Origin of the sequence: Streptomyces millisiae, from assembly GCF_031845425.1 — a bacterium.
GTDB lineage: Bacteria > Actinomycetota > Actinomycetes > Streptomycetales > Streptomycetaceae > Streptomyces > Streptomyces millisiae.
Genome location: NZ_JAVREM010000020.1, coordinates 56,335 through 101,351 on the forward strand (window position 1 = coordinate 56,335; position 45,017 = coordinate 101,351).

Sequence of the window (45,017 nt, forward strand, 5' to 3'; positions counted from 1 at the left end):
ACCTGCTCGGCGACGCCGACCCGGTCGAGCACCTCGAGGGCGCCGCTCCAGGTGACGATGGCCTTGGGCGCGGTGGCCGGCCCGCTCCGCCGGTCCACGACGGTCACGTCCACGCCCTGCCGCAGCAGGGTGCAGGCGGCGGTCAGGCCCGTGGGCCCGGCTCCCGCGACGAGTACGGTCCGGTCCTCGGTCATGCGCCGGCTCCTTCGGGGATGTGGTCGGGGTCGAGTCCGAGCAGCGTGGCGATCTCCTTGACCGCCTGGCTCGTGTCGTGGAAGAGCACGGTGTGCATGCCGAGTTCGCGCGCCGGCAGCAGGTTCTCCTCGGTGTCGTCCACGAACAGGCAGCTGCTCGGCTCCGCGTCGAGCCGGGCGAGCAGCCTGCGGTAGATCTCCGGGTCCGGCTTGCGCACCCGTTCCACGGAGGAGTCGACGACGACGTCGAAGAGCTCGTCGACGGGCAGCGTCGCCCGCCAACGCGGCTCCCACTCCCGCACGTTGTTGGTGAGCAGCGCCACGCGACGGCCGTCCTCCCGTACCGTCCGCAGAAACGTGACGAGCTCCTCGTTGGCGTGCCGGCCGAGGAACCACAGCTCCCCGAACGAACGCCCGTCCAACAGGTCGGCGGTCTCCGGCGGCATCTCGTCGGTGACGCGCCGCACCATCTGTTCCTCGGTGATGGCCGCGATCTCCAGGTCGGCCATGGGTGTCGCGCCGTGTCGCCTGGTCGCGGCGGCGAAGGCGGCCGCGATGGTCTCCAGGGGGATGCCGGTGCGGTCGGCGAACGCCTGGTACGTCTCCAGCAGCGGGTTGGTCAGGACGCCGCCGTAGTCGCACACCAGGGTGGTGATCCCGGATTCGCCGGTCAGGCCCACAGCGCCACCTCCAGGGCGACCTCGCTCACGGTGCTGCCGCTCTGCTCCAGGAGGATGTCGACGGGGACCGAGAGCAGCCCGACCGCCTTGGACTGCCGCACGCCGCCCACCCGGGCGTCCACCGTGGTCGCCAGGTCGAGCTCGGCGAACTCGGGGAAGTGCGCGCGCAGTTCGGTGACGAGCAGCTGCTCGGGGAAGAGGCCGTGCAGCCGGGCGACGGCGGCGACCGCCAGCTGGCGTGCCGCCTCCAGCTGGAGGTTGCCCGGCACGTGGTCGAGTTCGTGGTCGAACAGGTGCGGGTGGCGGGTGTCCACGACGAGCCGGGCGCGCGCGTTGCCGCTGGGGTCGACGGTGGGCTCGGTCACCACGACGTTGCGCGGGTCGTGGCGGCCGAGGGCGGCCGGGGCGGCGGGCGCGAGGCGGGAGACCAGGGTGGACGCCGGGGCGGCCGTGCGCACCCGGTCGCGGCCCTTGGCCCGCAGCATGCTGAAGGCACGCTTGCTGACGAAGACCAGGCCGCCGCTGGCCTCCAGGGCCGGCACGTCGTCGACGAACATCACGGCGTCGAAGTCGAAGCCGAGCACCCGGCCGGCGCGGTTGCGCTCGGCCCGCACGTCGAGCGAGATGACGAGGTGGGCCGGCCTGGTGCCGATGCGCAGCGCGTCGACGGAGCGGACCTGGTAGTTCATGGCCTTGAAGATGAAGGCCGAGTCCAGCGGGACGTCGAGGTGGCGGTGGGCCACGAAGACGCCGGACTGCCGCAGCACCTCGACGATGAGGAGGAAGTCGTAGGTCGCGGAGCGCTCGCCTATGAGGTGTCCGCGGGGAAGCTGGGCGGCCACCTCGAAGGTGGCCTCGGCTCTGCCGATCCCGTTGGTCGCGGCCGCGACCGAGTCGGTGATGAAGACCTCGGCGACGGACGCCCGGTGCACCAGCGCACGCGGGACGGTCGCGTCGTACCTGAGTCGGTCGCGGGACGAGGCCGAGGGGAGTTTCGTGGGCAGGGTCATGCCGTGCTCTCCTTACCGGGTCCTGAGGACGGGACATCGCGTTCGACGCCCCGCCTAGCGACCATGGCGGGGCCCGCTGACCGGCCGTTGGAAGAAACGCTGAAGCCCCCTGAAGGCGCCCCTGAAGGAAAGCTGACGACCGCCACCATGAACTCCGCGTAACCACTGCGTGATCACGCGTTCCGTCGCCTATGCTCCACACATCAGCGGAACGCACGGCCGAAGTGACCAATTCGGAAAAAGTCGTGATCGATTACGGGGGTTGTCGTGAGTCACGATGGTGTTCGGTTCGAGGTGCTGGGCCCTGTAAGAGCACTGCGCGGGGCCGACGAGATACCGCTGGGACCACCGCGCCAGCGAGCGGTGTTGACCGCACTGCTGCTGCGCGCGCCACGTCCGGTCTCGGCGGAGCGGATCATCACCACGGTCTGGGGCGACGGCGCCCCGGCCCACGCGGTGAACCTGGTACAGAAGTACGTGTCGGGGTTGCGGCGTTGCCTCCCCGACAGCGCGCCCATCACTCTGAGTTCCGGCGGCTACTCGCTCCACCCCGGGGACGGCTTCGACCTCTGGGAGTTCGAACAACTGCTGGCCACCGCGCGCGCCGCCCGGGCGGGTGGCCGCGCCGACACCGCGTCCGAGGCGCTGACCAAGGCCACGGCGCTGTGGCGGGGTCCGCTCGCGGAGGGCATCGGCGGCCCCGGTATCGAACTGGAGCGCGATCGACTGGCCGAGCAGCAACTCATCGCCTTCGAGGACCTGTACGCGCTGGGCCTGCTGCTCGGCCGCGGCCCCGACTCGGTGCCCGAGCTGGTCAGGCTCGCCGCCGAACACCCGCAGCGGGAACGGCTGCACGGGCTGCTCATGCGCGCACTCGCCCAGTCCGGGCGCCAGATAGAGGCCCTGGACGTCTACGCCCGCATCCGCCGCCGGCTCGCCGACGAGTACGGCACCGACCCGGGCCCCGAACTCCGCTCGGCCCACCAGCAGGTGCTCTCCGGCGCCACCCAACAGGTGGCCGCCGAGCCCACCCAGGACGTGCCCACCGCCGTGCCCGCCCAACTCCCCCACGAGGCCTTCGGGTTCACCGGGCGTCGCGGGCAGGTCGAGCAGATCACCAGCCTGCTGCGCTCGGACGGCATGCCCATCGTCTATGTGGAGGGCACCGCAGGCGTCGGCAAGACCGCGCTGGTCGTGCACTGCGCCCACCAGGTCGCCGACGACTTCCCCGACGGGCAGCTCTTCGCCGACCTGCGCGGCTTCGACCAGCTGGGGCCCGCCCATCCCACCGAGATCCTGGGCGGCTTCCTCCGCGCCTTAGGCATCCCCGCGCAGCGGGTACCACCCGACACACGGGAACGCTCCGACCTCTTCCGCACCCTGCTCGCCAAGCGCCGGGTGCTCGTCGTGCTGGACAACGCCGCCCACGCCGACCAGATCAGACCCCTGCTCCCCGGATCACGCGGCTGCGCCGTGCTGATCACCACCCGCCGCGGGCTCCCCGGACTCGTGGCCCGAGAAGGCGCCCGCCGAGTGGTACTGCCCGTGCTGTCCGCGCGGGAGGCCGAGCACCTGCTGCGCACCATGCTCGGCCCGGCCGCCGTCGGCCCCGCCGCCACCCAGATCGCCCGGCTCTGCGGCTACCTGCCGCTCGCCCTGCGCCTGGTGGCCGCCGGCGCCGCCGTCAGAGCCGAGGGCCTGGACGCCGTCGCCGGCCAGCTGGCCGCCGAGGGCCCGCTCGCCGGCGCCGCCATTCCGGGCGACGAGAGCCTGTCGCTCTCCGCCTCGCTCGACCTCTCCTACGGCACCCTGGACGAGACGGCCCGCCGGGTGCTGCGCCGGCTCGGCCTGGTGCCGGGCCCCAACCTCACCCGCAAGGGCGCGGCGGTGGTGGCGGGCGCGGAGACCGCGGAGACCGAACGGGTGCTCCACTCGCTGGTCGCCGCCAACCTGATCGAGGCCGAGGCGCCGGGGCTCTACCGCTTCCCGCACGACCTGCTGCGCGAGTACGCGCGGAAGCGGGCGCTCGCCGAGGAGCCGCACGCCGAGCGGGAGGCCGCCGTCCACCGGCTGACCGCCTGGTCGATGCGGGCCGCCTCGGTGTTCGACGGCGGCTCCGGGCGGCTGTTCGTCGTCGCGCCGGGCGGCGAGATCGCCTCGGCCGAGGACGAGTTGCAGGCCAGGGCCGACCGGAAGCGGCCGCCGGTCGCCGAGTTGGCGAACCTGGCCCCGCTCGCCGAGTACGCGGCCGAGCACGGCCCCTACCCCGCCGCCTGGATGCTCGCCCAACGGCTGTGGGGCATGTGCAAGCACCACAGCCTGATGCCCGAGTGGCTGGCCGGCGCGCAGGCCGGGCTGCGGGCGGCGCGCCGGGCCGGCGACCAGCAGGCCGAGGCGGAGCTGTCCATCAGCCTCGTCGACGCCATGCTGACGGCCGGCCGCATGGAGCAGGCCGAGCAGCACGCCCTGCGCGCGCTCGACCTGGGCCGGCGGCACGAGCTGCCGGGGCCGCTGGCCGCCGCCCACGAGCACCTGGGGCGCTCCCGCTGGCTCACCGGCGATCTCACCGAGGCGCACGAGCTGTTGGCGGAGGCCGTCCGCCGGTACGGCCGGCTCCAGCAGCCGCTGCGGCTGGCGCTGGCGCTCGCCGCGCTGGGCCGGGTCGACCTCGACCTGGGCCGGCCCGAGCTCGCCAAACGGGCCTACGGGACGGCGCTGCGGCTCGCCGTCGCGCACCGGGCGCTCCCCATGCTGGCGGTGCTGAGGGCGGAACTGGGCATCGTGCTGGGCGCGCTCGGCGACCAGGAGGCGGCGGTGGCGTCCCTGGAGGCCGCCGTCGCGGTGGCGGGCGAGCTGCCGCGGCCGATCGCGCTGGGGCACGCGTACCTCAGCACGCATCTCGCGGCGCTCGGGGAGCGCGACCGGGCCAGGGCCGCCTGCCAGAAGGGCCTGAGCACCGCCGAGAACAACGGCGACCGGTGGGCGCACGTCGAGGCCCGCAACGCGGTGGGCAGGACGTTGACCCTGCTCGGCGACACCGCGGGCGCCATCACCCAACACCAGGCGGCACTGGCCCAGTCCAGGGGGCTCAGCTACCGGCGCGGCGAACTCCACGCGCTGGCCGGCCTCGCCGAGGCCGCCGAACACTCCCCGGAGGGCGCCCAGTGGGCGCGCCAGGCCACGTCGCTGGCCAGACGCCACGGCTACGCCGGGATGGTCAGGCAGCTGGCCACACTCGACGCGCACGTCGACCACGACGACGAGGCGCGCGACCACGAGGCGCCGCGTCTGCGGATCGCCTGACGGCGGGTCGGGCCACGCTCCGCGCTTTCGCGCGGACGGGCCGGGGCGCCACCGCGCTGCGCGCGGTGAGCGACGGACGCGCTCCGCGCGGGACAACGGCGTCCCGCCGGCGCCCTGACGGGCGGTCGACACCTCCGACGAGGGACGACGGACGACGCGACGCACGGCTCCGCACGGCCTCCGCGTACCGGGACGACGGCGTCCCGGAGACCGCCGTCCTGACGGGCCGCGATCCTGAAGACCGCCATGGGGGCGGCGGCCGGCACGGCCATGCGCCTCGGGCTCCGCCCTGGGAACGACGGCGTTCCGCCGGTGTCCCGGGCGGAACGGCCGACAGACCCGCGACAACCGCACCACGCACGCCCACCCGGCCCGCGTTCCGGGACGACGCGGTCCCGCGAGCCACCGCCGCGCCGCGGGCCGCGCTCCGCGCGGGTCAACCGGGCGCGACCGCGCTGCGAGCGGTGGGCGGCGGGCACGCTTCGCGTGGGACAACGGAGTTCCGCGCGTGCCGGTGCCCTGACGCGGCGGCCGGCACGGCCGGGGACGGGCCACGTGGCCCTGACACCAGCTCGTCCCGGCCCGGGACGACGGCGTCCCGGAGGGCCGACACCCTGACGGGCCGCCGCCAGGCCGGCGGCAGCCGGCCCGCGGCCGTCGCGCCAGCGACAGCTGGCCGACCGGCCGACGACAACCTCACGCCCCGCGGCCGCCCGGGTCAACCGCGGCAGCGGCGTCGTCCCGGCTGCCGTCGGGCCAGGTCACCTCGCCGGTCGTGGTGTCGTAGCGCGGCGCGGGCGGCAGCGCGGTGGAATCCGTGGTGCCGAGGAAGATCGCGACAGCGAGCGGGCCTTCGGCGGGCGCCTCGTGCCACGGCGTCGCGCTGTGCGCGCCGAACGGGTTGGTGTGCTCGGCCCGGTGCGCCGGCGGTGGCTCGGCCGGTGGGTGGAGGACCAGCAGCGCGCTGGTCAGCCCGTCGGCGCGGCGGACCACGCCGGGGCTCGGCTCCGCCGGCGGGCGGTCGGCGGCCAGCGCGTGGCCGCCGATCACCAGGCGGCGGCCGGGCGCCGGCTCGTCGGGCCACACCACCCGCACCTCCCACGGGCCCCGCACCGCCGAGGCCACCGTCACCGCCTCGTGGTGCGAGACGGCCACCCGCCCGTCGAGCGCGAGGAGTTCGAGGCCGGCCCGCGCCGCGGGCGCGTCGGCCGGCGCCACCTGGTTGTCGGGCGCGGCCTCGCCGGCCCTCGCGTCGCCGTCCAGCCGGAAGTCGGCGGCCGGGTCGGGCGGTCCGAGCTCGGGCGCGGTGTGCGTGGTGTAGGCGAGGCGGGCGTAGAAGGGGTCACGGCCGCTCGGGGTGCGCGGCGTGCCGTGGTTGACGACGCGGACCACGCCGTCGGCCGCGGTGCCGCTGACCAGCCAGCCGGGCGCGGCGATCGCGCGGGTGAAGTCGCCGCGTTCCACCGGCAGCGGCTCCTCGGTGGCGGTCCACACCGGGTGGTCGGGCGGCAGCAGCAGGCCGAGGAAGCCCTTGCTGGCCCAGTAGGGCGAGGCGGGGCCCGAGTAGTTCTGCCTGATCAACTCGAAGCGGCGGTGCCAGCCGAGCGACAGCAGGCCGTTCTCCTCGGTGGCGCCCCGGTCGAGGAAGTACCGCAGCATGCCGCTGGCCGCGCGCCTGGTCAGTCCCGGCGGCAGCGGGGTGGCGTCGAAGAGCGCGCCGGTGAGGAAGGGCGCGGCCGCCGCGAACCGGTAGGTGAGGGAGCGGCCCTGGAAGAGGGGCGCGCCGTCGCCGCCGACGAGGTGGACGGCGTCCTCCAGGAAGGTCGCCAGCCGGTCCCGGTAGCGGTCCAGCGGCTCGTGGTCGCCGGAGATCCGGCAGTACCAGAGCGGGTAGAGGTGCATGGCCCAGCCGTTGTAGTGGTCGAAGCGGCTGGTGCCCCCGTCGGTGTACCAACCGCCGCCCCGGTACCAGGTGTCGGTGACCTCGACGGCGTGCGCGATGTCGGCGGCGGCGTGCGGGGCGTCGACGGAGCGGAGGAAGGCGGCGACCACCGCCCGGAACCAGACCCAGTTGTTGGCCGGCACCTCGACGCCGCCAAGCTCGGCGAGCCAGCGGACGGTGTTCTCGCGTACCGCGTCCGGGAGTCGGTCCCACAGCAGCGCCCGGGTCTCGTGCAGGGCGAGCGCGACGGAGGCGGCCTCGACCCTGGCCTGCCGCAGCTCGCCCGGCCTCGGCCAGCGTTCCGGGGAACGGGGATCGGTGCCGGCGGCGAGCCCCGTCGCGTAGGGCGCGAGGATCCGTTCCGCGTGCTCGGGCTCCGCGTGCGCGGCGCGGAACGCGGCGAGCAGGAACGTCCGCGCGTAGCCCTCCAGGTCGTCGCTCCACTCGCCGGAACCGCTGGCCGGTCCTGGCAGTCGGACGAGCGAGCCGCTCGGGGAGGCGAACGGCCGGACGGCGGCCAGCAGTTCGTCGGCGACCGCCTCCCAGTGCGCCCTGGTCCAGCCGGTGTGCGGGGAGAGTACGGGGTCTTCGGAGGGGAGGTTCAACGGACGCCGCCTTCCGCGAGGCCGGCGCGCCAGCGGCGCTGGAGCGGGATGAACAACAGGATCAGCGGGATGGTGGCGACGGCGGAGCCGACCACCACCATCCGGGTGTAGTCGGGATTCTGGCCGACCGCCGAGTTCCAGGTGAAGAGGCCCTGGCCGATGGTGAAGAGGTCGTTGTCGGTGATCATCACCAGCGGCAGGAAGAAGTTGTTCCAGATGGCGATGAACTGGAAGAGGAAGATGGTCAGCGCGCCGGGCGCCATCAGGCGCAGCCCGACGGAGAAGAAGGTGCGCAGCTCGCCGGCGCCGTCGAGCCGCGCGGCCTCCAGCAGTTCGTCGGGTATGGCGCCGGAGGAGTAGGCGCGGGCGAGGTAGACGCCGAACGGGTTGACCATCACGGGCAGCAGCACGGACCAGACGGTGTCGGTCATCCGGATCTCGGCCATCATCAGGTACAGCGGCACGATGATCGCGGTGTGCGGGATGAGCACGCCGCCGATGACCAGCGCGTACCACTTCTCGCGCCAGCGGAAGTCGAACTTGTCGAAGGCGTAGCCGGCGGCGACGGAGAGCAGGGTGGCGACGGCGGCGCCGCCGACCGCGTAGAGCGCGGTGTTGAGCATCCAGCGGCCGAACAGGCCGCCGTCCTGGGCGAACAGGTCACGCACGTTGTCCAGCACGTGGAAGCCGGCGGACGGCGCGAAGCCGTTGCTGCCGTAGAGCTCCGGCAGCGTCTTGGTGACGCCGAACAGCAGCCACACCAGCGGCAGCAGGGTGTAGACGGCGGCGATCGCGGTGATGGTGGTGGCGGTTCCGCGCCGCAGCCACCAGGCGGTGCCGGGCCTGGGCGCGGGCTTCGGCGCGGCGCGCCGCTCCTCGGCGGTGGGCGGCGCGGCCGGCAGCACGTCGGTCATCGGGTGCTCCTGCGGTTGGCGAACGTGGTGACGGCGAAGGAGAGGATCCCGGCGAGCACGGCGACCAACACCGAGACGGTGGCCGCGTAGTGGTAGTCGTTGGAGTTGAACGCGGCCGAGAACGCGAGCATGTTGGGCGTCCAGGTGGACGTGACCTCGGACTCGGCGGAGCTCTGCACGATCGTCGGCTCGGTGAAGAGCTGGAGCGAGCCGATGATGGTGAACAGCGTGGCCACCATCATCGCGGGGAACACCTGCGGCAGTTTGACGCTCAGCGCGGTGCGCAGTTCGCCGGCGCCGTCGATCCTGGCGGCCTCCACGGTGGAGCGGGGCACGGCCTGGAGCGCGACGTAGATCAGCACCACGTTGAAGCCGAGGGACTGCCAGACGGCGATGTTGACGAGCGAGAACAGCAGGTTGGTCCCGGTGAGGAAGTCGACGTTCGCGCCGAGCGATTCGAGGGCGTCGATGACCGGGCTGAGGCCGGGGGTGTAGAGGTACACCCAGACGATGGCGGCGATCAGGCCCGGCACGATGTGCGGCAGGAACAGCACGGTGTGGAAGAGGCGGCGGGCCGCCGTGAGGGTGGTGTCGAGCAGCAGCGCCAGCGCGGCGGCGAGCGCGATCAGCAGCGGCACGTAGATCAGGCCGTAGAGCAGCACCCGGCCGGTGCCGACCAGGAAGTCCTGGTCGGTGAGGGCGCGGGTGTAGTTGTGCAGCCCGGCGAAGACGCGCTCGGGTCCCTCCCAGCCGACGCCGTCGTAGCGTTCGCGGAACAGGCTGAGGCCGAGGCCGTAGAGGATGGGGACGAGGTAGGTGAAGGCGAAGAGCAGGAAGAAGGGGCCGAGCAGGAGCAGCGGGCCGCTGCCGCGCCGCCGCCTGGCGCCCGCGCCGGTGCCCGCCGCCCGCTGTTGACTGACGATTGTCATGGGGGTTCGGGGTCCTTTCTCGGCCGGTTCAGCCGCTGACGTCGAAGCCGCGTTGCCGCAGCTGCGCCCGGGTGGCGTCCTGCCAGCGGCGCAGCGCGTCGGCGAGGCCGCCGGGGCGGTCGAGTCCGGTGGTGGTCTCGTCGACGAGGCGGGCGAAGCCCACGGTCATGTCGGGGCCCCACTCCCAGTCGGGGTCCACGGTGGCGGCGGCCTCGGCGGCGGCGTCGGGCAGGTTCATGCCGGCCACGAAGGGGTTGGCGGCCTCGATGCCGGGGCCCCAGACCTCGGCCTGGCCGAGGTGGGCGGGGTAGGAGGTGTTGACGCCGGCGATGGCGTCGACGGCCTCGGGGGAGGTCGCCGCCCAGCGGATGAACTCGGCCGCCTCCTCGGCGTGTTCCGCGCCCTCGGGGATGGCGAGTGAGGAGCCGCCGTAGTTGGCGCTGGCCGCGCCGCCCTCCTCCCACGCCGGGAGCGGCACGGCCCCCCAGGCGCCGGCGAGTTCCGGCACGAAGCGGGAGATGTTGGCGGCCGTCCAGGGGCCGCCGATCAGGGTGAGCGAGGTGCCCTCCTGGAGCGCGGTCACGTGCTGCTCCTCGAAGGTGGGTCCCACCGTCACGAGGTCGTCGGCGATCAGCGACTCCCAGTACTCGGCGACGCGGGTGGTCGGCTCGTCGACGCCGCTGACCTGCCAGTGGCCGCTGGAGGTGTCGTACCACTCGGCGCCGGCCTGCCAGGCGAGCGCGGCGAACAGCGCGGCGTCGTTGGAGCCGAAGTTGGTCATGGTGGCGTCGGGGTGGTCAGCGCGCAGCCGCTCGGCGGTGGCGCGGTACTCGGCCCAGGTGGTGGGCGGCTGGTACCCGTACTCCTCGAACAGGTCGGCCCGGTAGAACAGCACGGTCGGGCCGATGTTGAGCGGCAGTGCGGACAACCGGCCGCCGAGTGCGGTCTGTTGCCAGGCCCAGTCGGGGAACTCCGGCTCCAGCTCGTCGAGTCCGAACGGTTCCAGGGGCTGTACGACCCGCTGCGTCACGAAGCCGGGCAGCTGCGGGTACTCGACGGTGACGACGTCGGGGGCGCGGCCGGCGCGCACGGCGTTGAACATGTTGGAGTAGCCGCCGGCGGTGCCGGCCGGCACCCGCTCGAAGGCGACCTGGACGTCGTCGTGGGTGGCGTTGAAGCGGTCGACCAGCTCCTGGGAGCCGGAGATCCAGGACCAGTAGGTGATGACGGTGGGCCCGTCGCCGTCGTTGCCCGACGCGCCGCCGCCGATCCCGCAGGAGGCGAGCAGCAGGGCCGCCGCCACTGCGGCGAGGATGCGCTGAAACACGAAGGCGGCTCCTTTGTGATGTGTGCCACCGCACCTTGAACCAGGACCGCCAACTAGTCAATAGAAATGCGCAAGATTGAGCAGCACTATCAATGAACGTGCAGGAACGTGCAGTAGACTCCGGCTCCATGACCGAGCTGCTCGCCGAACAACGACAGGAGCTGCTGCTGCGTGAGCTGCGCGCGACGGGCGCGGTGCGGGTGGCCCAACTCGCCGCCCGCTTCGGCGTCTCGGCCGGCACGATCAGGCGGGACCTGTCGGAGCTCGCGGAGTTGGGGCGGCTCACCAAGGTGCGCGGCGGCGCGATCCCCGCGCCCACACCCGCGCCGGCGGCGGACGGCCCCGCCCGCACCATCGGGCTGCTGGTGCCCTCGGCCACCTACTACTACCCCAGCGTGCTGGCCGGCGTCCGCGCCGTGGCCGCCCGGCGCGGCGCCCGCGTCGTCATCGCCCTCACCGACTACGGGGGTTCACGCGAGCCGGCCCAGATCGACGAACTCCGCTCCTCGGGCGCGGACGGCCTGCTGGTCGCCACCGCCGGCGGGCACCACCCGCCCACCGCCACCCTGACCGCGCTGCGTGCCACCGGCCGACCGTTCGTGCTGCTGGAGCGCCAGCCGGAAGACGCCTACGAGCCCTGCGAGTTCGTGCTCTCCGACCACCGCCAGGGCGCCCACCACGCGGTCACCCACCTGCGCGACCTCGGCCACCGGCGCGTCGCCCTCTACCTCGCGGACAGCCCCACCGCGCCCCTGGTGCGCGAGGGGCACGCCGCCGCCGTCCGCCGCCTCGCCCTCGACCCGACCGCCCCCGTACTGGACGCCGGCCGCCCCGCCCCCGGCTCCGCCGAGGCCGGCCGCCAGTACGACGCCTTCCTCGACCACTGCCTGGACACCGGCACCCGCGCGGCCCTGGTCCACTCCGACCACGACGCGATCGAACTCCTCCAACGCGCCCGCACCCGCGGCCTGCGCACCCCCGAGGACCTGGCCCTGATCGCCTACGACGACGAGATCGCCGCCCTGGCCGAAACCCCCCTCACGGCCGTCGCCCCACCCAAACGCCAACTGGGCGAACAGGCGGCCGAGCTGCTCCTCGACCGCCTCGACGCCGAGGAAGCACTCCCCCTGCGCCAAGTGGTGCTACACCCCGTGCTGACCATCCGCCGCTCCTGCGGTGCGTGACGGACTGGCTTTCGGCCGGAGCGGACCCGGATGTCGGTTTCGGTGGAAGCGAGTACAGACAGGCCGCCGGCGCCGCGCGACGCCGCGGGCCACGTCCCCGAAGTCCCTGAGGACGTGCGCCGGACGCGGCGGGGCTGTCGGCTCACCGCTCATCGACCGTGAGCACGATCTTGCCCTGGATATGGCCTCGGGCGGCACGTTCGTGCGCCGCTCGGGCCGCCGCGAGCGGGAACGTGCTGTCGATCGCGACGCGGACCGCGCCCGCGTCGAGCAACCGTCCCAGTTCGGCGAGTTGCGCGCCGCTCGAGCGGACCTGGGTGACCGAGACCGTGACGCCCGACTTCGCGATCTCGGCGTCGTCGAAGTCGCCTGGGAACACGGGGTACAGGGCGCCGCCGTGCCTGAGCGTGCGGAGGAAGCGGCTGCTGTCGCGGCCGCCGACGGTGTCGAGAACCAGGTCGACGTCGCGCACGAGGTCATCGGGACGCTCCTTGGTGTAGTCGATGAACCGGTCGGCGCCGAGCTCGCGCAGGAACGACTCATGCGCGCTCGAAGCCACCGCGATGACACGCGCCCCCTTCCATTTCGCCAACTGCACCGCGAAGTGCCCCACGCCGCCCGCGGCGCCGTTGACGAGCACCGTCGTGTCGGCGTCGAGCGCGATCGGGCGATGCGGTGCCTCCTGGAGGGGCGAGGGGTGATCGTGTCCGAGCTCGATCAGGAACTGCCACGCCGTCAGCCCGGCCATGGGCGCCCCGGCGGCGTGCGCGTGATCGATGCCGGCTGGCTTGCGCGCGAGGTCCGACGCGGGCGCGGCCACGTACTCGGCGTACGCGCGGCCATCGAAACCGGGGAAGCGCAGGAGACCGAAGACCTCGTCTCCCACGGCCAGACCGGCCACGTCCGGGGCGACGGCCTCGACGACCCCCGACACGTCCGTCCCCGGAATCACCGGCAGACTGACCGTCGACTTCGACCCGGCCACCCTGGTCAGCCCGCCGCGCAGATACCAGTCCGGAGGATTGACGCCGACCGCGCGCACGCGCACGAGCACCTCGCTCGGCCCCGGCTCCGGAATCGGCACCTCGTCGTACCGCAGGACCTCGGGGCCTCCGTGCTCGTGGAGCCGGACCGCCCTCATCGTGCGTGTCGACATCATTCTCTCCCTCTCGTTTCGCGGGATACACTTATCCGGATCACTGATCCGAATATACGGACCAGTGATCCGGATAATCAAGAGGAGGCAGATGCGAGCCGACGCCAGGAAGAACCGCGACCACCTGCTCGCGGTCGCGGGTGCCGTCATCACCGAGCAGGGCGTCGACGCGTCGCTGCGCGACATCGCGCGCCGGGCCGACGTGGGACTCGCCACGCTGCTCCGCCACTTCCCGACGCGCGAGGCGCTGCTCGAAGCCCTGCTCCGCACGAGCTTCGACGCACTGACGGCGAGGGCGGGTGAGCTCGAGACGTCGAGCTCACCCGAAGACGCTCTCGTATCGTGGGTGCGCGACTACACCGCGTGGGCGACCGAGTACCGTGGCGCAATCGTGCTGATGGCAGCGGCCATCGGCGCCCCCGAGTCCGCCCTCCACGCTGCGTGCGTCACCCTGCGCGCGGCCGGTGCTCGGCTCCTCACCCGCGCCCAGGCCGCGGGCGTGGCGCGGGCCGACGTCGATGGCACCGACCTGTTCGCACTGATTGCGGCGCTCGCGTGGCTCGGCGAACAGCCTTCGCTCGCCCCGCGCGCCGATCACCTCTTCGAGCTCGTCACGAGCGCGATCCTGACGAGCCCGGCGAGTGGCGACGCCGCGAGCGGCTGACACGGCCTCCGTGCTGAGGTGCCGTCTCGGCGATGCTGCTGGTCATGGAGGAGTTGAGCCCGCCGGAGCGGGGCGGTTCGGTGCCACCGCGCCGCTGAGCGACGTCACGGTTGCGGCGTCAGGACGGGAACGCCCTGGCGTCGCACCCCCGCACGGCGGCCACGAACCCGGCCCAGGCCGCACCGTCCACCACCAGTACGGGACCGTCCGGTCGCTTGCTGTCCCGGATCGGCAGGACTCCGGGAATGCCGTCGGCGACCTCGAGGCATTCGCCACCGTCCTGGTTGCTGTAGCTGGACCTGCGCCATACGGCCGCGCTCAGGTCGACTCCGGGGGATCGCATGACAGCTCCTCCACCAACTGCTCGATGAACGCCACGGTTTCCGGTGGCGGCAGGGCTACGTCTCGCAGTCGATCGTAGGCGATCCGTAGGCGATCCAACCCTGACGGGCTTTCGATCAGGTTTCCGGAATAACCGGTCTCGGTGTAGCCCACGCTCGTCCCGTTCGGCATCCACATCAGGATGGTGTGGGTGTTGCTCAGCCCATGGTGTCCGACCGAGAACGGCAGCAGTTGCAGAGTGACGTTCGGCCATCGCGCCATCTCGATCAGATGGGCGAGTTGGTCACGCCACGCCACGGGGTCGCGCAGCGGTCTTCGCAGCACAGCCTCGTCCAGGACCGCCCTGAAATCCAACCGGTCAGCACCGGTCAGCACTGACCGCCGCGCGAGCCGCGCCGAGACCTGGTCCTCCACGTCGTCCGTCAGCGGTTCGGCGGACTCGATCAGTTCCCTGGCGTACGCCTCCGTCTGCAGAAGACCAGGAAGGATGCACGTCGCGTACATGTGCAGAACGCTGGCCTCCGCCTCGGTCCGCATGTACGGCAGGTACTTGCTGCGGAACGCCTCGACCTTGGCCAGTCGCCACAGCAGCGTCAGATGCGGTGTCGTCCCGTACAGCGCGTCCAGGTCGGCCACGATCTCCGCGCTGCCGAGGCTGCCGTCGTGCTCCATCTTGTACAGGTGCGAGAAGTCGTAGCCGACCTTCGCGCCCAACTCCCGGTAGGACCAGTCCGCCTCGGCCCGGAGCCGGGCCAGCTCCTGGACGAACATCTGCCGCGCCGACCGCTCGTCCGCGCGCGCTTTCTTCTTCTCCGCCGGCATGCGCACACTCCTTCGCCACGATCCCCAGGGCACGCTAGGTCGATCACCGCCGAACCGAGGGGAGTTCGCCGGACATCCGCACGAAGGGGTGATCTCTGATGGTGTCTCGGACACGGAAGCCGAGTGCTGCCGAGCGCGAGGCTACGTATCGTCGACGTCCTCGCCGTAGGTGACGTCGAGTTCCGCGGCGAGCGCCTCGGCCAGCTGCGGCGTCTGCGCACGGTCGATGATGACCTGCTTGAGTACGGCGAGGCCGCGAAGCTGGGAGAGGTCGTTCCCACGGAGGTCCAGGCCGCGGTACCTGCCGCCGTTGAACTCGGCCAGCCGCAGATCGCAGTCGTCGAGCGCGGCCGCGCTCAGGTCCACCGCGTCGAACGTGGTCTCGCGCAGGGAGCACCGGACGAAGACCACGGGTCCGACGCACCGGACGCGGGTGAGGGTGCTGTAGTCGAGCCTGCAGTCCTCGAACAGGACGTGGTCGAGGGTGACGTCCTCCAGGATGGCGCCCAACAGCTTGCAGTCACGGAAGACCGCGCGGGTCACCTTGCTGCCGGACCAGTGCAGGGATGCCAGGTCGCAACCGATGAACTCCACCGAGTCGACGCGGAGCTTGTCCAGCCGAGCGCGCTGCACCCTGAGCCCGGTGACGCGTCCGTCGATCAGGTGCGTCTCGGCCAGCTCCAGGGCGCGCAGATCGGCGTCGCCGTAGTGGAACTCCGCGACCCGGCCGCGCCCGCCTTCAAGAGAGGCCACGCTGGACAGGTACCGGCCCGGCTCGTCCAGCGAGGGCAGGGTGACGCTCGTGCGGCGGATCGTGCGGTGTCCCATCGACATGCCTTCCAACGCGGTGGGCCATTGCGGCGCCGGTGGCCCCGTGCGAGCGCCACCGGCGGCGGGTCACCTCTTCTTGTTCCAGTTGTCCCATGTGGGCCGGTTGTCGAAGGGCGCGGGGCTCTTCGGCCAGTTGTCCCACGTTGGCCGGTTGTCCCACCCTGCTTCCGTGACCACGGCAGCCGGAGCAACATGGGCGGAGATCAAGTTCATCACGACGGGCGCGTCGGAGGTGGTCAATCCGTCGAGGAGTGTCATGTCGCTTTCTCCTTGGTCGCGAGGGTGGATAAAGCGTGGACCAGAGCCTGCCGGGTGACCCGGCAGTGGTTGGTCTCGGTGGACCGCAGGCTGCCGTTCTCGAAATAGCGGTTGGCGGCCTGTGCACCGCGGCAGAAGTCGTAGAACGCGCACTCGGCCCGGCAGCGGTCCAGGCCGGTAAGGAAGTCACGGACGTAGCGGACCCGGTGAGCACCGCCCAGGATCTCGGCGAGGGGCTGGGCGAGGATGTTGCCGACGCAGAAATCGTCGTAGGCAGGGTCGAGGGTGTCCGCCAATTCCGGGGAGAGCAGCACCACGTCACCCGCGACGGAGACGGTGGGGATCGGATCGAGGCGCCGCTCGTCCCATGCTGCACGCTGTCCGGTGCGGATGAGGTGCAGGTACTCGGCGAGGCGTTCAAGCTCCCTGACCTGCATACGGTCGCCGTGGGAGCTGGTCCAGGTGAGGGTGCGGCGCCAGAACTCCTCGGCCTGCTCGGGCGTGGGCGCCTGCCGGTCGGTGTTGGCGCCCTCGATCTCCTCGATGTTGAAGCCCACCGAGTGGCAGCCCAGCTCTGCCAGGAACTCCAGCAGCTCTTCGGGCCGGCCGACGGTGCTGGTGGCTACGACCGAGATCACGGAGAAAGCGATGCCGTGCTCCCGTAGGCGCCGGATGCCGCGGAGCGTCCGGTCGAAGGCGAGCTTGCCGTGCAGGTCGATCCGGTCGGTGTTCATCGAGGCGGGGCCGTCGATGCTCACGCCCACACGGATGTCGTGCCCGGCCAGCAGCTCACACCAGGGGTCACTGATCAGGGTGGCGTTGGTCTGCACGTAATGGTGGACACGGCCGCCGTGGCGCAGCTCTTCGAACGGGGCGAGTAGCGAGGTGAACTTCTGCGGGCCGACAGCGAGCGGCTCTCCGCCGTGCCAGACGATCCCGATCGGTCGACTGCCATCGCTCGTGAGTTGGGCCACTGACGTCGCCACAGCGGCGGCGACCTCTGGGCGCATCTGGTGCTTGAGCTTGCGGAAGGGCAGGTAGCAGTAGCGGCAGTCGAGGTTGCACCAGGTCGTGGGCTGGACAACCACGGTCTGCGGGGCCGTGAACCACTGGTCGTAGCGGGCACGCCAGCCGGTGATGCGGGTGCGCATCGCGGTCCTTTCCCTCGCCGAAATGGGTTTCTGCTCACCGCGATCGATCCGGCAGCGGCGGGCACACGTCCACTCTCCGGCCTGTCATGACGCGCACGCGATGACATCACGATGTCATCACCACTGACGTGTCATCCGGCATCCGATGACTTTCGGATGAGATCCTCGGTTTCGCTTACGCGTTCGAGCAAGGGTCGGTGGGCTATCGTGGCGAGCGTGGCTCGCTCGATCCTGATTCACGACGGCCAGGCGGCCCGCGATATCGGCCTGGTGTACATCTGCTCGGGCTACCTGGTCGAGCGCGGCAAGGTACTACTCGTCCACCACAACCGCTTCGACAAGTGGGTCCCGCCCGGCGGCCACATCGAGCCCGGCGAGTCGTTCGCCGGCACAGCGGTACGCGAGTTCAAGGAGGAGACGGGCCTGCTGGTGGAGGCGATCTCCAGCCAGCCCGCCATCCACCCGGCCGACGACAACGCCGCCCCCGAGCCGGTCCCTTTCTACGTGGACATCGAGCGGGAAGGATTTCCCGTCCCGGCCCTGGTCCAGTTCTTCTTCGTGCGCCGCCAGGAGGACAGTGCCGAGCAGGTGGTGGAGGCGCAGTTGGAGGAGGTCCACGGGGCCGGGTGGTTCGGCCTGGAGGACCTGGAGCAGCTGCCGACCTTCGAACAGGTCCGTTCCCTGGCGCGTTTCGCCCTGCTGAACTATCCGGTCACCTTCGAGCGCGCCCAGGCGTAGCCACTGACACCATTCGCGGTGCTGGCCAGCAGTAGGCGTGCCGGGGCGCCGCCGAGGGCGGTCGATACCGCCTGGTTCAGGCGCTGGACGTACTTGGGCACCGAGGACGGCGCGACGAAGAGGGCCTGGGCGATCTGCTCGGTCGGCATGCCCTCACTCGGGCCGTCGTGCACGGCCTTCGCCAGGTCGAACAAGCGCTCCGACAGCTCACACGCCACCGGGCCGGCGTCGTGCTGTGTGGTCAGCAGGACCGTTTGGCCGTCGGCGAGTTCGGCGCTCACGATGGGAATCTCCGAGCTGATGCCCCTGTCAACGGCCCCGGCTTCCTCGCCCAGACCGATCCGCGCGAGACGGTCGCGTGCCTCCTGATAAGCCGAGACCGTGTAGTACGCCGCGCGGATGGTGGCGCGCTTGCCGGATGCTCCGGGTTCGTTCCACATCCCGGCTTCGCCGTCCCAGAGGTCGTTCATCAACCGCCAGGCTGTGGACAGCCGCGGGTCACGGGGGTCGGCGCCGGACCGGATGGCGGCCTGGGTGCACAACGCGTACGCCATGTGCACCCACGCGGTGCCCTGCACGTCCTTGTCGTCCTCGACGAAGGTCTCCCAGCGGTGGTGGTTACGCAGCAGCCACTGCCCGGCATCGACGACCACCTCGGACAGCCGTTTCTTCCGCACCGAGCCGTGGACGCCTCCGGTGTCCCGGGGAACGTCCCGGTACGCGGGTTCGCCTCCGGGGCCGGTGCCGGAGGCGACCGTGGAGAGCGCCAGTACGCACAGAGCGGTCTTGCTCGGGCTCGGATCGGTGTCCACATAAGTGCGCCACCCCCAGGCGCCGCTGGGCCGGCGGTGGTAGAGCAGACCGTGGACACCGTGGTCGATCAGTGGCTCGACTCGCTCCAGCAGGCTCGTGGTGTCCGTCCCCCCGGGAAGGACGAGGCCCGGGCCGAGGTCGTGAAGAGTATCCCTGAGTTGGGCGAGCGCCTGCATGGTGAGGGCGGTCTGGTGCAGCGAGGTGTCGTCAGGGCCGAGCACCTCGGGCCATCCGTGGTCGACGCGGTGGTCGTCGAACCAACCGACGCACCAGGCAACGGCCTCTGCGACGCCCTCTTGGTGGAAGAAGCGCGGATGTGACAGCAGTCCGGCCAGGCCGAAGGCGATGAAGCGGGTGTGCTCACCACGGCCGCCCTTGTGACGGGGCCGGCAGTGCTCCGGAATGGCGCCGGTCAGATAGTCGAGCGCCTGGCGCACCGGCTGTCCCGCGATGCCGGCGACCCGAAGGACAGGAAGGACCTCACTGGTGTTGACGATCGATGACACCGAGGTGAGCGTGAGCCCCCATCCACCGTCGTGGCCCTGATTGTTCAGCAGGGTCCGTGCGGCTTCCCCTGCCCGCGCCTCGAACGCGGTAAGCCCCGCGCGCGCCTTTCTCACGACCCGCCTCCACCGTCGCTGCCGGATGGCCCCGGCCGGACCGTACCCAAAACGAGTATTGGGGACGCTTGTCCACTCCCGGGGCCGTTACGGCAAGGTGGTCAGGGGCCATACGTGTCCGCGCCCGTCTGATCAGCTCGCGAGGGTTTCAGTAGCCGACGGTGAAGTGCCGGTCCGCGCGCGGGTTCTCCAGTTCGTCGAGGATGGCGACGGCCAGGTCCTCGGCCGAGATGTGGGAGGTGCCGTCGGCGGCGGTGAGGAGGGTGGTGGTGCCGCGTCGGTAGTGGCCCGTGCGGGGGCCGGGTTGGAGGAGGGCGGGTGGGCTGAGGTAGGTCCAGTCGGCCGGGTGGGCGCGGCAGGTGGCCAGTTGGGCGGCGCTGGCGGTGGCGATGGCACGGTACGGCGGCGGCACGTACTCCGCGCTGTCGAGGACGAGGCGGTCGGGGTCGGCCGGGAGCCGCAGTGGGGCGGCGCCGCCGACGACCAGGATGCGGGTGCCGGCCTTCGCCGCCGCGTCGAGCAGGGTGGTGGTGGTCGGGACGAGGGTCGGTTCGTGGCCGGGTGCGGGTCGGGTCGCGGCCACGACGGCGTCGGTGGAAGCGAACAGTTCGGTCATGCGGTGGAGGTCGTCGGCGTCGGCCACGACGGCGGTCGGGGACGGGCCGGACGGCGCTCGCCGGTGGACCGCGACCGGTTCGTGGCCCCGGGCGGCGGCCTCGGCGACGACGCGGGAGCCGACCATGCCGGCGGCTCCGATCACGGTGATCCTCAACGAAGTGCTCCTTCCGGTGCGGGGGTTCGGGTGGGCGCGGGGAGCTGTCCCGCGACGATCGCGGCGAGGGAGAGTCCGAAGCCGGCGAGTTGGACGGGGCCCAGGGTCTCGCCGAGCAGGGCGGCGCCGAGGAGGGCGGCGACCAGTGGCGAGAGCAGGCCGAGGACGGCGACCGAGGTGACGGGCAGGGCGGTGACGCCCCGGAACCAGAGGGTGTAGGTGATCAGTCCGCCCACCAGGCCGAGCCAGAGGTAGCCGAGGGCGGCGGGCGCGTCGACGGCCGGGGGCGGGCCCTCGGCGAGGAGGGTGACGGGCACCAGGAACAGGCCGCCCGCGGCGAGTTGCCAGCCGGCGAAGGCCATCGGGCCGACCCCGGCGGGGCGTCCCCAGCGCTTGGTGAGCGTCACGCCGAGTCCCATGGTGGCCGCGCCGGCGAGGCCGGCCGCGATTCCGACGGCGTCGAGCGAGGCGTTCGGCCCGATCACCACCAGGCCGACGCCGACGACGCCGGCCACGCCCCACAGGAGCCGCCAGCCGGAGAGCCGCTCGCGCAGCACCGTCACGGCCAGCACGGCGACGACGAGCGGCTGGGCGGCGGCCAGCGTCGCGGCGACGCCGCCCGGCAGGCGCTCGGCGGCGACGAACAGCAGGGGGAGGAAGAGGCCGATGTTGAGTACGCCGAGCGCGGCGGCCTTCCCCCACCAGGCTCCGCGCGGCAGGGTCCGGGTGATCGCGAGCGCGATCAGGCCGGCGGGCAGCGCCCGCAGGAGCCCGGCGAACAGGGGGTGGCCGGCCGGGAGCAGCTCCGTGGTGACGACATAGGTCGTGCCCCACACCGATGGAGCCAGCGCCGTCAGGGCGGTCCTTTGCAGGTCACTGGTCATGCTCGAAGTCTCGTTCGAGGCGATCGATGAGTCCAACACATGTTTGTCAGTTCATCGATCTCGAATCATGATGGATCCATGGAGCTCCAGCAGATGCGGTACGTCCTCGCCGTCGCCGAGACCAACAGCTTCACCCGGGCCGCCGAGCGGTGCCTGGTGGTGCAGTCGGCGCTCAGCCACCAGATCGCCCGCCTGGAGCGGGAGCTCGGCGCGCGGCTCTTCGAGCGGACCAGCCGCCGGGTGCGGCTCACGCCGGCCGGCGCGGCGTTCCTGCCGGCCGCCCGCCAGTGCCTGGACGCGGCGGAGCGGGCGGCGGCCGAGGTCGCGGCGGCCGTCGGGGAGGTGCGTGGCCGGCTGGCCGTCGGCCTGATCCCCACCGTCGCCGCGGTCGACGTGCCGGGCGCGCTGCGCGACTTCCGCCGGCGGTACCCGGAGGTGCGCGTCAGCCTGCGGGTGGGCGGCAGCGACGCCCTGGTCGAGCAGGTGCGGGAGGGCGCCCTCGACGTGGCGTTCCTCGGCCTGCCGACCACGGCGCACCCCCGGGGCGTCGCCGTGCGGGAGCTGGCCCGCGACCGGCTCGTCGCCGTGGTCGCGCCGGACCATCCGCTGGCCGGCGAGCCGGTGGTCGACCTGCGGCGGCTCGCCGACGAGGTGTTCGCGGACCTGCCGGCGGGCACGGCGGGGCGTGCCCAGTCCGACCTGGCCTTCGCGGCCGCCGGGCTGGGCCGGGACGTCGCCTTCGAGGTGAACACCGCGGACTACGTGGCCCGGCTGGTCGCCGCCGGCCTGGCCGTGGCCATGCTGCCCTCGGCCTATGTGCCGCAGCTGCCCGGCGGCGTCGTCACCATCGAGGTGTCCGACGCGCCGGCCCGCGTCGAGTACGTCATCTGGAGCCGTTCGGCGCGCACGCCGGCCGCGACCGCCTTCCTTGACGTGCTGGGCATCGAGCCGGACGACGCCGCCGCCCCGGACCAACCGACCGCACGCGCCCAGCGCACCCGCATCACCGAGCCGGATCAGCCGGTGGACCGCGGATAGCGCTCCAGCCAGACCGAGGACGACTCGCCGGGGCTGTGCAGCGACGGGCCCTGCGTCATCTCCATCGCGAAGTCGTCGGCCAGCGCCAGCAGCGTCTCCCGGCCCTCCAGCTCCGCCACCCAGGCCGGTGGCAGCGCCGTCTCGCCGTGCAACGCGCCCAGCAGGTTGCCACAGACCGAGCCCGTGGAGTCGGAGTCGCCGCCGTGGTTGACGGCGAGCAGCAGGCCGTGCCGCATGTCCTGGGCCACCAGCGCGCAGTAGACCCCGATGGACAGCGCCTCCTCGGCCGTCCAGCCCTCGCCGAGCGACTCCACGAGCTCCGGCCTCGGCATGCCCTGCCGGACGGCGCCGAGCGCGCGCTTCAGGGCGTCGGTGGTCTCCTCGTGGCCGGGGCGGGTGGCCAGCTGCACCAGCGCCTTCTGGATCGCGGCGTCCAGGTCGTCGCCGCGCACCAGGCCGTGCACGATGGCCGCGAACGCGCCGGCCGCCAGCATCCCGGTGGGGTGGCCGTGGGTCTGCGCCGCGCACTCCACGGCGAGTTGGAAGACCAGTTGCGGCTCCCAGCCGACCAGCAGGCCGAAGGGCGCGGAGCGCATCACCGTGCCGCAGCCCTTGGAGTCCGGGTTCTTCGGCCGCTCGACGGTGCCCATCCTGGCGTCGCCGAGCCCGCTCAGGCAGGCCCGGCCGGGGGCGCGCTGGGAGTACAGCCACTCCTCGCGGGCCAGCCAGCCGTCCTCGGCCCGCCGCTCGTCCGGGCCCCACTCGCGCTGGGTGACGTACCAGCGGCGGTAGGCGGCGTGCAGGTCGGTCGGCGGGTGCCAGGCGCCGGTGTCCCGGCGGACGTGCGCCCGGATCAGGCCGTCCACCGTGAACATCGTCATCTGCGTGTCGTCCGTGATCGCGCCGCGCCGACCGTACGCGGGCACGTAGTCGGTGACGCCGTCCTCGCCGTGCTGTTCGACGATCCGCTCCAGCGAGTCGAACTCAACGCCGGCGCCCAGCGCGTCCCCGATGGCGCCGCCCAGCAGGCAGCCGCGTACCCGGCTGCGGAAGTCCTGCTGGTCGGACCGCCCCCACAGCGCGCCCCCCGTCGGCACGCTCACCCCTCGCCGCCCAACACCGGGAGTAGCTTGGGCAGTTGGCCGTCCGCCGCCTCGGCGGCCGCCACCCGCTCGGCCGGCACCTCGCCGTAGGTGGTGGTGCGGAGCCTGGACGGGCGGCCGATCGAGTCCGCGATGGCCTTCAGTTCGGCGACCGAGCGGTAGGAGCCGTAGGAGGAGCCGGCCATCCGGGAGATGGTCTCCTCCATCAGCGTGCCGCCCAGGTCGTTGGCGCCCGAACGCAGCATCTCGGCGGCGCCCTCGGTGCCCAACTTCACCCAGCTGGTCTGGATGTTGGTGATGTGCGGGTGCAGCAGCAGCCTGGCCATCGCGGTGACCGCCCGGTTGTCCCGGTGGGTCGGCCCGGGGCGGGCGATGCCGGCCAGGTAGACCGGGGCGTTGGTGTGGACGAACGGCAGGGTGACGAACTCGGTGAAGCCGGCGAGTCCCTTCTCCTCGTTCGCCCGCTGCATCCGGGCCAGGGTGCGCAGATGGCCGAGCCAGTGCCGGGGCTGGTCGACGTGGCCGTACATCATCGTGGAGGACGACCTGATGCCCAACTCGTGGGCGGTGGAGACGACCTCGATCCAGGTGTCGGCCGGCAGCTTGCCCTTGGTGAGCACCCAGCGCACCTCGTCGTCGAGGATCTCGGCGGCGGTGCCCGGGATGGTGTCGAGCCCCGCCTCGCGGGCCGCGACCAGCCACTCGCGGATGGACAGCCCGGTGCGGGCCGCGCCGTTGACGACCTCCATCGGCGAGAAGGCGTGCACATGCATGCCCGGCACCCGCTCCTTCACCGCGCGCGCGATGTCGAAGTAGGCGGTGCCCGGCAGGTCGGGGTGGATGCCGCCCTGCATGCACACCTCGACGGCGCCCACCTCCCACGCCTGCGCGGCGCGGTCGGCGACCTGTGCCACCGACAGCGTGTAGGCGTCGGCGTCGGTGCGGCGCTGCGCGAAGGCGCAGAACCGGCAGCCGGTGTAGCAGACGTTGGTGAAGTTGATGTTGCGGGTGACGATGTACGTCACCTCGTCGCCGACCACGGCGCGGCGCAGGTCGTCGGCGATCCGGCAGAGCGCGTCGAGCGCCGGTCCTTCCGCGTGCAGCAGCGCCAGGGCCTGCTCGTCCGTCAGCCGGGTCGGGTCGTCGGCGGCCTGGGAGAGCGCGGCCCGCACGTCCCCCTCGATCCGCTCCGGCACCATGCCGGGCGCGGCCAGTTCGGCGAGCGCGGCCCAGTCGCCGTACACCTCGTCGAAGTCCGCCCGGCGGTCGCCGGTGCGTCCCTCGGTGTCGATGGTGCGGTGCAGGTCGGTGCGTCCGGCGGCGGTCAGCGGCTCGTCGGGCTCCTGCCAGGGCAGGCCGCGCGGGATGGCGTCCTCGCGGGCCAGGCCGGTCTCGGGCTCGGCGAGCGCCGTGACGTGCGGCAGGATCCTGGGGTCGAGCCAGGGCTCGCCGCGCTTCACGAACTCCGGGTAGATCGGGAGGCGTTCGCGCAGCGTGAAGCCGGCGGCCGCGGTGCGGCGGGTCAGCTCCTCGATCTGCGGCCAGGGCCGCTCGGGGTTGACGTGGTCGATGGTGAGCGGCGAGACGCCGCCCCAGTCGTCGATGCCGCAGCGGATCAGCAGGTCGAACTCGCCGTCGACCAGGTTCGGCGGCGCCTGGATGCGGGCCGTCGGGCCGAGCAGCAGCCGGGCCACGGCCACGGTGGCGGCCAGCTCGGCCAGCTCCGCGTCCGGCATGCCGCGCATCGCGGTGTCCGGCTTGGCGCGGAAGTTCTGCATGATGACTTCCTGGATGCCCCGGTGGGTCCGGGACACCCGGCGCAGCGCGAACAGCGACTCGGCGCGCTCCTCGTACGTCTCGCCGATCCCGATGAGCAGCCCGCTGGTGAACGGCACGCTGGACCGGCCCGCGTCCTCCAGCACCCGCAGCCGGACGGCCGGCTCCTTGTCGGGCGAGCCGTGGTGCGGGCCGCCCGGCTCCGACCAGAGCCGGGTGGCGGTGGTCTCCAGCATCATGCCCATCGACGCGGACACCGGCTTGAGCCGCTGGAAGTCCGTCCAGCTCAGCACGCCGGGGTTGAGGTGCGGCAGCAGCCCGGTCTCCTCCAGGACCCGCACCGCCATGGCGCGCACGTACTCCAGCGTGGAGTCGTAGCCGGCCGCGTCCAGCCACTCGCGGGCCTCGGGCCAGCGGTCCTCCGGCTTGTCGCCGAGCGTGAACAGGGCCTCCTTGCAGCCGAGTTCGGCGCCGCGCCGGGCGATCTCCAGCACCTCGTCGGGGGAGAGGAACATGCCGTGGCCGGCGCGGCGCAGCTTGCCCGGCACGGTCACGAAGGTGCAGTAGTGGCAGCGGTCCCGACACAGCCGGGTGAGCGGGATGAACACGCCCTTGGAGTAGGTGATGACGCCGGGCCGGCCGGCCGCCTCCAGGCCGGCGTCCCGCACCCGGGCGGCGGCGGTCGCCAGCTCGTCCAGGTCGTCGCCCTTGGCCCGCAACAGCACGGCGGCCTCGGTCACGTCCAGGGCCACCCCGTCCCTGGCCCGGCGCAGCGCGCGCCGCATCGCGTTGGCCGTGGGGGCCGCTCCGCTACTTGTCATGCCACCGAGCATAAGAGTGGGGTGGGGCCGGCGCAGGTAGCCCTCTGGCGTTCCCCCGCACGTCATGTGGGGGCCCGCCGGGCGTGTGACCGTGGCTCGGTCCCGAACCTACGGAATCCCGAACGGAGTTGTCCCCATGGGCGCGGTGAACCGACGTGACCTGCTCAGACTCGGTGCGGCCACCGGCGGCGCGGCCGCCGTTACCCTGGCCCCCGTGGACTTCGCGAACGCCGACGACGGCGACGCCTCCGCCCGGCCCGAGACCCGCACCGTGCGCGGCCACCTCGACACCGGCGCGCCCGACTTCGTCTACGTCCCGGTGCGGGTGCCGCGCGGCGTGCGCCGGCTGGCCGTCTCCTACACCTACGACCGGCCGCAGGTGCCCGCCGGCACCCCGGGCAACGCGCTGGACATCGGCGTCTTCGACGAGCGCGGCACCGAGCTCGGCGGCGAGGGCTTCCGCGGCTGGTCGGGGGGCGCGCGCACCGAGTTCTTCCTGAGCGCCGAGGAGGCCACCCCCGGCTACCTGGCAGGGCCGGTCAACGCCGGCACCTGGCATGTCGCGCTCGGCCCCTACACCATCGCCCCCCAGGGCCTGGACTACGAACTGACCATCACCCTGGAGTACGGGCCGGCCGGCACCACCCCGCGCCCCACCTACCCCCGCGAGCGCGCCCGCGGCCGTGGCCGCGCCTGGTACCGGGGCGACTGCCACCTGCACACCGTCCACTCCGACGGGCGCCGCACCCCGGCCGAGGTCGCCGCCGCGGCCCGCGCCGCCGGGCTCGACTTCATCGTCTCCACCGAGCACAACACCACCTCGGGCCACGGCGCCTGGCGCGGCCTGGACGGCGACGACCTGCTGATCCTCTGCGGCGAGGAGGTCACCACCCGCAACGGCCACTACCTGGCGCTCGGCACCGACCCCGGCACCTTCGTCGACTGGCGCTACCGCGCGCGCGACGACGCGTACCCCCGCTACGCACGCCGTATCCACCGGGCGGGTGGACTCGTCGTACCGGCGCACGCCCATGCCACCTGCATCGGCTGCTCGTGGCGGTTCGGTTTCCGCGAGGCCGACGCCGTCGAGCTGTGGAACGGCGAGTGGACGGCCGAGGAGGAGCTGGCGCTGGCCAGCTGGGAGTCGCTGCTGCGCGGCGGCGGCGACTGGCTGCCGGCGATGGGCAACAGCGACGCGCACCGCGAACCGCAGCCGGTCGGCCTCGCCCAGACCGTGGTGCTGGCCGATGGTCTGGACCGCCGCTCCGTCCTGGCCGGCATCGCGGCAGGCCGGAGCTACCTCGCCGAGTCCTCGGCCGTCACGCTCGACCTGACCGTCACCGACGAACGCGGCCGGCGCGCCGGCATCGGCGAACGCCTGGACGCCCCGGCGGACCGGAAGGTCACCGTCCGGCTCGACGTGTCCGGAGTGCCGGGCGGGGTGCTGCGACTGATCACGGACCAGGGCCTCATGCGTTCGACGCAGCTTTCGTCGGACATCAATTCGGGGACCCTCACCTGGGAGACAACCGTCTCGCTGGTGGCCTATGTTCGGGCCGAGGTACGCCACCGACCGGCCGACGGCGGGGCGTCCGGGCTGCCCGGAGCGATGGCCGCGATGAGCAATCCGGTCTTCCTCGGGGGCAGTTCAGGCCGATAGACTCCAACGTTCGCCCCATACGTTAATGAGGTAAGAGGCAGAGGACCCATGACCGTTGGTGAGGGGACCGTTGAGGGGACCCTGTACTTCTCCGTGCTCGGGCCCGTCCGTGTCCGGCAGGGCGAACGGGAGCTGTCCTCCACCTCCCCTCAGCTGAGGGCCGTCATCGCGGCCCTCCTGCTGCGCCACGGCCGCACGGCCACCGCCCAGGAGCTGGTGAACGCCCTGTGGGGCGAGGACCCGCCCTCCCAGGCGGTGGCCACGGTGCGCACCTACGCCTCGCGGCTGCGGAAGATGCTGAGCGGGCGGGCCGACGTGTGGGTGAGCGAGTTCGGCGGCTACGCCCTCCGGCTCGGCCCCGACGACGAGTTGGACGTGAACGTCGTGGCCCGGCTGACCGCGGCGGCCGAGAAGGCGTCGGCCGCCGGCGAGCTCAGCCGGGCCCACGAGCTGTACGGGCAGGCGCTCGCCCTGTGGGACGGCGAGGCGCTGGGCAACGTGCCGGGCCCCGAGGCCGAGATGCAGCGCACCCGGCTGGGCGAGCAGCGGCTCAACCTCCTGGAACAGCGCCTGGACGTGGGCCTCCAGGCGGGTCTACACGCGGAGTCTGTCTCCGAGTTGACCGCGCTCACCACGGAGAACCCGTACCACGAGCGGTTCGTGGAGCTGCTGATGCTGGCGCTCTACCGCTGCGGCCGGCAGAAGGAGGCGCTGGCCGTCTACGCCGACGCCCGCCGGAAGCTGACCAGCGAGCTGGGCGTCGATCCGCGCGCCGAGCTCTCCGAGCTCCAGCAGCGCATCCTCAACGCCGACGCCTCCCTCAACTACGTGGGCCCGCCGCAGACCTCCGCCCCGCCGCCGATCCGCCCGGCCCAGCTCCCGGCCGCCGTCCCCGACTTCACCGGGCGCACCGCGTTCGTCGCCGAACTCGGCGCCCAACTGGCCACCGCCGGCGGCCGGGTCATGGTCGTCTCCGCCGTCGCCGGCATCGGCGGCGTCGGCAAGACCACGCTGGCCGTACAGGTCGCCCACGCGGCCCGGGAGAACTTCCCCGACGGGCAGCTCTACGTCGACCTCCAGGGCGCGGGCTCCACCCCCGCCGACCCCAAGGCCGTCCTGGGCGCCTTCCTGCGGGCGCTGGGCACCGCCGAGGAGGCCATACCGCAGAGCCTCCAGGAGCGCGCCGCCCACTACCGCTCGCTGCTGGACGGCCGCCGGCTGCTGATCCTGCTCGACAACGCCCGCGACGCCGCCCAGATCCGCCACCTGCTGCCCGGCACCCCCGACTGCGCCACCCTCATCACCAGCCGGGTGCGGATGGTCGACCTCGCCGGCGCCCACCTCGTCGACCTCGACGTGATGAGCCCCGAGGAGGCCCTGACCCTCTTCACCCGCATCGTCGGCGCGGAACGGGTCAACGCCGAGCGCCAGGCCGCCATGGACGTGGTCGCCGCCTGCGGCTTCCTGCCGCTCGCCATCCGCATCGCCGCCTCCCGCCTCGCCTCCCGCCGCACCTGGACCGTCTCCGTCCTGGCCAGCAAGCTCAGCGACGAACGCCGCCGCCTCGACGTCCTCCAGGCCGGCGACCAGGCCGTCAAGGCCACCTTCGAACTCGGCTACGGCCAACTGGACGCCGAGCAGGCCCGCGCCTTCCGCCTCCTCGGCCTCGCCGACGGCCCCGACATCTCCCTCCACGCCGCCGCCGCGCTCCTCGACCGCGACGCCGAGACCGCCGAGTCCATCCTGGAGACGCTGGTCGACACCTCCCTGGTGGAGTCCGCGGCGCCGGGTCGCTACCGCTTCCACGACCTCGTGCGGCTCTTCGCCCGCGCCTGCGCCGAGCGGGACGAGCAGCCGCCGGCGGAGCGGGAGGCCGCACGGGTGCGGCTGCTCGACTTCTACCTGGCCACCACCGCCCGGGTCTACGAGCTGGAGCGGCCCGGCGACCGGCTGCCGCGCCACCTGACGCCCACCAGCCACCCGGGCCTCGACTTCGACACGGCCGAGGCCGCCGTCGAGTGGCTGTTCACCGAGGCCGACTGCCTGCTCTCCTGTGCCCGGCAGGCCGTCGAGCCGGGCCGGGTGCGCCCGGCGGCCGACCTGCTGCTGGTGGCCCGCGACCTGTCCGAGTCCGGGGTGTTCTCCTTCCAGTACGAGCGGGCGGCCGAGGCGCTGCTCCGCGCCGCTCAGGACGCCGACGACCCGCGCACCGAGGGACGGGTGCTGATCGCCCTTGCCCAGGCGGACAACCACGCCGGACGCTTCGAGTCCTCGGACGCCCACGCCCAGCGGGCCTGGCTGCTCGGCGTCGCGGCCGAAGAGCCCACCATCCGCGCGCAGGCCGCCAACCTGCGCGGCATCGCCGCCGGCTACCTGGGCCGGGAGGCGGACGCCGAGGGCTACCTCCTCAAGGCACTCGAAGCGTTCCGCGAGTACCAGGACCGCCCCGGCGAGGCCAGCGCCCTGGCGAACCTCTCCCGCAGCTGCCTCAATCTGGGCCGCACCACCCGAGCCGTGGAACTCGCCTACCAGTGCCTGGAGATCCTCCAGTCACCCGGGTCGGGGATCCGACTCGCCAACGGCCAGTACGCGCTGGGCCGCTCCCTGGCAGCCGACGGCCAACCCCAGGCCGCCATGCAACAGTTGACCGCCGCACTGGCCACCTTCACGTCCCACCGGCAGCGGCTCTGGGAGGGCATGACCCTCTTCCGCATGGCCGAGGTGCACCTGAGCACCGACCAGCCGACCGAGGCCGCCCGCCTCGCCGAGCAGGCACTCGCCCAACTCCGCGACGTCGGCGGCGACTACCGCCGCGCCCAGATCCTCACCCTGCTCGGCCACGCCCTCGCCGCCATCGGCCAGGCCGGCCGCGCCCACGCCTGCTGGGAGCAGGCCCTCGTCACCTTCGAGGAGTTGGGCAGCCAGGAGGCCGACGCCGTCCGCAACCTTCTGCGCTCCAGCGCCATCTGAGCTTTCAAACCTCGCGCCAGCACCCCATATATCAATCGTTTATCTCGGCATGCGAGGCTCATGCGCAGCAACCGCCACATTCGGGGGCAACGGTTGCCGGCCGGGCCGTCCGTTGGCCACGGGGGAGTCAAGGGACGGCCCGCGCCCGCTCACCTTCAGGACTGGAGTTCATCGTGACCGAGAACAGCAAGCAGCGGGCCACCAGGGACGCGCAGGGCACCACCATCAAGCCGCTGGACAACTACGGGACCAGCGAGCCCGTCGACACCGAGGACGACAACTACGGCACCAGCGAGCCGACCGTCAAGCCGCTGGCCGCGTCGACCGCCAAGCCGCCGGTGAAGCCGCTCGGTGACAACTACGGGACCAGCCAACCGGCCGACACGCCCCAGAAGTAGCCGGGGGCACCACCGAGCGACCGGCCGCAGCGGAGACTCGTCGCCGCTGCGGCCGGTTCTTATGTGCCCAATCCCGGGCACATTCGATTGGAGAGCGAACAGCTACTAGGAGACTCCGCATGACTCGCACTCAGAGGATCCTCGCCGTCTGCCTCACGACGGTGGCGTGTGTCCTGGGCGCCACCGCCCCCGCGCTGGCCCTCGGGCCGAACGCGTCCACTCCGGTGACGGAGCCCAACGGCGACAACTGGGGCACCACCGCCCCGGCGACCGTCGAGTAACCCGCTCCGCTTCGCGGGGCGAGCCCTCGGGCCCGCCCCGCGAAATCGTTTATCGCCTGTTTATTGGTGGCTGTCATGCTCATAAGTGTTCGACCGCACAGGGGTGCGCGGTCGGTCACTCGGTCCCGGGTTCTGTTCGGCAGTGACGGGGGAGCTGCCGGACGGGCGCCGGTGCGAGGTGGTCCAGGCGGCGCGGAGGGGGCGCCGCCAGGACCGAACCCCGCCGGAGGCGACCGCGTTTCGGGGGAAAACGCGGTCGACCCGGGACCCGTCCGGTCGCCGCGGCGGCGGCACCGGACACTGCCGGCGCTGACCGGCTCGGAGGACACGGAGGGGAGTCGTCCGGGCCGTCAGCGCCGTTGCCGTCTCCTCCCCCAACCCCGCCCTTTCGCTGCGAATCGGACGGTCGCGCGGGCAAACCTCTCTGTGATCTAGTCGGCAAGATCCGCACGACTCTCGCCTCCCGCCCAGGCCCTGCACCAAGCTGACTCGGCGACAGGACTCAGGACCGCAGGAGGAGAAACCCCGCATGAGCAAACACCCCCGCATGCTGCGTGGCACGTTGACCGCCGCCCTCGCCGCCGCGGCGCTGCTCGCCACCCAGGGCGGCGCGCACGCCGACGACGCCGCGCCCCGCATCATCGGCGGTGGGGACGCCACCGAGACCTACTCGTTCATGACGGCGATCGACATGCTGCGGGACAACGGCGAGTACCGGTTCCGCTGCGGCGGCTCGCTCGTCGACGAGCGGTGGATCCTCACCGCCGCGCACTGCGTCGCCGACCGCGACACCGGCGAGGTGCTCGACGCCTCGCTTTTCACCGCCCGGGTCGGCTCCAACGACCGCACCGCGGGCGGCAGTACGGCCGGCGTGACGGAGGTCGTGGTCCACCCCGACTACCTGGCGGACCACGAGCAGATGATCGGCGACCTCGCCCTGCTGCGGCTGGCCGAGCCGATCACCGACCAGCCGACGGCCGTGCTCGCCGAGGACGTCCCCGAGGTCGGCTCCCACCTGCGCATGATCGGCTGGGGCTACCAGTCCAACGGCGCGACCACGCTGCCCACCCGGCTCCAGCAGCTCGACAGTCTCGTCAGCCCGGCCGAGGACTGCGTCGTCAACGGCCCCTGGGACATCGGCGAGGGCGACTTCTGTACCAGCACCGAGACCGAGAGCGGCTACTGCGGCGGCGACTCGGGCTCGCCCGCGCTCCAGTGGGTCAACGACCGCTGGGAGGTCGTCGGCGTCGTCAGTCGCGGCGTCGGCGACGACTGCGCCACCGAGCCGGACGTGCTGCCGGCCGTCGCCAGCCACCAGGACTGGATCGCCACCACCCTCGCCGGCTGACGCGGGTCCCGCCCCCGAACCGCGCGGGGCGCCCATCACCTCGCGGGCGCCCCGCGCACACCCGTCGCCACCCCCGTCGCCGCGGCCAAGGCCGCCGCCACCGCCGACAGCACGGCGAGCCACGCGAACAGCGCCGGGTAGCCGCCGAGCGGCCCGGCCAACGCGGCCGTCGCGAACGGCGTCAGCGCCCCCACCACCGTGACCGGCGCGGCCAGCAGCGCGGAGAGCCGCCCGTAGGCCGCGCTCCCCCAACGGTCGGGCACCGCCGTCGCCTGGAGCAGCGTCACATTGCCCCGCACCATCCCGGCGAGCACCGAGAGCACCACCAACAGCCAGGCGGGACCCGGCACCAGGCCGAGCGCGGCCGTCGTCGCCCCGCCGAGCGCGATCAGCGTCACCGTGCGCGCCACGGTCCCGGTGCGGCGGGCCAGCGTGGCGTACAGGGCCCGCCCCAGGGTCTGCCCGGCCCCGCCCAGGCCCAGCGCCCAGGCGGCCGTCGAGGGCGAGAGGCCGCGCTCGGTCAGCAGCGGCACCAGGGCGATGACGACGCCGAAGACCACGAACCCGGAGAGCGTGAGGGCGGTGGCGAGCAGCACGAAGGGGCGGCTGCGCGCCACGCCCGTGCCGGCGGCGCCGGCCGGGCCCGGCTCGGGCGGCGCCGGCCAGGGGGCCCGCAGCGCGAGGAAGTGCGGCGGCACGGTGCCGGCGGCGAGCACGGCCGCCAGCACCAGGTAGGCGCCGCGCCAGCCGAGCGGCTCGGCCAACGCGGCGGTCAGCGGCGCGAAGACGGTGGAGGCCAGGCCGCCGGTCAGGGTGACCGCCGTCAGCGCCCGCACCCGGCGCGGCCCCCACCAACGGGCCACGGCGGCGAACGCCGGCTGGTAGAGGGTGCCGGCCATGGCCACGCCGACCGCCAGCCAGGCCACCGCGAACACCGCCGGGTTGGGCGCGGCGGCGAGCCCGAGCAGCGCGACCGTGCCGAGCACCGAGCCCCAGGTCATCACGGCGCGCGGCCCGCGCCGGTCGATCAGCCGGCCCACCGGGATGCCGACGCCGGCCGAGACCAGCAGGGCGGCGGAGAACGCGGCGTTGCAGGCGCTCGCCGACCAGCCGGTGTCCGCCGTGATGGCGGGCAGCAGCACCGGGAACGCGTAGTAGAGGATGCCCCAACTGGTGATCGAGGTCAGGCACAACGCCGGCAGCACGCCCCTGGGCGGCCGGTCCTGCTCGACGACGGCGGGGCGGGTGGCTGTCGTCGGCGCGGCCGTGTCGGGGTCGTTCGTCATGCCCACAGCATTCCCCGGCGCACGGCCGCGCGTCGTAATCGGTTTGCGCCCGCCCGGCCCGACGTGTTTGCGTGCCTCCCTGAGGAAAGGAGCCCCGAGTGGCTTTGACGTCGCGCACCCCCACGGGCATCGCCTACGACCGGGCGGGCCCCGCGGGCGGGCCGCCCGTCGTCCTGATCCACGCGGGCGTCGCCGACCGCCGGATGTGGGACCCGCTCTGGCCCGAGCTCACCGCGGAACGCGACGCGATCCGCCTGGACCTGCGCGGCTTCGGCGACTCCGGTGACCGGCCGGCCGGTGCGCTCTCCCCCGTCGGCGACGTGCTCGACGTGCTGGCCGCGCTCGGCGTCACGGGCCCCAGCCACCTCGTCGGCGCCTCCTACGGCGCGGGCGTGGCCGTCGAACTCGCCCTGGCGGAGCCGTCGTCGGTCGCCTCGCTGCTGCTGGCCGCGCCCGGCGGCTCCCTCATCCCCGAACTCACCCCGGACCTGCGGACCTTCGTGGAGGCCGAGCGCGCCGCCCTCACCCGGGGCGACCTGACGGCCGCCGTCGAGGCCAACATCGCCTGGTGGGTCGAGGGACCCCAGCGGCGCGGCGACGAGGTGGACCCGGCCGTCCGCGACCTGGTGCGGCTCATGCAGCGCCGCGCCTTCGAACTGACCGCCGACTGGGACGACGTGGAGGCGGCCGAGGCGGACCCGCCCGCCCTCGACCGCCTCGGCGAGCTACGGGCCCCCACCCTGGTGCTGCTCGGCGCCCTCGACCTGCGGGCCATCCACGCGGCGGCCGCCCGGCTGACGGCGGACGTCCCCGACGTCCGCCGCGTCGACTGGCCGGACGTCGCCCACCTGCCGTCGTTGGAGCGCCCGTCCGACTTCCACGCCCTGCTGCGCGACTGGCTGGCGTCCCGCGGAGCGTGAGCCTGGCGTCAGTCTCGCCTCGGCCTCAGCCGAAGGAGAGGCTCATGTCGGTCACATACCAGAGCCCCTCGATCTCGCTGGCGTCGATCCCGATGCCGATCTGCCCGGGCTCCACGCCGGTCGAGTTCGACACGACGATGTCCTGGAGCGTCTGACCGTCCACGGTGACCTGCTCCCCGTCGAACGTCACCGTCCCGGCCGACTCCGTGCCCTCGGCGACCTCGACGGCGAGCGGCTGCCCCGGGTTCTCGGGGGCGAACGACTCGCGCAGCGCGCTCACGCTCTGCCGCGCCTGCTCCGCCTGCGGTCCCTCGCCCTCGCACATCTCGGCGGTGTTGGCCGCGAGCGCGCCGTCGGCACCCGGCGTCCCCATGGCGAGGCAGGCGTCCACCGGCCGGTCCTCCACGATCGCGGTGATCCACACCGCCACCGCGTCACCGGCCGCCGCCTGCCCACCGCCCTGCGCCTCCCCGGACGCGTCCGCCGCGGACTCGTCGACCTCGGTCGACTCCTCCGACTCCTCGGCCTGCTGCGACTCGGTGGCCTCCGAAGTCGTGTCCGCCGACTCCCCGGACTCCTCCGAGCAGGCCGTCACGGTGAGCGCCGCCGCCACGGCCAGCCCACATATGCCACCGACCCGGCGCACGACCCTCGACTTCGCAGTTCTCATCTCGCCCCTCAGGGTTGACAACGTGATCTTGTCGCAGCCGGTACGGTACGCCACCGCCGAGGACCACGGCGCACGCAAGCCTCCCCGGCGCGGCCCTGCCGCAGACAGCTCAACGCCTCACGTCGGCACCTGACCGGCCTCGCTGCGGGCTGACCGCTCGTTCGTCCACCGGCTCGCGGCAACCGCCTCCGTGTAGAGCTCGCGGGTCAGCTCTGCCTCCCCGATTCCGAGTTCGGCCAGCACCTCTCGAATACCGGCCAGCGCTGCGGGGAGGTCGTCGCTCGACTCGACCAGCGTCTCCACTTCGAGATAATCCCCTTCGATCTCCGGAACCCGCACGAGCGTTGCCAGCATCCGACGCCCACGAGCCTCGAACTCGTAGTTGCGACACCGTTTTTCAAAGGCGATGAACGGCCGGTAGCCGAGCCCGCGCAGAATGGCGTGCAACGCCTCGACCTCGGCGATCTCGCTCTCGTGCTCCGGCTTGGACCCCGACTCCGCGTCGATCACGGCGCCCTTGAAGGTGAGCACGGAACGTTTGCCCCGAGCGTTCTCCACCGTTCGCACTCGGAGCTCCTGGTCACGCCCGCTGAGCGTACGACCGTCGTCGTCGTAGTACGTGTCCCAGTAACGCTCGACACGGCTCGTCCCGTACTGCCCGAGCCGCCGCGCGACTTCCTCCGGGTCACGCACCCGCGCCTTGAGTTCGGCTTCGATCACGCCGCCTCCTGACATCAGATTGTTCGTTCACTGTCGGCCCGTATTACCTCGAACGCTGGCACATCCACGCCTACCGCTGGAGCGGCGACCGCCGCACCTACGACCAGGAAGGGCCGCGCCGACCGGAGTCGCCCGCGTTCGCCACCAACCCCTGCACGCCGATCCTCATCGCCAACTGGCTACGGCCGGCCACCGCCATCACCGCCACGTTCCACCACGTCCACGACGCCGTCCGCTAGTTCAAGGAAGAGATGACGCGCGGCTCGCCGCGAAGGTGGCGCGCACGTCGCCGCCACCCTCCGGAGAGGAGGTGACGCACACGCCGCTTGGTATCTCCAAGCAACCGGCTACACCACCCTCGACCTCATCACCTGCTCACCCAACCACCGTGATCCCGCGCTGCCCTGTCCGCGGGTGGGAAAGGTGGTTGCGGCCGGCCGTCGGTGAGGACACAGTCGGCGCCGGGGGGCGGAAGCTCGTGGAGGGAGAGCCGTGGGATATCGCGAACTGGCCACCCGGCCCGTGCTGTTCTGGGTGCTCGTCGCCGTGGGGGCGCGGTTGCCCGTCGCGATGGCGCCGCTCGCGTTCGTCTTCCTGGTGCGCGAACGGCCGGACGGTTCCGCGCTGGGGGCCGGGATCGCCGCGGCGTATGTGATCGGGGAGGTCGTGGGGGCCGTGGCGCTCGGGCCGCGGTTGCGGCCCGCGCGGGCGCGGGGCCAGTTGGCGGCCGGGTTGGCCGGTGGCGCCTGCGCGTTCGCGGGGATCGGGTTGCTGCCCGACGCGCACCCGGTGCTGCTCGGCGCCCTCGCCGCGCTCGCCGGCGCCGTGCCGGCCGCGGCGCCCGGCGGGCTGCGTGCCCTGCTGACCGCGCCGCTGCCCGAAGAGCTCGTGGTCAAGGCGCTGAGCGTCGAGTCCGTGCTCACCTACGCGGTCTGGGCCGCCGCGCCCGCGCTCGTCGGGGGGCTCGCGCTGGGCGTCGACCCGGCGCTGCCGCTGCTGCTCGCCGCGCTGCTGATGGCCGCGGCCACCGTCGGACTGTGGGCGCTGCCGGCGGGGTGGCCGGCGGAGCCCGAGGATCGGCGGGGCGCCTCCATGGCGCGCACCCTCGCCCGCGCCTGGCCCGTCTACCTCACCGGCGCGGCCGCGATGTCGCTGCTGGCGCTGGCCGAACTCGTGCTGCCCGCGCTGCTCGAACAGCGCGCGATCGGCGTCGGCTGGACGGGCCCCCTGCTCGCCGGCTACTCGGTCGCGGCCGCCGCCGGGGCCGCCCTCTACGGCCTGCGCGGCAGCTGGCCCGGCTCGTTGCGCGCCCAGAGCCTGGTCCTGCTGCTCGCCGTCACCGGCTGCGTGGCCTTCGCCGCCACGGCCCGCTCACTGCCCTGGATCGCGGGCGCGCTCCTCGTCGCCGGCCTGTTGCAGGCCGGCGTGCTGGTGACCCGGGTGCTGTCCCTGCGCGAGGCGCTGCCGCCCAGCGCGCACGCCGCCGCCTACTCGGTGATGTACGCGGTGGTCGGCGTCGGCTACGGCGGCAGCGCCGCGCTGGCCGGGGCCGTGCAGAGCGCCGCGACGCCGTCCGTCACGGTGCTCGCCGGCGTGGGCTTCACCCTGCTGCTGATCGCGGCCAGCGCACTCGGCGACCTGCGGCTTCCGCGTGCCGGCCAAGCGCCACCAGGGTCAGGGTCGCGGTGAGCGATCCGGCCGCCATCAGCGTGATCGCCGTGGCCGGGGAGATCAGTTGGGCCAGCGCGCCCGCGATGACGGCGCCGACGCCCTGCATCGCGGCCATGCCGGTGGCGTGCAGGCCGAGGGCCTGGCCCGCCAGGTCGTCGGGGGTGAGGGACATCAGACGCTCCTGGAGGACCAGGCTCGCGGCGAAGCCGAAGGAGGCGACGGCCACGGCCACGGCCGACAGCGCCACCCCGGGCCGCAGGACGAAGCACAGGTAGGGAGCCGCCAGCAGCAGGCGCAGCGGGGTCGCCAACCGGGGCCGCACGGCGGGCGGCACCAGGCGGCCCACCGTCAGGTCACCGAGGAACATGCCGAGCGCCCCGCACGCGTACAGCGTGCCGGCGGCCTCGGGCGCGTACGGGACGTAGAGCGAATCGCCGCCGACCACCAGGCCGTTGGGGACCCACAGCGCCAGGTACGTCAGGCGGCGGGGACGCGAGGACCACAGCAGGGCGTTGGTGCGCCAGGTCGCCGAGACCGACGGGCGGCCGGCGGAGCGCGGCGGGCGGGCCGAGAGGCCCAGGCGGGTGACCCCGGCCGACAGCACGTACAGCGCCGCCGCCAGGAGCAGACAGGTCCGCGGGGACAGCAACGCGAGCAGTGCGCCGCCCGTCGCGAAACCGGCCACCTGCGTCAGGCCCCAGAGCATGTTGTACACCGAACGCCCCAGCACATAGCCGTCCTTGGCCAGGATCTCGGTCAGCAGTCCACCGCGCACTCCCCCGCCGAGCGACGCGATCAGCCCCTGCGCCAGGACGACGCAGAACACCGCCGGGACCGGCAGCCCCGGCAGCGCCAACACCGCCGTGCCGGCCGCGAAGACCAGGGCGAGGCCGGACAGGATCGCGCGCGGCGGCAGGCGGTCGGCCGCCGAGAGCAGGAACGCGCCCCCCACCAACTGCGCCAACTGCGGGCCGAACATGCTCACCGCCGAGAGGAAGGGGGAGCCGGTGGCCCGGAAGACCAGCGTGCCGAGGGCCAGGCCGCCGATCGTCTGGGCCGCGGCGAACGCGCCGAAGGAGAGCAGGAACGGGCTGAACTCCGGGGTGTGGAACAGGGTTCGGTAGCTGCGCATGAGCCGGAGTCTCGGAGCGCCCGGGGGCCGTGGATACTGTTTCGCCGACACGCGAAAGGTCATGCGCCATGGGCTTGTGGCGGATCGACGCCGACACCCTCGTCCACAGTCGGTTCGTGCTCTCGCCGTTCGCCGAGACCTTCGCGAGCCTGCGGCTGCTGCACGCCGGGACCGGCGCCCACCCGGGCGAGACGGCCTGGCTGCGCGACCACCTGCCCGGCTACCGGGCCCGCCTCGCGGCCGATCCGGTGGCCGCGCTGCTCGTCCGGGTGGCGATCGGCACCTCCTGGATCGCCGACTTCTTCTGCCCCACCTCGGGCGAGGGCGAGCGCTTCGAGGAGACCGTGGCCCGGGTGCGGGCCGCCGGGCCTGGCCAGGCGCGGGACGACCTCCGGGTGTGCCTGAAGGGCCCGCTGCCCGCCGCTCTGGAGCGGGACGACCTGCCGGAGCGGGCGACGGCGCTGCTGACGTACGTCTGGGCGGAGACCGTGCGGCCGTACTGGGAGCGCCGGCGGCGCGTCCTGGAGGCCGACGTGGTCGCGCGGACCGCGCGCGTGAGCCAGGGCGGCTGGGCGGCCGTGCTGGACTCGCTGAAGCCGGGGACCCGGTGGCTCGGCGAGAGCCGGTTCCAGGTCAACCGGAACGCGAATCCGCCGCGCGAGATCGCCGCCGGGGCCGAGCTGCTCTTCATGCCGGTGACGCCGCGGACCAGTTGGGTCTCGTGGGAGGGGCGGGAGCGGTACGCCGTCGTCTACCCGTGTCTCGGCGTGCTCGCCGCGGACCACGACCGGCGCCCCGTGCCGGCCGGGCTCGGGGCGCTCGTCGGGACCGCGCGGGCCGGGCTGCTGATGCTGCTCGGGACCCCCATGAGCACGACGCAGCTGGTCGCCGTGACCGGGCAGGGCCTCGGCTCGGTGGGGCGACATCTGCGGGTGCTGCGGGACGCGGGTCTTGTGGAGCGGCGGCGGGCCGGGCGGTCGGTGCTGTACGTGCGGACGGCGGCCGGGGAGGTGCTGGTGGCGGCCTCGGGCGCCACCAGCACCTCACCGGCCGGCCCGGACCCGGCGGGCCCGGGGCGCTAGCCGGCCTGGCAACTCGGCGCGAGGAACGTGGCGTTCGGCCACGGGGAGCCGCCCAGGTAGCCGAAGGTCGTCGACGCGCCCGGCGCGAGCGTCGCGTTCCACGAGGCGGGCGTGGCGCGGACCGTCGAACCGGCGGTCGTCAGGCGGGCGTTCCACGCCCCGCCCGGCGACTGACCGGCCGGCGCGGACCAGGACACCTGCCAACCGGTCAGCGGCGTCGAGCCGTTGTTGGTGACCGTCACCTCGGCCTGGTACCCGGTGCCCCACCGCTGCACCACCCGGTGGTCGGCCAGGCAACCGCCCTGCCGCCTGAAGTCGCCCAGCTCGTCCAGGGTGATGACCCGCTCGTGGCCGAAGACGCGCGCCAGGTGCTCCCGCGAGTTGACGACGCCGTCGCGGATGAAGTCGCCCGACCAGGTGAGGAACCAGCTCCAGTCGGCCTGGTACGCCTCCAGCAGGTCGGGGTCCGGAATGCCGCTGTTCTCCGTCATCGCCACGATCTTGGTGTCGTCGACCAGGTCGACGAGACGCTCGTAGGTCGCGCTGACCGGGCCGTGGTCGCCGGCCGGCGGGTAGGAGTCGGCGCTGACGATGTCCACCACGTCGTCGCCCGGGTACCAGGCGGGGTCGACGGAGTTCCAGATCCAGACGAGGTTGTGCAGGCCGTGCGTGTTGGTCAGCCGGTCGTACATCAACCGGTAGAGCTCCTTGGCCGGTTCCGGGCCCTTCGCGCCCCACCAGAACCAGCCGCCCTCGGCCTCGTGGAGCGGCCGCCACAGCACGGGCACGCCGGCGTCCTGGAGGCGCTCCAACTGGACGGCGATCGCGTCGATGTCACGCAGCAGCAGCGCGTACTCCTCGGACGACGGGTCGGCGAGCGCCGCCGCCACGTCGAAGGTGGTGGCGTCGGTGTAGAAGCCGCGCCACCATTCACGCCCGGGCTCGTCGATCAGCCCGGTGGGCGCGTTCCAGTGCCAGGAGAAGGTGGTGATGCCGCCGCGCGCGTCCCAGGAGACGGCGTTCTCCACCTCCTGCGAGGTGGTGCCGCGCTCGACGCGGCTCGGCGAGTAGTCCATCAGGTCGAGGCCGGCGATGGCCGGGGCGCGGCCGACGTTCTGCTCCAGCCAGGCGATGTCGTCGAGGCTCTGCTGGCCACTGAGGATGGTCTCGCCGTACTGGGAGGCCAGGTAGCTCAGCAGCGAACGCGCCTCGGGGGTGGCCTGGGGGTCGACGGGCACGTCGTCCACCTGGTGCGGCGGCCGGGGCGGCACGGGCGAGACGGTGATGGCGTCGATCTCGTACCAGCCCCAACCGCTGCGGACGGTCACGGTGTTGTCGCCGGGTTCCAGCAGCACCCGGCCGGCCGGGAGCGGGGTGAAGGCGTCGGTGGCGGCGAGGGTGATCTCGCCGTGGCCGCCGCCGTTGAGGAGCAGCACGGCGTTCTTCTGGCCGTAGGGCGCGCGGTAGACGACGGTGAGCTCGTGGAGGCCGCCGGGGCTGTCCGGGATGGTGATCTCCACCTCGTCCTCGGCCACGTCGAAGCCCTCGACATAGCCGGTGCCGGAGTAACCGGCGGCGGTGGACGCGACGTTGACGCCGCGCAGCGTGCCGTCCTCGGCCTCGTAGGTCGCGGCCTGGGCGGTCCCGACCCGGTCGGTCGCGGCCTGGTCGGTCGTGGTCGCGTCGGCCGCGGCGGCCGGCGCGGCCAGCGGCAGGGAGAGCGCGGCCAGCAGGCCGGCGACCAGCGCGGCCAGCCTGGCCCGGGTCGCGGTCCTGGCCGCCGTGCGGAGCGTCTTCACGAGACTCGCCTCCAGGGCTTGGCGGGAGTCGCCCGGTCCATGGCGTCCCGACCATGGGAGCGCTCCCAATCCTCCGGACGTATTCGACCGCACCTATCGTGAGCACGTCAATGAGTAGGACGTCGCCGGCCCGCCGATCCGGCTCTGCCGACAGCCGACGACAGGGATGCCGGAAACGACGACGGGGCAGTGTCGGCACATGACGACCGAGACATCGAGCAAGCCGAACAGGCCGCTGGACGGCAGGGCGACGCTGGTGACCGGCGGTTCACGCGGCATCGGGCGCGCCATCGTGGAGCGACTCGCGCGGGACGGCGCGCGCGTCGTGTTCAACTACGCGCGGGACGAGAAGGCGGCCGAGGAGGTCGCGGCGGGCGTGGTCGCCGGAGGCGGCGAGGCGCACGCCGTGCGGGCCGACTTCGCCGAGCCCGCCGGAGTACGGGAGTTGCTGGAGCGCGCCACCGAACTGCTCGGCGGCGACCTCGACATCCTCGTCAACAACGCGGTGCTGCCCTTCATGCCGACACCGATCGTCGACATCGACGACGAGACCTACGACGCGTTGCTGACGGTCAACCTCAAGGCGCCGTTCCTCACCATCAGGCACGCGGCCCGCACCATGCGGGACGGCGGCCGGATCATCAACATCTCCACCCTCAACACGGTGCGCCCCGCCCCCGGCATCTCCCTGTACGCGGCCAGCAAGGGCGGCCTGGAACAGCTGACGGCGGTCGCGGCGGCCGAGTTGGGGCCGCGGGGGATCACCGTCAACACCGTCTCGCCGGGCGCCACCGAGACCGACCTGCTGCGCGACACCAACCCGCCGGAGAACCTGGAGCTGATCACCAGGCTGACGCCGCTGCGGCGGCTCGGCGAGCCGGCCGACGTCGCCGACGTCGTCGCCTTCCTGGCCGGCCCGGACGCCCGTTGGCTCACCGGGCAGAACCTACGGGCCACCGGCGGCCTCGGCTGACCTTCGTCGTTCAGGCGAGGGGGGCCGGTGCGTCCGCGAGCCGCAGCCGCATGGCGCACTGGTCCTCCGCCTCGACGACGACCCGCCGGCCCCAGTGGGCCGTCAGCCGCTCGCCGACCGCGACCAGCCGGCGGCGCTCCTCCGGGGTGTAGGCGGGGAAGGTGGTCCAGCCCCGGTCGGCGATCGCGTTGCCCAACTCGCGGAAGAGCGTGTCGCGCACGCGCCGCTCCTCCTCTTCGCTCAACGGGGTGCTCTCGTGGCTCGGGGTCACGGGCCGGACGTTGCGGAGGTCGCGGATCACCCGAGCGAGAGTACCCGCCGGTGCCGACGCCGGTCGGTCAGTCGAGGTAGACGGTGACGGCCATCGGCAGGTGGTCGGAGGCGTCCGTGTCGGTGAGGGTGAGGTCGCCGAAGGAGACGTCACGGGCGCCGAAGATCCAGTCGACGCGGCGGGACGGGCCGACGGCGGTGTCGCGGTCCCGGAGTTCGGGATCGCGCGCCTCGTCCTGCGCGCTGTGCAGGCCGGCGGCCAGCACCGCGTCGATCTCCGCCGAGCCGGGCTCGGCGTTGAGGTCCCCGGCGAGCACGGTGTGCGTGCCGTCACCGGTGGCGCGCAGCAGGTTCTCGAAGACCTCGGGGAACGGGGAGCCGTGGGCGGTGACGACCCGAGCGGTCTCGCCGTCCGTGAGCCGGAGGTCGGCGGCGGCGTACGAGCGGTCGCTGGCCAGGTCGCCCGTCTGCGCGTCGAGGACCGGGAGGCTGGTGAGGATGACATTGCCGGACAGCCGGTCGCGCTCCGGGGACCAGACGGCGGTCACGTCGAGACGCCGCTCCAGCCAGTCGACCAGGTCGAACCCGCCGGAGCCCGGGCGGCCCCTGGGGACCTCCTGGAGCAGCACGACCTGCGCGCCGGACGCGCGGATGGTGTCGAGGACCGCCCCCGGGTCGAGTTCGCCGTCCATGGCCCTCGCCTGGTGCACGTTCCAGCTCAGCATCCGGTACATGCCGCCGGCGGTGTCCGTGGACAGCGGCTCGGGTCCCGCGCGCAGCGCGCCGGCCAGCGGCGGGGCGGCGAGCAGCAGGGTGGCGAGGATGATCGGCAGGAACGGGCGCGGCAACGGCGCGGGGACCGGCAGGCGGCTGGCGGCCCAGGCCGTGCCGAGGCCGGCGAGGGTGGGGAACAGCCAGGTGGGGAACGGCGGTTGGACCGGCAGCGTGACCAGCAGGGCGGCCAGCGCGGCGGCCGCCGCGTGCCCGGTCACGGGCCCGGGGAGTGGCAGCGTCACGGCGCGGCGCAGGGTGACCGGCAGGGCGGCGAGAGCGAGCACGGTGGCGGGCAGCGCGGCCCACGGCAGCAGGACGGCGGCCGGCACGGCGACGGCGAGGCCGGCGGGGACCGCCCACCGGGGCCCGGGCAGCGGCAGCGAGAGCGCGACGACGCCGAGCAGGGCGCCGGCGGCGACCCACAGGCCGGCCACGCCGACGGACAGGTCGGCCTGCGCGCCGAGGTGTCCCGGCGAGGCGAGCACGGTGGCGTAGAGCCCGAGGGCGGGGCCGAGCAGCGCGGTGGCGGGGCCGGCGTCGCGTATCTCGCCCCAGGGGGCGGCGGTGGCGAGCGCCCGGGCGGCCTCGGCCGGCGGCCGGAGCGGCCCGTCGGACGGGGTGGTCAGGTGGAGGCGCCGGGCGAGGCCGCCGAGCGCGGCGGCCAGTACGAGGGCGACCGACCAGCCGGGGAACCCGCCGTACCTGAAGGGGTCGAGGAGGTCGAGCGGCAGCCGTAGCGCGACGTCGAACGCCACGGCGAGGGCGACGGCACGGCCGGTACGACGCGGGCCCGCCCGACGGGCGGCGAGCAGCAGCGTGACGAGGGCCACGGCGGTGGTGAGCGCGACCAGGAACAGGCCACGGAGGGCGGGGACCTGGAGCAGCAGCCGGAGCGCGGCGAGCGCGCCGAGGGCCGCCGGCAGGGCGCGGCGCCGGCCGAGCCACCAGGCGACGGGCCCGGCGCCGAGGGTGGCGAGGGCCACCACCAGCAGCGTGCCGACCGTCGTCGCCTCGCCGAACGCCGTCCCGGTGAGGCGGAGCGTCTCCAGGGCGACGAGGGTGGTGACTCCGACGAGGGCGGTACGCGTCATGCTGCCGCAGGCTACCGGTCGCCTGCCGGCGCGGAGCGCCGGGAGTCACCACGCCGACGCTCCGCGGGGCGCTGCGCGGATTTCCCCCACCCACC

39 protein-coding genes (1 of these 39 running past the window's edge) are annotated in these 45,017 nt (G+C 73.3%); 14 read left to right on the top strand and 25 right to left on the bottom strand.

Features of this window, described 5'->3' with window-relative positions:
• The 3 genes in view from RNC47_RS17115 to RNC47_RS17125 are tightly spaced (each overlapping or abutting the next) and all read right to left on the bottom strand, a layout consistent with a single transcriptional unit that may run on beyond the window.
• A protein-coding gene (locus RNC47_RS17115; protein WP_311599726.1) for an FAD-dependent monooxygenase crosses the window boundary here: on the bottom strand, positions 1-194 show its start. The gene continues 1,420 nt to the left of window position 1, outside the view; the window shows 194 of its 1,614 coding nt (coding positions 1-194); its start codon is at positions 192-194; its stop codon lies off the left edge, out of view.
• Positions 191-874: an HAD family hydrolase gene (locus RNC47_RS17120; protein ID WP_311599727.1), complete on the bottom strand. Its 684-nt coding sequence runs from the start codon at positions 872-874 to the stop codon at positions 191-193. Before RNC47_RS17120 ends, RNC47_RS17115 begins: the two co-directional genes overlap by 4 nt.
• Positions 865-1,884, bottom strand: a complete 1,020-nt coding sequence (locus RNC47_RS17125; RefSeq protein WP_311599729.1) for a ScbA/BarX family gamma-butyrolactone biosynthesis protein — start codon at positions 1,882-1,884, stop codon at positions 865-867. The genes RNC47_RS17120 and RNC47_RS17125 overlap by 10 nt, the downstream gene beginning before the upstream one ends.
• 267 nt (positions 1,885-2,151) lie before the next feature.
• On the opposite strand from RNC47_RS17125, the gene RNC47_RS17130 reads away from it, so the two are divergent.
• Positions 2,152-5,187, top strand: a complete 3,036-nt coding sequence (locus RNC47_RS17130) for an AfsR/SARP family transcriptional regulator (protein ID WP_311599731.1) — start codon at positions 2,152-2,154, stop codon at positions 5,185-5,187.
• Between the two features lie 696 nt (positions 5,188-5,883).
• Here RNC47_RS17130 and RNC47_RS17135 read toward each other — a convergent pair.
• Genes RNC47_RS17135 through RNC47_RS17150 form a run of 4 tightly spaced genes read right to left on the bottom strand, consistent with a single transcriptional unit; the run spans position 5,884 to position 10,904 of the window.
• Positions 5,884-7,734: a DUF2264 domain-containing protein gene (locus tag RNC47_RS17135; RefSeq protein ID WP_311599733.1), complete on the bottom strand. Its 1,851-nt coding sequence runs from the start codon at positions 7,732-7,734 to the stop codon at positions 5,884-5,886.
• The gene (locus tag RNC47_RS17140; protein ID WP_311599734.1) at positions 7,731-8,648 is read right to left on the bottom strand and encodes a carbohydrate ABC transporter permease; all 918 of its coding nucleotides are present in this window, start codon (positions 8,646-8,648) and stop codon (positions 7,731-7,733) included. Before RNC47_RS17140 ends, RNC47_RS17135 begins: the two co-directional genes overlap by 4 nt.
• Positions 8,645-9,577 (bottom strand): carbohydrate ABC transporter permease, encoded by a 933-nt coding sequence (locus tag RNC47_RS17145; protein WP_311599735.1) that lies wholly within the window; start codon positions 9,575-9,577, stop codon positions 8,645-8,647. Before RNC47_RS17145 ends, RNC47_RS17140 begins: the two co-directional genes overlap by 4 nt.
• Before the next feature lie 28 nt (positions 9,578-9,605).
• Entirely contained in the window at positions 9,606-10,904 is a 1,299-nt protein-coding gene (locus tag RNC47_RS17150; protein ID WP_311599737.1) for an ABC transporter substrate-binding protein, read from the bottom strand.
• A gap of 128 nt (positions 10,905-11,032) precedes the next feature.
• Between RNC47_RS17150 and RNC47_RS17155 the strand changes: the two genes are divergently transcribed.
• The gene (locus RNC47_RS17155; protein WP_311599738.1) at positions 11,033-12,088 is read left to right on the top strand and encodes a substrate-binding domain-containing protein; all 1,056 of its coding nucleotides are present in this window, start codon (positions 11,033-11,035) and stop codon (positions 12,086-12,088) included.
• A 142-nt stretch (positions 12,089-12,230) separates the two neighbouring features.
• Here the strand turns inward: RNC47_RS17155 and RNC47_RS17160 are convergent, their stop codons facing one another.
• On the bottom strand, positions 12,231-13,244 hold the full coding sequence (locus tag RNC47_RS17160; RefSeq protein WP_311599739.1) for an NADP-dependent oxidoreductase: 1,014 nt from the start codon (positions 13,242-13,244) through the stop codon (positions 12,231-12,233).
• A 91-nt stretch (positions 13,245-13,335) separates the two neighbouring features.
• Here RNC47_RS17160 and RNC47_RS17165 point away from each other — a divergent pair, with 91 nt between their 5' ends.
• On the top strand, positions 13,336-13,908 hold the full coding sequence (locus RNC47_RS17165) for a TetR/AcrR family transcriptional regulator (RefSeq protein ID WP_311599741.1): 573 nt from the start codon (positions 13,336-13,338) through the stop codon (positions 13,906-13,908).
• Between the two features lie 118 nt (positions 13,909-14,026).
• Here the strand turns inward: RNC47_RS17165 and RNC47_RS17170 are convergent, their stop codons facing one another.
• The 5 genes from RNC47_RS17170 to amcB form a co-directional block, all read right to left on the bottom strand.
• Positions 14,027-14,251, bottom strand: coding sequence for a DUF397 domain-containing protein (locus RNC47_RS17170; protein WP_311599743.1), 225 nt, complete (start codon positions 14,249-14,251; stop codon positions 14,027-14,029).
• Positions 14,227-15,072, bottom strand: coding sequence for a helix-turn-helix domain-containing protein (locus RNC47_RS17175; protein WP_311599744.1), 846 nt, complete (start codon positions 15,070-15,072; stop codon positions 14,227-14,229). The genes RNC47_RS17170 and RNC47_RS17175 overlap by 25 nt, the downstream gene beginning before the upstream one ends.
• 141 nt (positions 15,073-15,213) lie before the next feature.
• Positions 15,214-15,900: a pentapeptide repeat-containing protein gene (locus RNC47_RS17180; protein ID WP_311599746.1), complete on the bottom strand. Its 687-nt coding sequence runs from the start codon at positions 15,898-15,900 to the stop codon at positions 15,214-15,216.
• Positions 15,901-15,969: 69 nt separating this feature from the next.
• Positions 15,970-16,161, bottom strand: coding sequence for a multiple cyclophane-containing RiPP AmcA (gene amcA / locus RNC47_RS17185; RefSeq protein WP_311599747.1), 192 nt, complete (start codon positions 16,159-16,161; stop codon positions 15,970-15,972).
• Positions 16,158-17,312 (bottom strand): cyclophane-forming radical SAM peptide maturase AmcB, encoded by a 1,155-nt coding sequence (gene amcB / locus RNC47_RS17190; RefSeq protein WP_311599748.1) that lies wholly within the window; start codon positions 17,310-17,312, stop codon positions 16,158-16,160. The genes amcA and amcB overlap by 4 nt, the downstream gene beginning before the upstream one ends.
• A gap of 216 nt (positions 17,313-17,528) precedes the next feature.
• Between amcB and RNC47_RS17195 the strand changes: the two genes are divergently transcribed.
• On the top strand, positions 17,529-18,050 hold the full coding sequence (locus tag RNC47_RS17195; RefSeq protein ID WP_311599750.1) for an NUDIX hydrolase: 522 nt from the start codon (positions 17,529-17,531) through the stop codon (positions 18,048-18,050).
• Here the strand turns inward: RNC47_RS17195 and RNC47_RS17200 are convergent.
• The 3 genes from RNC47_RS17200 to RNC47_RS17210 form a co-directional block, all read right to left on the bottom strand.
• Positions 18,017-19,483: a prenyltransferase/squalene oxidase repeat-containing protein gene (locus RNC47_RS17200; protein ID WP_311599751.1), complete on the bottom strand. Its 1,467-nt coding sequence runs from the start codon at positions 19,481-19,483 to the stop codon at positions 18,017-18,019. The two genes, RNC47_RS17195 and RNC47_RS17200, sit on opposite strands and share 34 nt — an antisense overlap.
• A 148-nt stretch (positions 19,484-19,631) precedes the next feature.
• Positions 19,632-20,255 (bottom strand): NAD(P)-dependent oxidoreductase, encoded by a 624-nt coding sequence (locus tag RNC47_RS17205; protein WP_311599752.1) that lies wholly within the window; start codon positions 20,253-20,255, stop codon positions 19,632-19,634.
• Positions 20,252-21,139, bottom strand: coding sequence for an EamA family transporter (locus RNC47_RS17210; RefSeq protein ID WP_311599754.1), 888 nt, complete (start codon positions 21,137-21,139; stop codon positions 20,252-20,254). Before RNC47_RS17210 ends, RNC47_RS17205 begins: the two co-directional genes overlap by 4 nt.
• Positions 21,140-21,217: 78 nt before the next feature.
• Here RNC47_RS17210 and RNC47_RS17215 point away from each other — a divergent pair, with 78 nt between their 5' ends.
• The gene (locus RNC47_RS17215; protein WP_311599755.1) at positions 21,218-22,177 is read left to right on the top strand and encodes a LysR family transcriptional regulator; all 960 of its coding nucleotides are present in this window, start codon (positions 21,218-21,220) and stop codon (positions 22,175-22,177) included.
• On the opposite strand, the gene RNC47_RS17220 is transcribed toward RNC47_RS17215, so the two are convergent.
• Entirely contained in the window at positions 22,156-23,280 is a 1,125-nt protein-coding gene (locus RNC47_RS17220) for an ADP-ribosylglycohydrolase family protein (RefSeq protein WP_311599757.1), read from the bottom strand. The two genes, RNC47_RS17215 and RNC47_RS17220, sit on opposite strands and share 22 nt — an antisense overlap.
• Positions 23,277-25,889: a bifunctional FO biosynthesis protein CofGH gene (locus RNC47_RS17225; protein WP_311599759.1), complete on the bottom strand. Its 2,613-nt coding sequence runs from the start codon at positions 25,887-25,889 to the stop codon at positions 23,277-23,279. The genes RNC47_RS17220 and RNC47_RS17225 overlap by 4 nt, the downstream gene beginning before the upstream one ends.
• Before the next feature lie 124 nt (positions 25,890-26,013).
• Between RNC47_RS17225 and RNC47_RS17230 the strand changes: the two genes are divergently transcribed.
• From RNC47_RS17230 to RNC47_RS17250, 5 genes are all read left to right on the top strand, one after another.
• The gene (locus tag RNC47_RS17230; RefSeq protein ID WP_311599760.1) at positions 26,014-27,537 is read left to right on the top strand and encodes a CehA/McbA family metallohydrolase; all 1,524 of its coding nucleotides are present in this window, start codon (positions 26,014-26,016) and stop codon (positions 27,535-27,537) included.
• A gap of 48 nt (positions 27,538-27,585) precedes the next feature.
• Entirely contained in the window at positions 27,586-30,507 is a 2,922-nt protein-coding gene (locus RNC47_RS17235; RefSeq protein ID WP_311599762.1) for an AfsR/SARP family transcriptional regulator, read from the top strand.
• Positions 30,508-30,680: 173 nt separating this feature from the next.
• Positions 30,681-30,905 (top strand): hypothetical protein, encoded by a 225-nt coding sequence (locus tag RNC47_RS17240; RefSeq protein WP_311599764.1) that lies wholly within the window; start codon positions 30,681-30,683, stop codon positions 30,903-30,905.
• A 119-nt stretch (positions 30,906-31,024) separates the two neighbouring features.
• A complete protein-coding gene (locus RNC47_RS17245; protein ID WP_311599765.1) occupies positions 31,025-31,186 on the top strand; it encodes a hypothetical protein in 162 nt (53 codons plus the stop codon).
• Positions 31,187-31,715: 529 nt separating this feature from the next.
• Complete coding sequence (locus RNC47_RS17250; protein ID WP_311599767.1) at positions 31,716-32,534, top strand: S1 family peptidase; 819 nt, start codon at positions 31,716-31,718, stop codon at positions 32,532-32,534.
• 35 nt (positions 32,535-32,569) lie between these two features.
• Here the strand turns inward: RNC47_RS17250 and RNC47_RS17255 are convergent, their stop codons facing one another.
• Positions 32,570-33,820: an MFS transporter gene (locus RNC47_RS17255; RefSeq protein WP_311599768.1), complete on the bottom strand. Its 1,251-nt coding sequence runs from the start codon at positions 33,818-33,820 to the stop codon at positions 32,570-32,572.
• A 98-nt stretch (positions 33,821-33,918) separates the two neighbouring features.
• On the opposite strand from RNC47_RS17255, the gene RNC47_RS17260 reads away from it, so the two are divergent.
• A complete protein-coding gene (locus RNC47_RS17260) occupies positions 33,919-34,740 on the top strand; it encodes an alpha/beta fold hydrolase (RefSeq protein ID WP_311599770.1) in 822 nt (273 codons plus the stop codon).
• A gap of 25 nt (positions 34,741-34,765) precedes the next feature.
• On the opposite strand, the gene RNC47_RS17265 is transcribed toward RNC47_RS17260, so the two are convergent.
• On the bottom strand, positions 34,766-35,410 hold the full coding sequence (locus tag RNC47_RS17265) for a hypothetical protein (RefSeq protein WP_311599771.1): 645 nt from the start codon (positions 35,408-35,410) through the stop codon (positions 34,766-34,768).
• Positions 35,411-35,527: 117 nt separating this feature from the next.
• Entirely contained in the window at positions 35,528-36,130 is a 603-nt protein-coding gene (gene cyaB, locus RNC47_RS17270) for a class IV adenylate cyclase (RefSeq protein ID WP_311599772.1), read from the bottom strand.
• A 492-nt stretch (positions 36,131-36,622) separates the two neighbouring features.
• Here cyaB and RNC47_RS17275 point away from each other — a divergent pair, with 492 nt between their 5' ends.
• Positions 36,623-37,819: an MFS transporter gene (locus tag RNC47_RS17275; protein ID WP_311599774.1), complete on the top strand. Its 1,197-nt coding sequence runs from the start codon at positions 36,623-36,625 to the stop codon at positions 37,817-37,819.
• Here RNC47_RS17275 and RNC47_RS17280 read toward each other — a convergent pair.
• Positions 37,731-38,933 (bottom strand): MFS transporter, encoded by a 1,203-nt coding sequence (locus RNC47_RS17280; RefSeq protein ID WP_311599776.1) that lies wholly within the window; start codon positions 38,931-38,933, stop codon positions 37,731-37,733. The genes RNC47_RS17275 and RNC47_RS17280 overlap by 89 nt on opposite strands.
• Positions 38,934-39,001: 68 nt before the next feature.
• On the opposite strand from RNC47_RS17280, the gene RNC47_RS17285 reads away from it, so the two are divergent.
• Positions 39,002-40,015, top strand: a complete 1,014-nt coding sequence (locus tag RNC47_RS17285; RefSeq protein ID WP_311599778.1) for a helix-turn-helix domain-containing protein — start codon at positions 39,002-39,004, stop codon at positions 40,013-40,015.
• On the opposite strand, the gene RNC47_RS17290 is transcribed toward RNC47_RS17285, so the two are convergent.
• The gene (locus tag RNC47_RS17290) at positions 40,012-41,814 is read right to left on the bottom strand and encodes a glycosyl hydrolase (RefSeq protein ID WP_311599779.1); all 1,803 of its coding nucleotides are present in this window, start codon (positions 41,812-41,814) and stop codon (positions 40,012-40,014) included. The genes RNC47_RS17285 and RNC47_RS17290 overlap by 4 nt on opposite strands.
• Before the next feature lie 199 nt (positions 41,815-42,013).
• Between RNC47_RS17290 and RNC47_RS17295 the strand changes: the two genes are divergently transcribed.
• Positions 42,014-42,787 carry a glucose 1-dehydrogenase gene (locus RNC47_RS17295; protein ID WP_311599781.1) on the top strand — a complete coding sequence of 258 codons (774 nt, stop codon included), beginning with the start codon at positions 42,014-42,016 and terminating at the stop codon, positions 42,785-42,787.
• 10 nt (positions 42,788-42,797) lie between these two features.
• Here RNC47_RS17295 and RNC47_RS17300 read toward each other — a convergent pair whose 3' ends face one another.
• Both RNC47_RS17300 and RNC47_RS17305 read right to left on the bottom strand, forming a co-directional pair.
• Positions 42,798-43,088 (bottom strand): hypothetical protein, encoded by a 291-nt coding sequence (locus RNC47_RS17300; protein ID WP_311599783.1) that lies wholly within the window; start codon positions 43,086-43,088, stop codon positions 42,798-42,800.
• Positions 43,089-43,125: 37 nt separating this feature from the next.
• Entirely contained in the window at positions 43,126-44,922 is a 1,797-nt protein-coding gene (locus tag RNC47_RS17305) for an endonuclease/exonuclease/phosphatase family protein (protein ID WP_311599785.1), read from the bottom strand.
• Between the last annotated feature and the right edge of the window lie 95 nt (positions 44,923-45,017).

Excerpts from the sequence above, each read along its gene's own strand:
- RNC47_RS17125 (WP_311599729.1), bottom strand. The coding sequence starts at position 1,884 with ATGACCCTGCCCACGAAACTCCCCTCGGCCTCGTCCCGCGACCGACTC.
- RNC47_RS17140 (WP_311599734.1), bottom strand. The coding sequence starts at position 8,648 with ATGACCGACGTGCTGCCGGCCGCGCCGCCCACCGCCGAGGAGCGGCGC.
- RNC47_RS17145 (WP_311599735.1), bottom strand. The coding sequence starts at position 9,577 with ATGACAATCGTCAGTCAACAGCGGGCGGCGGGCACCGGCGCGGGCGCC.
- RNC47_RS17155 (WP_311599738.1), top strand. The coding sequence starts at position 11,033 with ATGACCGAGCTGCTCGCCGAACAACGACAGGAGCTGCTGCTGCGTGAG.
- RNC47_RS17160 (WP_311599739.1), bottom strand. The coding sequence starts at position 13,244 with ATGTCGACACGCACGATGAGGGCGGTCCGGCTCCACGAGCACGGAGGC.
- RNC47_RS17165 (WP_311599741.1), top strand. The coding sequence starts at position 13,336 with ATGCGAGCCGACGCCAGGAAGAACCGCGACCACCTGCTCGCGGTCGCG.
- RNC47_RS17170 (WP_311599743.1), bottom strand. The coding sequence starts at position 14,251 with ATGCGATCCCCCGGAGTCGACCTGAGCGCGGCCGTATGGCGCAGGTCC.
- RNC47_RS17175 (WP_311599744.1), bottom strand. The coding sequence starts at position 15,072 with ATGCCGGCGGAGAAGAAGAAAGCGCGCGCGGACGAGCGGTCGGCGCGG.
- RNC47_RS17180 (WP_311599746.1), bottom strand. The coding sequence starts at position 15,900 with ATGGGACACCGCACGATCCGCCGCACGAGCGTCACCCTGCCCTCGCTG.
- amcA (WP_311599747.1), bottom strand. The coding sequence starts at position 16,161 with ATGACACTCCTCGACGGATTGACCACCTCCGACGCGCCCGTCGTGATG.
- amcB (WP_311599748.1), bottom strand. The coding sequence starts at position 17,312 with ATGCGCACCCGCATCACCGGCTGGCGTGCCCGCTACGACCAGTGGTTC.
- RNC47_RS17210 (WP_311599754.1), bottom strand. The coding sequence starts at position 21,139 with ATGACCAGTGACCTGCAAAGGACCGCCCTGACGGCGCTGGCTCCATCG.
- RNC47_RS17215 (WP_311599755.1), top strand. The coding sequence starts at position 21,218 with ATGGAGCTCCAGCAGATGCGGTACGTCCTCGCCGTCGCCGAGACCAAC.
- RNC47_RS17225 (WP_311599759.1), bottom strand. The coding sequence starts at position 25,889 with ATGCTCGGTGGCATGACAAGTAGCGGAGCGGCCCCCACGGCCAACGCG.
- RNC47_RS17230 (WP_311599760.1), top strand. The coding sequence starts at position 26,014 with ATGGGCGCGGTGAACCGACGTGACCTGCTCAGACTCGGTGCGGCCACC.
- RNC47_RS17235 (WP_311599762.1), top strand. The coding sequence starts at position 27,586 with ATGACCGTTGGTGAGGGGACCGTTGAGGGGACCCTGTACTTCTCCGTG.
- RNC47_RS17245 (WP_311599765.1), top strand. The coding sequence starts at position 31,025 with ATGACTCGCACTCAGAGGATCCTCGCCGTCTGCCTCACGACGGTGGCG.
- RNC47_RS17250 (WP_311599767.1), top strand. The coding sequence starts at position 31,716 with ATGAGCAAACACCCCCGCATGCTGCGTGGCACGTTGACCGCCGCCCTC.
- RNC47_RS17255 (WP_311599768.1), bottom strand. The coding sequence starts at position 33,820 with ATGACGAACGACCCCGACACGGCCGCGCCGACGACAGCCACCCGCCCC.
- RNC47_RS17265 (WP_311599771.1), bottom strand. The coding sequence starts at position 35,410 with ATGAGAACTGCGAAGTCGAGGGTCGTGCGCCGGGTCGGTGGCATATGT.
- RNC47_RS17280 (WP_311599776.1), bottom strand. The coding sequence starts at position 38,933 with ATGCGCAGCTACCGAACCCTGTTCCACACCCCGGAGTTCAGCCCGTTC.
- RNC47_RS17285 (WP_311599778.1), top strand. The coding sequence starts at position 39,002 with ATGGGCTTGTGGCGGATCGACGCCGACACCCTCGTCCACAGTCGGTTC.
- RNC47_RS17295 (WP_311599781.1), top strand. The coding sequence starts at position 42,014 with ATGACGACCGAGACATCGAGCAAGCCGAACAGGCCGCTGGACGGCAGG.
- RNC47_RS17305 (WP_311599785.1), bottom strand. The coding sequence starts at position 44,922 with ATGACGCGTACCGCCCTCGTCGGAGTCACCACCCTCGTCGCCCTGGAG.